Source organism: Roseovarius sp. (assembly GCF_027019125.1).
GTDB lineage: Bacteria > Pseudomonadota > Alphaproteobacteria > Rhodobacterales > Rhodobacteraceae > Roseovarius.
Genome location: NZ_JALUXE010000027.1, coordinates 112303 through 169973 on the forward strand (window position 1 = coordinate 112303; position 57671 = coordinate 169973).

At 64.6% G+C, this 57671-nt stretch carries 48 protein-coding genes (2 of these 48 only partly in view); 30 read left to right on the top strand and 18 right to left on the bottom strand.

Annotated elements, in window-relative coordinates; all coding sequences use genetic code 11:
- Together MVC20_RS18930 and uvrB are read right to left on the bottom strand one after the other, a co-directional pair.
- Window positions 1–197, bottom strand: the 5' portion of a protein-coding gene (locus MVC20_RS18930) for a hypothetical protein (protein ID WP_363320742.1). 25 nt of this gene lie to the left of the window's left edge; the window shows 197 of its 222 coding nt (coding positions 1–197); its start codon is at window positions 195–197; its stop codon lies off the left edge, out of view.
- Window positions 198–342: 145 nt separating this feature from the next.
- Window positions 343–2541, bottom strand: a complete 2199-nt coding sequence (gene uvrB, locus MVC20_RS08780) for an excinuclease ABC subunit UvrB (RefSeq protein ID WP_297541426.1) — start codon at window positions 2539–2541, stop codon at window positions 343–345.
- Between the two features lie 442 nt (window positions 2542–2983).
- Here uvrB and acs point away from each other — a divergent pair, with 442 nt between their 5' ends.
- The 10 genes from acs to MVC20_RS08830 all read left to right on the top strand — a co-directional run bounded on the left by acs (window position 2984) and on the right by MVC20_RS08830 (window position 13717).
- On the top strand, window positions 2984–4924 hold the full coding sequence (gene acs, locus MVC20_RS08785) for an acetate--CoA ligase (protein ID WP_297540445.1): 1941 nt from the start codon (window positions 2984–2986) through the stop codon (window positions 4922–4924).
- Between the two features lie 14 nt (window positions 4925–4938).
- Window positions 4939–5625, top strand: coding sequence for an adenylate kinase (locus MVC20_RS08790; protein ID WP_297540447.1), 687 nt, complete (start codon window positions 4939–4941; stop codon window positions 5623–5625).
- A 68-nt stretch (window positions 5626–5693) separates the two neighbouring features.
- Window positions 5694–5954 (top strand): DUF4212 domain-containing protein, encoded by a 261-nt coding sequence (locus MVC20_RS08795; protein WP_297540449.1) that lies wholly within the window; start codon window positions 5694–5696, stop codon window positions 5952–5954.
- Window positions 5955–5969: 15 nt separating this feature from the next.
- The gene (locus tag MVC20_RS08800; RefSeq protein WP_297540450.1) at window positions 5970–7733 is read left to right on the top strand and encodes a sodium:solute symporter family protein; all 1764 of its coding nucleotides are present in this window, start codon (window positions 5970–5972) and stop codon (window positions 7731–7733) included.
- 116 nt (window positions 7734–7849) lie between these two features.
- A complete protein-coding gene (locus tag MVC20_RS08805) occupies window positions 7850–9688 on the top strand; it encodes a DUF294 nucleotidyltransferase-like domain-containing protein (RefSeq protein WP_297540452.1) in 1839 nt (612 codons plus the stop codon).
- 3 nt (window positions 9689–9691) lie between these two features.
- A complete protein-coding gene (locus tag MVC20_RS08810; protein WP_297540454.1) occupies window positions 9692–10198 on the top strand; it encodes a hypothetical protein in 507 nt (168 codons plus the stop codon).
- A gap of 30 nt (window positions 10199–10228) precedes the next feature.
- Window positions 10229–10612, top strand: a complete 384-nt coding sequence (locus MVC20_RS08815) for a response regulator (RefSeq protein WP_297540455.1) — start codon at window positions 10229–10231, stop codon at window positions 10610–10612.
- Entirely contained in the window at window positions 10605–12671 is a 2067-nt protein-coding gene (locus MVC20_RS08820; protein WP_297540457.1) for an exonuclease domain-containing protein, read from the top strand. Before MVC20_RS08815 ends, MVC20_RS08820 begins: the two co-directional genes overlap by 8 nt.
- Before the next feature lie 72 nt (window positions 12672–12743).
- Entirely contained in the window at window positions 12744–13043 is a 300-nt protein-coding gene (locus MVC20_RS08825) for a hypothetical protein (RefSeq protein WP_297540459.1), read from the top strand.
- Between the two features lie 200 nt (window positions 13044–13243).
- Entirely contained in the window at window positions 13244–13717 is a 474-nt protein-coding gene (locus tag MVC20_RS08830) for a CoA-binding protein (RefSeq protein WP_297540461.1), read from the top strand.
- Between the two features lie 6 nt (window positions 13718–13723).
- Here MVC20_RS08830 and MVC20_RS08835 read toward each other — a convergent pair whose 3' ends face one another.
- The 7 genes from MVC20_RS08835 to MVC20_RS08865 form a co-directional block, all read right to left on the bottom strand.
- Window positions 13724–15022, bottom strand: coding sequence for a Wzz/FepE/Etk N-terminal domain-containing protein (locus MVC20_RS08835; protein WP_297540463.1), 1299 nt, complete (start codon window positions 15020–15022; stop codon window positions 13724–13726).
- Window positions 15023–15249: 227 nt separating this feature from the next.
- Complete coding sequence (locus MVC20_RS08840; protein ID WP_297540465.1) at window positions 15250–15909, bottom strand: 4'-phosphopantetheinyl transferase superfamily protein; 660 nt, start codon at window positions 15907–15909, stop codon at window positions 15250–15252.
- A complete protein-coding gene (locus MVC20_RS08845) occupies window positions 15906–20408 on the bottom strand; it encodes a MupA/Atu3671 family FMN-dependent luciferase-like monooxygenase (RefSeq protein WP_297540467.1) in 4503 nt (1500 codons plus the stop codon). Before MVC20_RS08845 ends, MVC20_RS08840 begins: the two co-directional genes overlap by 4 nt.
- Window positions 20405–21367 carry a glycosyltransferase family 2 protein gene (locus MVC20_RS08850; RefSeq protein ID WP_297540469.1) on the bottom strand — a complete coding sequence of 321 codons (963 nt, stop codon included), beginning with the start codon at window positions 21365–21367 and terminating at the stop codon, window positions 20405–20407. The genes MVC20_RS08845 and MVC20_RS08850 overlap by 4 nt, the downstream gene beginning before the upstream one ends.
- The gene (locus tag MVC20_RS08855; protein ID WP_297540471.1) at window positions 21364–27753 is read right to left on the bottom strand and encodes a type I polyketide synthase; all 6390 of its coding nucleotides are present in this window, start codon (window positions 27751–27753) and stop codon (window positions 21364–21366) included. The genes MVC20_RS08850 and MVC20_RS08855 overlap by 4 nt, the downstream gene beginning before the upstream one ends.
- A 105-nt stretch (window positions 27754–27858) precedes the next feature.
- A complete protein-coding gene (locus tag MVC20_RS08860) occupies window positions 27859–29226 on the bottom strand; it encodes an oligosaccharide flippase family protein (protein WP_297540473.1) in 1368 nt (455 codons plus the stop codon).
- A 78-nt stretch (window positions 29227–29304) separates the two neighbouring features.
- Window positions 29305–30147, bottom strand: a complete 843-nt coding sequence (locus MVC20_RS08865) for a glycosyltransferase family 2 protein (protein WP_297541428.1) — start codon at window positions 30145–30147, stop codon at window positions 29305–29307.
- Between the two features lie 92 nt (window positions 30148–30239).
- On the opposite strand from MVC20_RS08865, the gene epsE reads away from it, so the two are divergent.
- On the top strand, window positions 30240–31457 hold the full coding sequence (epsE, locus tag MVC20_RS08870; RefSeq protein ID WP_297540475.1) for an exopolysaccharide biosynthesis GT4 family glycosyltransferase EpsE: 1218 nt from the start codon (window positions 30240–30242) through the stop codon (window positions 31455–31457).
- Here epsE and MVC20_RS08875 read toward each other — a convergent pair.
- Entirely contained in the window at window positions 31442–31699 is a 258-nt protein-coding gene (locus MVC20_RS08875) for an accessory factor UbiK family protein (RefSeq protein ID WP_297540477.1), read from the bottom strand. The two genes, epsE and MVC20_RS08875, sit on opposite strands and share 16 nt — an antisense overlap.
- A gap of 95 nt (window positions 31700–31794) precedes the next feature.
- Between MVC20_RS08875 and lgt the strand changes: the two genes are divergently transcribed.
- The 4 genes from lgt (at window position 31795) to MVC20_RS08895 (ending at window position 34871) form a co-directional block, all read left to right on the top strand.
- On the top strand, window positions 31795–32685 hold the full coding sequence (lgt, locus tag MVC20_RS08880) for a prolipoprotein diacylglyceryl transferase (protein ID WP_297540479.1): 891 nt from the start codon (window positions 31795–31797) through the stop codon (window positions 32683–32685).
- A complete protein-coding gene (locus tag MVC20_RS08885; RefSeq protein ID WP_297540482.1) occupies window positions 32682–33743 on the top strand; it encodes an SAM-dependent methyltransferase in 1062 nt (353 codons plus the stop codon). The genes lgt and MVC20_RS08885 overlap by 4 nt, the downstream gene beginning before the upstream one ends.
- A complete protein-coding gene (gene pgeF, locus MVC20_RS08890; RefSeq protein ID WP_297540484.1) occupies window positions 33740–34495 on the top strand; it encodes a peptidoglycan editing factor PgeF in 756 nt (251 codons plus the stop codon). Before MVC20_RS08885 ends, pgeF begins: the two co-directional genes overlap by 4 nt.
- Before the next feature lie 244 nt (window positions 34496–34739).
- Window positions 34740–34871 (top strand): hypothetical protein, encoded by a 132-nt coding sequence (locus MVC20_RS08895; protein ID WP_296633452.1) that lies wholly within the window; start codon window positions 34740–34742, stop codon window positions 34869–34871.
- Between the two features lie 29 nt (window positions 34872–34900).
- Here MVC20_RS08895 and MVC20_RS08900 read toward each other — a convergent pair whose 3' ends face one another.
- Together MVC20_RS08900 and MVC20_RS08905 are read right to left on the bottom strand one after the other, a co-directional pair.
- Window positions 34901–35302, bottom strand: a complete 402-nt coding sequence (locus tag MVC20_RS08900; protein ID WP_297540486.1) for a VOC family protein — start codon at window positions 35300–35302, stop codon at window positions 34901–34903.
- Entirely contained in the window at window positions 35299–36327 is a 1029-nt protein-coding gene (locus MVC20_RS08905) for an FAD-dependent oxidoreductase (protein ID WP_297540488.1), read from the bottom strand. The genes MVC20_RS08900 and MVC20_RS08905 overlap by 4 nt, the downstream gene beginning before the upstream one ends.
- Window positions 36328–36390: 63 nt before the next feature.
- Here MVC20_RS08905 and mnmD point away from each other — a divergent pair, with 63 nt between their 5' ends.
- From mnmD to preA, 4 genes are all read left to right on the top strand, one after another.
- Complete coding sequence (gene mnmD, locus MVC20_RS08910) at window positions 36391–37068, top strand: tRNA (5-methylaminomethyl-2-thiouridine)(34)-methyltransferase MnmD (protein ID WP_297540490.1); 678 nt, start codon at window positions 36391–36393, stop codon at window positions 37066–37068.
- Between the two features lie 10 nt (window positions 37069–37078).
- The gene (locus MVC20_RS08915; RefSeq protein WP_297540492.1) at window positions 37079–37945 is read left to right on the top strand and encodes a DMT family transporter; all 867 of its coding nucleotides are present in this window, start codon (window positions 37079–37081) and stop codon (window positions 37943–37945) included.
- 150 nt (window positions 37946–38095) lie between these two features.
- A complete protein-coding gene (locus MVC20_RS08920) occupies window positions 38096–39424 on the top strand; it encodes an NAD(P)-dependent oxidoreductase (protein WP_297540494.1) in 1329 nt (442 codons plus the stop codon).
- A 3-nt stretch (window positions 39425–39427) separates the two neighbouring features.
- Window positions 39428–40732, top strand: a complete 1305-nt coding sequence (preA, locus tag MVC20_RS08925) for an NAD-dependent dihydropyrimidine dehydrogenase subunit PreA (protein WP_297540496.1) — start codon at window positions 39428–39430, stop codon at window positions 40730–40732.
- A gap of 9 nt (window positions 40733–40741) precedes the next feature.
- Here the strand turns inward: preA and MVC20_RS08930 are convergent, their stop codons facing one another.
- Together MVC20_RS08930 and MVC20_RS08935 are read right to left on the bottom strand one after the other, a co-directional pair.
- Entirely contained in the window at window positions 40742–41473 is a 732-nt protein-coding gene (locus tag MVC20_RS08930; RefSeq protein ID WP_297540498.1) for a glycosyltransferase family 25 protein, read from the bottom strand.
- 4 nt (window positions 41474–41477) lie between these two features.
- Window positions 41478–42920 carry an aldehyde dehydrogenase family protein gene (locus MVC20_RS08935; RefSeq protein WP_297540500.1) on the bottom strand — a complete coding sequence of 481 codons (1443 nt, stop codon included), beginning with the start codon at window positions 42918–42920 and terminating at the stop codon, window positions 41478–41480.
- A gap of 131 nt (window positions 42921–43051) precedes the next feature.
- On the opposite strand from MVC20_RS08935, the gene MVC20_RS08940 reads away from it, so the two are divergent.
- Window positions 43052–43705: a peroxiredoxin gene (locus tag MVC20_RS08940; protein ID WP_297540502.1), complete on the top strand. Its 654-nt coding sequence runs from the start codon at window positions 43052–43054 to the stop codon at window positions 43703–43705.
- A gap of 220 nt (window positions 43706–43925) precedes the next feature.
- Here MVC20_RS08940 and MVC20_RS08945 read toward each other — a convergent pair whose 3' ends face one another.
- Window positions 43926–44528, bottom strand: coding sequence for a methyltransferase domain-containing protein (locus MVC20_RS08945; RefSeq protein ID WP_297540504.1), 603 nt, complete (start codon window positions 44526–44528; stop codon window positions 43926–43928).
- Between the two features lie 143 nt (window positions 44529–44671).
- On the opposite strand from MVC20_RS08945, the gene MVC20_RS08950 reads away from it, so the two are divergent.
- A complete protein-coding gene (locus MVC20_RS08950; RefSeq protein WP_297540506.1) occupies window positions 44672–45706 on the top strand; it encodes a succinylglutamate desuccinylase/aspartoacylase family protein in 1035 nt (344 codons plus the stop codon).
- Window positions 45707–45784: 78 nt separating this feature from the next.
- On the opposite strand, the gene MVC20_RS08955 is transcribed toward MVC20_RS08950, so the two are convergent.
- A complete protein-coding gene (locus tag MVC20_RS08955) occupies window positions 45785–46600 on the bottom strand; it encodes a TIGR00730 family Rossman fold protein (RefSeq protein WP_297540508.1) in 816 nt (271 codons plus the stop codon).
- Between the two features lie 79 nt (window positions 46601–46679).
- Between MVC20_RS08955 and MVC20_RS08960 the strand changes: the two genes are divergently transcribed.
- Window positions 46680–47594, top strand: a complete 915-nt coding sequence (locus tag MVC20_RS08960; RefSeq protein WP_297540510.1) for a serine/threonine dehydratase — start codon at window positions 46680–46682, stop codon at window positions 47592–47594.
- A gap of 131 nt (window positions 47595–47725) precedes the next feature.
- On the opposite strand, the gene MVC20_RS08965 is transcribed toward MVC20_RS08960, so the two are convergent.
- Both MVC20_RS08965 and MVC20_RS08970 read right to left on the bottom strand, forming a co-directional pair.
- A complete protein-coding gene (locus tag MVC20_RS08965) occupies window positions 47726–48943 on the bottom strand; it encodes a M24 family metallopeptidase (RefSeq protein ID WP_297540512.1) in 1218 nt (405 codons plus the stop codon).
- A gap of 101 nt (window positions 48944–49044) precedes the next feature.
- Window positions 49045–49935, bottom strand: a complete 891-nt coding sequence (locus MVC20_RS08970; protein ID WP_297540514.1) for a LysR substrate-binding domain-containing protein — start codon at window positions 49933–49935, stop codon at window positions 49045–49047.
- A 94-nt stretch (window positions 49936–50029) separates the two neighbouring features.
- Here MVC20_RS08970 and MVC20_RS08975 point away from each other — a divergent pair, with 94 nt between their 5' ends.
- From MVC20_RS08975 to MVC20_RS09010, 8 genes are all read left to right on the top strand, one after another.
- Window positions 50030–50830: a creatininase gene (locus MVC20_RS08975; RefSeq protein ID WP_297540516.1), complete on the top strand. Its 801-nt coding sequence runs from the start codon at window positions 50030–50032 to the stop codon at window positions 50828–50830.
- Between the two features lie 46 nt (window positions 50831–50876).
- A complete protein-coding gene (locus MVC20_RS08980; RefSeq protein ID WP_297540518.1) occupies window positions 50877–51989 on the top strand; it encodes a spermidine/putrescine ABC transporter substrate-binding protein in 1113 nt (370 codons plus the stop codon).
- 72 nt (window positions 51990–52061) lie between these two features.
- Complete coding sequence (locus MVC20_RS08985; RefSeq protein ID WP_297540520.1) at window positions 52062–52904, top strand: ABC transporter permease; 843 nt, start codon at window positions 52062–52064, stop codon at window positions 52902–52904.
- Window positions 52901–53701 carry an ABC transporter permease gene (locus MVC20_RS08990; RefSeq protein WP_297540522.1) on the top strand — a complete coding sequence of 267 codons (801 nt, stop codon included), beginning with the start codon at window positions 52901–52903 and terminating at the stop codon, window positions 53699–53701. The genes MVC20_RS08985 and MVC20_RS08990 overlap by 4 nt, the downstream gene beginning before the upstream one ends.
- Complete coding sequence (locus tag MVC20_RS08995; protein ID WP_297540524.1) at window positions 53698–54804, top strand: ABC transporter ATP-binding protein; 1107 nt, start codon at window positions 53698–53700, stop codon at window positions 54802–54804. The genes MVC20_RS08990 and MVC20_RS08995 overlap by 4 nt, the downstream gene beginning before the upstream one ends.
- A gap of 7 nt (window positions 54805–54811) precedes the next feature.
- Complete coding sequence (locus MVC20_RS09000) at window positions 54812–55813, top strand: GlxA family transcriptional regulator (protein WP_297540526.1); 1002 nt, start codon at window positions 54812–54814, stop codon at window positions 55811–55813.
- A gap of 70 nt (window positions 55814–55883) precedes the next feature.
- Complete coding sequence (locus MVC20_RS09005) at window positions 55884–57119, top strand: acyl-CoA dehydrogenase family protein (protein ID WP_297540528.1); 1236 nt, start codon at window positions 55884–55886, stop codon at window positions 57117–57119.
- Between the two features lie 127 nt (window positions 57120–57246).
- Window positions 57247–57671, top strand: partial view of a carboxymuconolactone decarboxylase family protein gene (locus tag MVC20_RS09010; protein WP_297540530.1) — the 5' portion only. The gene runs 160 nt beyond the window's last position; 425 of the gene's 585 nt are visible here — the first part of the coding sequence; it begins with the start codon at window positions 57247–57249; its stop codon lies beyond the right edge, outside the window.

Genomic DNA, 57671 nt, shown 5'->3' on the forward strand with positions numbered 1-57671 from the left:
TCTTGAAAAGATTTCTGTCCGATTTCTTTTGAAGAAATCGGGTTTGAGGCGGTGAGCCAGCGGATCGGGGCGCGGTTGCAGAAAATCACGATCTGGCCGGAGTTCTCAACGGCCTGATAGCCCCGCCGGTCAATTTCACGCAGGAAATTCGCCATGCCCGCAAAACGTTCGATGTCGCGGGCCTTGCGCCGGATCACGGCCCCTTCCTGCACCGATTTCGACGCGAAGAGGTCATGTAGCCAGACCTCGGGCGAGAGGGGAGAGTTGCGGTTTTGCATGCTGTGATCATGCCGGACGAGGGGTTAAGGCGGCGTTAAGGCTGGTGCGCAATGACTGCGGACCCTACCGCCCCCGCCGCTTCACATTGCCGCCGCGCTGCCCCGGTCTGCCCGCGGTGGAGCGTCCCCGTCCTTTGACGGCCTCGGCGCTGGCGGCCTCGACGGCGGACTGGCGGGCGAGCGGGTCGTCTGAGATTGCGAGATCCACGGCCTCCAGCCGCTTGACCTCGTCGCGCAGGCGGGCGGCCTCTTCGAATTCGAGGTTCTCGGCGGCTTTACGCATGTCGGCGCGCAGCCCGTCGAGCACGGCGGCGAGATTGGAGCCCGCCAGCGGTTTGTCGACCGTCGCGGTCACGCGGGCCATATCGACATCGCCCTTGTAGAGCCCGGCCAGAATATCCTCGACATTCTTGCGCACCGTGGCGGGGGTGATGCCATGCGCCTCATTATAGGCGATCTGCTTGTCGCGGCGGCGGTTCGTCTCGGCCAGAGCGCGTTCCATCGAGCCGGTGATGCGGTCGGCATACATGATCACCCGGCCCTCGGCGTTGCGGGCGGCGCGGCCGATGGTCTGGATCAGGGATGTTTCCGAGCGCAGAAAGCCCTCCTTGTCGGCATCCAGAATGGCGACAAGCCCGCATTCGGGAATATCCAACCCCTCGCGCAGCAGGTTGATGCCGATGAGCACGTCAAAGGCCCCCAAGCGCAGGTCGCGCAGGATCTCGATCCGTTCGATCGTGTCGATGTCGGAGTGCATGTAGCGGACACGGATGCCCTGTTCGTGCATGTATTCGGTCAGATCCTCGGCCATGCGTTTCGTCAGCGTCGTGACAAGCACCCGGTAGCCATCGGCGGCCACGCGGCGCACCTCGTCCAGGAGGTCATCGACCTGGGTTTCCACGGGCCGGATTTCGACCTGAGGATCAAGAAGGCCGGTGGGGCGGATCACCTGTTCGGTAAAGACGCCGCCCGTTTGCTCCATCTCCCACGCCGCGGGGGTGGCGGAGACAAAGACAGATTGCGGGCGCATGGCGTCCCATTCCTCGAACTTGAGAGGGCGGTTGTCCATGCAGGAGGGCAGGCGAAAGCCGTGTTCGGCCAGCGTGAACTTGCGCCGGTAGTCGCCTTTGTACATGCCGCCGATCTGGGGCACCGAGACGTGGGATTCATCGGCAAAGACGATGGCATTGTCGGGGATGAATTCAAAGAGCGTGGGGGGCGGCTCGCCGGGGGCGCGGCCCGTGAGATAGCGGGAATAATTCTCGATCCCGTTGCAGACTCCGGTGGCTTCGAGCATTTCGAGATCAAAGTTCGTGCGCTGCTCAAGCCGCTGCGCCTCGAGCAGTTTGCCTTCGTTGACCAGCTGATCAAGGCGCGTGCGCAATTCGCGTTTGATGCCGATGATGGCCTGCTGCATCGTGGGTTTGGGTGTCACGTAATGCGAATTGGCGTAGACGCGGATTTTCTCGAACGTGTCGGTTTTCTCGCCGGTCAGCGGGTCGAATTCGGTGATCGCCTCAAGCTCTTCGCCAAAGAAGGACAGGCGCCACGCGCGGTCCTCCAAGTGGGCGGGGAAGATTTCCAGACTGTCGCCGCGCACGCGGAACGAGCCGCGCTGAAAGGCCTGATCGTTGCGCCGGTATTGTTGCGCCACGAGGTCGGCCATGATGGCGCGCTGGTCGTATTGCGCGCCGACGGTCAGGTCCTGGGTCATGGCCCCGTAGGTTTCGACCGAGCCGATACCGTAGATGCAGGACACAGAGGCCACGATGATCACGTCGTCGCGTTCCAGAAGCGCGCGGGTGGCGGAGTGGCGCATCCGGTCGATCTGTTCGTTGATCTGGGATTCCTTCTCGATATAGGTGTCCGAGCGCGGCACATAGGCTTCGGGTTGGTAGTAGTCGTAATAGCTGACGAAATACTCGACGGCGTTCTCGGGGAAAAATCCCTTGAATTCCCCGTAAAGCTGCGCGGCCAGCGTCTTGTTGGGAGCGAGGATGATGGCGGGGCGCTGTGTTTCCTCGATGATCTTGGCCATGGTGAAGGTCTTGCCGGTTCCGGTGGCGCCCAAGAGCACCTGATTGCGCTCTCCCTCGACAATGCCTTGGGACAGTTCGGCGATGGCGGTGGGCTGATCGCCCGCCGGTTCGAATTCCGAAGCCAGCACAAAGCGCTTGCCGCCCTCGAGCTTGGGGCGGGATTTCACATCCGGCGCGGGATGGCTGAGCACGGCCGGGGTCTTGTCGGAATGGGCGTAGGGCATGGGGCGCTCCGATGGATCAATGTCCACATTTGTTCTCTTTGGCGGCGGGTTCAAGCCCCAAAGCGGATGCCGCGCGCGGACCCGTCTGGGTAGAGCGGGTGCGGGGCGTGCGCGAATCGATTTTGCGATTCGTGACGCTGCGTCACGCGATTCGGGCGCGGGTCATAGTGCCGCACCCGTCGGGCGCATGGGGGTTTCGCGAAGGGGCATGTCGCAATTTTCAGCACATAGGTCGTTTCAGGAGGGGCTAAAGGCCAGAAAAACAGCGCGTGAAAATTTATTTACAAAGTTTCACCCTCTTCAATGCAAGAAATTCACTGATCTTATGGGCGTTTGTCAGGATTTTGTTAATTTCTGCGCATTTTCGGCTAGGGTATGCCAAGGAATGCGACAGTGCCTGTCACGAGGAGCAGGTGGTCGCTGGGATGGAGGATTTCAAGTCATGAGCGACGCAAACGCAACCGCAGGTGCAAAAAAGGCCGGTTTTCACATTGATGCGGCCAAGTATGAGCGGATGTATGCCGATTCGATCAGCAACCCCGAAGCCTTTTGGGGTGAGCATGGCAAGCGGCTGGACTGGATCAAGCCCTACACCAAGGTGAAGAACACCTCGTTTGAATATGACAATGTGTCGATCAAGTGGTTCGAGGATGGCACGCTGAACGTGTCCGCCAACTGCATCGACCGGCATCTGGCCAAGCGCGGCGATCAGACCGCGATCATCTGGGAAGCGGATGATCCCAATGATGAGCCGCAGCACATCACCTACAAGGAACTGCACGCGCAGACCTGCAAGATGGCCAATGTGCTCAAGTCCATGGGCGTGGCCAAGGGCGACCGTGTCGTGATCTATCTGCCGATGATCCCCGAGGCCGCCTATGCGATGCTGGCCTGCGCGCGGATCGGGGCCATTCATTCGATCGTTTTCGCCGGGTTCAGCCCGGATGCGCTGGGCGCGCGGATCAACGGGTGTGACGCCAAGGTGGTGATCACCGCCGACCACGCGCCGCGTGGGGGCCGCAAGACCAAGCTCAAGGACAATGTGAACCAGGCGCTGTTGCATGACACGTCGGATGTGAAATGCCTTGTGGTGCGGCGCACCGGCGATCAGGTGGCGTGGCGCCGTGATCTGGATTTCTGGTGGCATGAAGAGGCCGAGAAGGTCAGCGCCGATTGCGCGCCCGAGGAAATGAACGCGGAGGACCCGCTGTTCATTCTCTATACCTCGGGCTCGACCGGCATGCCCAAGGGCGTGGTTCACACCACCGGCGGCTATCTGACCTATGCGTCGATGACGCATGAGTACATCTTCGACTATCACGAGGGTGACATTTACTGGTGCACCGCCGATGTGGGCTGGGTCACGGGCCATAGCTATATCGTTTACGGACCGCTGGCCAATGGCGCGACCACGCTGATGTTTGAGGGCGTGCCGACCTATCCGGATGCCGGCCGGTTCTGGCAGGTGTGCGAGCGTCACAAGGTCACGCAGTTCTACACCGCCCCCACCGCCATTCGCGCGCTGATGGGCAAGGGCACCGGGCCGGTCGAGGGCAGCGACCTGAGCAGCCTGCGTATCCTGGGTTCGGTCGGCGAGCCGATCAACCCCGAGGCGTGGAACTGGTACAACGAGAATGTCGGCAAGGGCAAATGCCCGATCGTCGATACCTGGTGGCAGACCGAGACGGGCGGCGTATTGATCACGCCGCTGCCCGGTGTCGTCGAGACCCCCAAACCCGGTTCGGCCACCAAGCCGTTCTTTGGTGTGCAGCCCGTGGTGCTGGATGAAAAGGGCAACGAGCTGGAGGGGGCGACCGAGGGTGTTCTGGCGCTCAAGGACAGCTGGCCGGGGCAGATGCGCACCGTCTGGGGCGATCACAGCCGGTTTGTCTCGACCTATTTCGAGATGTTCAAAGGCTATTATTTCTCGGGTGACGGATGCCGCCGCGACGAGGATGGCGATTACTGGATCACGGGCCGCGTGGATGACGTGATCAACGTCTCGGGGCACCGGATGGGCACCGCCGAGGTGGAATCGGCGCTGGTCGCCCATGCCACCGTGAGCGAAGCCGCCGTCGTGGGCTATCCGCATGACATCAAGGGGCAGGGCATCTATTGCTATGTCACGCTGATGGACGGGGTGGAGCCGACCGAGGCGCTGCGCACGGAGCTGGGCAACTGGGTGCGTCAGGAAATCGGGCCGATTGCCAAGCCGGACGTGATCCAATGGGCGCCGGGCCTGCCGAAAACCCGCTCGGGCAAGATCATGCGCCGTATCCTGCGCAAGATCGCCGAGAATGACTTTGACAGCCTTGGTGATACCTCGACGCTGGCCGATCCGTCGGTGGTGGACGAGCTGATTGCCAACCGCGCCAAAGCCTGAGGGGGATGAGCGTGATGGACGGAAGCGACACGCCCCGCAACGCCGCAAATCTGGTCCTCCTGGGGCCGCCGGGTGCAGGCAAGGGCACACAGGCGCGCATGCTGGAGGAGCAATTCGGTCTGGTGCAACTCTCGACCGGGGACCTCTTGCGCGCCGCTGTGGCGGCGGGCACCGAGGCGGGTCGTGCGGCCAAGGCGGTTATGGAAGCGGGCGACCTGGTGTCCGACGAGATCGTCATCGCCATTCTGCGCGACCGACTGGCCGAGCCGGACTGTGCCAAGGGTGTGATACTGGACGGGTTCCCGCGCACCACGGTGCAGGCCGAGGCGCTCGACGGTCTCTTGGGCGAAATCGGGCAGGGTATCCGGGCGGCGATCAGCCTGGAGGTGGATGACGCCGCGATGGTGACGCGGATTTCGGGCCGCTACACCTGCGGCGGCTGCGGTGAAGGCTATCACGACAGCTTCAAGGTGCCCGCCGTTGAGGGCACCTGTGACAAATGCGGCGGCACCGAGATGAAGCGGCGCGCCGATGACAATGCGGAGACGGTGGAACAGCGGCTGCGCGCCTATCACGCGCAGACCGCGCCGCTGATTTCCTATTACGAATCGCGCGGCGTTCTGGCCCGCGTCGATGCGATGGCCGAGATCGAGGCCGTCGCAAGAGAGCTGAACGCCATCGTCGCCAAGGCGGTCGCGTAAAGGAGTGCCCGTGCCGGGATGGTCCCGGCGCGGTCTGGAGGACGTCGTTACAAAAGGGAGGGCACGCTTTGTCCGATAAAGAAAGAGCGAACGCTTATTGGAAGGCCAATCTGCGTCTCATCACATGGAGCCTGGTGATCTGGTTCTTCGCCTCGTTTGGCTTTGGCATTCTGCTGCGGCCGATGCTGTCGGGGATCGCCATTGGCGGCACCGACCTCGGGTTCTGGTTCGCGCAGCAAGGGTCGATCATCGTCTTTCTGATTTTGATCTTCTTCTACGCCTGGCGGATGAACAAGCTCGATGCCGAACATGGCGTCGGTGAAGAATAAGTAGGGGGAGGGACAATGGATCAAACAACACTCAATATCATCGTCGTGGGTCTCAGCTTTGCGCTCTATTTCGGGATCGCAATCTGGGCCAAGGCGGGATCGACGGCGGAATTCTACGCGGCTGGACGCGGCGTGAACCCGGTCGTCAACGGGATGGCCACGGCGGCGGACTGGATGTCGGCGGCTTCGTTCATCTCGATGGCAGGCCTTATCGCCTTTGTCGGCTACAACAACTCGACCTTCCTCATGGGCTGGACGGGCGGTTACGTGCTGATGGCCATGCTGCTTGCGCCCTATCTGCGCAAGTTCGGCAAGTTCACGGTGCCCGAGTTCGTGGGCGACCGTTTTTACAGCAACAAGGCCCGCGTCGTGGCTGTGATCGCGCTCATCACCATGTCGGTGACCTACGTGATCGGTCAGATGGCGGGTGCCGGTGTGGCCTTCTCGCGCTTCCTCGAAGTGGACAACACCACCGGCCTGCTGATCGCGTCTGGTGTGGTTTTCGTCTACGCCGTTCTGGGCGGGATGAAGGGCATCACCTATACGCAGGTGGCACAGTATTGCGTTCTGATCATCGCCTACACCATTCCGGCGATCTTCATCTCGCTGCAACTGACGGGCAAGGTTCTGCCGCAGTTGGGTCTGTTCGCCGAGCATACCGCGTCGGGCCAGTATCTGCTTGTTACCCTGGACGGTCTGCTGAACGATCTGGGCTTTAACCAGTACACCACCGGGTCGAGCCCGTGGCTGATGGCGCTGTTCACCCTGTCGCTGATGATCGGCACCGCCGGTCTGCCGCACGTGATCATCCGCTTCTTCACCGTTCCCAAAGTGTCTGACGCACGTTGGTCGGCAGGTTGGGCGCTGGTCTTTATTGCGCTGCTGTATCTCACCGCTCCGGCTGTGGGGGCAATGGCGCGCCTGAACATCATGACCACCATGTGGCCGAATGGCGTTCAGGGCGAAGCTGTGGCTGTGGACGATCTGCCGGACTGGTTCCGCACCTGGTCGACCACCGGTCTGCTGGCTGTGGAAGACAAGAACGGCGACGGCAAGATCCAGTACTACAACGACAAGTCCGAAGCGATGACCGCACTTGCGGCCGAGCGTGGCTGGCAGGGCAACGAGCTTGTGACGTTCAACCGTGACATCCTCGTGCTGGCCAACCCCGAAATCGCCGGTCTGCCGGGTTGGGTGATCGCGCTTATCGCCGCAGGTGGTATCGCGGCGGCCCTTTCGACGGCGGCTGGTCTGCTCCTGGCCATTTCCTCGGCCGTGAGCCACGACCTGATCAAATCGACGATCAATCCCAACATCTCGGAAAAAGGCGAGCTTCTGGCCGCCCGTATCTCGATGGCGGTGGCGATCGTGGTGGCGACCTATCTGGGCCTCAACCCTCCGGGCTTTGCGGCGCAGGTGGTGGCACTGGCCTTTGGTCTGGCGGCAGCCTCGCTCTTCCCGACGCTGATGATGGGCATCTTCTCGAAGCGCATCAACTCGGCAGGGGCAACCGCGGGCATGCTGGCCGGTCTGCTCTCGACCACGCTCTACCTGTTCCTCTACCTGGGCTGGTTCTTCATCCCGGAAACGAACATGCTGACCGCGGATCAGTACCTCTTCGGTATTCCGCCGACCCATTTCGGCCCGATTGGCGCAGTGCTGAACTTTGCTGTTGCCTATGTCGTGTCGAGCATGACGGCAGAACCGCCGCAGGAGATCCAGGACCTCGTCGAAAGCGTGCGTATTCCGCGCGGTGCCGGTGCGGCCACGGGTCACTGAGACCTCAAAGGACAGGGGCGGCGTGTGCCGCCCCTGTTTCCCTACCGCCCGCCGATATTCCGGTAACCGGGTGCTTTTAGGTGATTTTCCCCCAAGTCCCAGGAGAGCCGCGCCCGATGAGCGACGTCAAACCCGATCCCATTGACAGCCTGACCCGCCATGCGCCGTTTTCCGGTTTGCCGCATGCGTTGCGCAGTGCGCTGGCCCCCAAGCTGGCGCGGGTGAACTTGGCGCAGGGGGTGGTGCTGTTCGAGAAGGGCGCGCCGCTGGCCGGGCTTTACGTGGTCGAGACAGGCGGGCTCGATATCGAGACAGGTCATGCCGACCTGGTGTCGCACCGGGGGCCGGGCGACATCATGGGCGAGCGCGGTCTCTTGCGGGATGGTAACGCGCTCTTGACGGCGCGGGCGTCGGCGCCGTCCGAGTTGATCGTCGTGCCGCGCGAGGCGTTTCTCGACCTGATGGAGCAGTCGGACGAGATTGCGCGCTGGTTCGCGCGGGCGCGGCCGACGGCGCAGGGCGACGACGGCCCCTATGCCACGGGTCTGACCGCGCTTCAGGTGTCGGACCTCATGACCGCCACGCCGATCACCTGCGGGCCAGAGGCCACGGTCAAGGATGTGGCGCGGCTGATGCGGGATAACGTGATTTCCTCTGTCGTGGTGATGGAGGGCGCGCGCCTGGCGGGGATCATCACGGTGCGCGATCTGGCCAACAAGGTGTTGGCCGAAGGGCTGAGCGGGGATGTCAGCGTGGCGCAGGTGATGACGCCGGACCCGGTGACAATCGAGCCTGGGCGGCTGGGCCTTGATGCGCTGATGCTCTTGTCGGACCTCAAGGTCAATCACCTGCCGGTGGCGCAGGGGGGGCGGGTGCTGGGCATGATCGGCAAGACCGATCTCTTTCGCCAACAGGCCGCCACGGCGAGCCATATGGTGGCCGATATTGCCAGTGCCGAGGCGCCCGAGGACATGGCGCAGGTCATGGAGCGGGTGCCGATGCTGTTGGTGCAGCTGGTGCAGGCCGGGGTGCGGCCGCAGTCGATCACGCGGCGGATCACCGATATTACCGATGCGATCACCCGACGTCTGTTGCGGCTGGCGGAGGTCAAGCTTGGCCCCGCCCCGGTGCCCTATCTCTGGGCGGCCTGCGGCAGCCAGGGGCGGCGCGAGCAGACGGGGGTGAGCGATCAGGACAATTGCCTGATCCTCGACGACAGTTTCCAGCCCGAGCATGACGCCTATTTCGCGGCGCTGGCCAAGTTTGTCAGCGACGGGCTGAACACCTGCGGGTTCTTTTATTGCCCTGGCGACATGATGGCGACCAATCCGCGCTGGCGACAGCCGCGCCGGGTGTGGCGCAGCTATTTCGCGGGCTGGATCGCGCAGCCGGACACCGAGGCGCAGATGCTGGCGTCGGTCATGTTCGATCTGCGGGCGATTGCGGGGGAGACCGCGCTCTTTGACGATTTGCAGGCCGAGGTGCTGGCAAGCGCGCGCAAGAATTCGATCTTTGTCGCGCATATGGTGTCCAATTCTCTCAAGCATACGGTGCCTTTGGGGCTGTTGCGCGGTTTTGCCCTGATCCGGTCGGGCGAGCACAAGAACACGATTGACCTCAAGCATTCGGGCGTGGTGCCGGTGGTTGATCTGGGGCGGATCTATGCGCTCTTGGGATCGCTCGAGGTGGCGGGCACGCGCGAGCGGATCACGAGCGCGCGGGCGGGCGCCGTCATTTCCGAGACTGGCGCACGGGATTTGCTGGATGCCTATGACCTGATCGCGGAAACGCGCCTGCGGCATCAGGCGGCGCGTATCCGCGCCGGGCGCAGCCCGGACAATTTCATGGCCCCTGCCGATCTGTCGGACCTTGAGCGCAATCACCTGCGGGATGCGTTCATGGTGGTCAAGACCATGCAATCCGCCATCGGACAATCCAGAGGAGCACCGGGATAACTTATGTTTTTGGAATTGATCGCCACTTTCGCTGTTGGCATCGGCGCAGCCGGTATCGCCCTGGTCCTTGGGCATCTCAGCCGGGGCCGTTTGCCGCGCTACACCGCGCCCTTCGCGGCGGGGATCGCGATGCTGTGCTATGTGGTCTGGTCGGAATACACCTGGGCGGATCGCACGCTCGGCACCCTGCCCGACAGTGTTGAGGTGATCAGCGCGGTGGAAGAAAGCAAGCCGTGGAGGCCCTGGACCTATGTCGTGCCGCAGGTCACGCGGATGATGGTGCTGGACCGCGCCGGGGTGCAGACCAATCCGGCAGCCCCCGAGATCCTGTTGGCGGATATTTATCTCTTTGGGCGGTGGGCCGCGCCGATGATGCGCCCGCAACTGGTGGATTGCGCCAAGGCGGCGCGCGCCGATGTGAGCGAGGCGGCGCTGGCCGATCCGGCACAGGCCGAGTGGCTGGCCGTGGGGTTGGAGGACCCGGTGATCGCGGCGCTCTGCCAAAGCTAAGTCAGTGGTAACCGGGAGAGGAGGCCCGTCATGCCTGAAAAAACCGTTCTGCTGGTTGAAGACGAGGACAATATCGCGCTCGCGCTCGAACATCTGATCGGGCGCGCGGGATACCGGCTGCGCCGGGTGGCCACGGGCAATGCCGCGCTGGAGGCGATGGCCGAGGATCGGCCTGATCTGGTGGTGCTGGATGTGATGCTGCCCGAGCGGTCGGGCTATGAGATTTGCCAGATGATCCGCGCCGATGCCACCCTCAAGGGGACCAAGGTGCTGATGATGACCGCAGGGGGGGGCGAGGTCGAGCGCCGCAAGGGGCTGGCGGTGGGGGCGGATGCCTTTATGACCAAGCCTTTCGCCACCGCTGATCTGACCGCGCAGATCGGGGCGTTGCTGGCCGGGGCGGATCATGATTGAGCGCCTGACGGCGCGTTTGGGTCTACGGCTGCGATTTGCGCTCTTCTTTGCCGCGCTTGCGCTGGGGGGCGCCGTGGTTATCGCGGGCGCGCTGTGGTTTGGTTACACGCGGGCGGGCGGGCCGCTGGATGGGTATGTGATCGGTGGCATGGTTGCGGCGCTGGGCGTGATGGGCTTGGCCGCCTGGATCGGGCTGCTGTTCGATGAGAACGTGGCCAAGCCCATTCTGGCGCTGGCCTCGGACCTGACGACGCGGGCGCGGGCCGATGTGGACTTGCAGATCGACGAGGCGCAGGCCAAGCATCTGAGCACGCTGGCGCCCGCCGCCAATGCGATCAACGCGGCGCTGTCGGAGGCGCGGGCCGCACGGGCGCGGGCGGTCGAGCGGGAGACCGCACGGATTGCGCGCGAGAAGGCGCTCTTTGAGGCGCTCTTTCGCGATCTGGGCGAAGGGGCGGTGGTGGCCACGCCGGACAACCGCGTCATGCTCTATAATCGCATGGCGCAAGAGCTGTTGGGCGAGATTGGTCTTGATCGTCCGCTGTCGAATGTCCTGCGCCCCGAGCCGATCATGGACGCGCTGTCGCGGATGCAGGAGGCGCGGGTACGCGGCCATATCGGGGCCGAGACATTCCTTGCGGCCTCTGCGAATGGCAAGCGGTTCCTCTTGGGGCGCGTCAGCCCGATCCTGTCGGATGAGGAATTGTCGGGGCATGTGTTGATTTTCCGGGACGCGACCGAGGATCTGAGCGCGCATGCGCAGCAGGATCATCTGTTCAACACGCTCTTGGAGGGGGTGCGCCGACCGGCGGCCACCATTGGCGCGCTGCTGGATGTGTTGCAATCGGCGGATGATCTGCCGCCCGAGACCCGCGCAACGTTTCGCAAGGGGATCGAGGACGAGGTGGCGCGGCTCTTTGAGTGCCTGCGCGAGATGGGCGCGCAGCATGCCGGGGTCAAATCGCGGCGCTGGCCGATGTCGCCGGTTGCGGCGGCGCATGTGTTCGACGGGTTGAGCGTGCAGGCGCGGGTGCCGCTGAGCGTGGCGCGCAGCGAGGCGATGTTGAGTTGCGACGGTTTTGCCGTGACCACGCTCTTGGGCGGGTTGCTTGGGCATCTGGCCGAGGACGGCAGCCGCGACGGATTCAGCCTGAGCGCCGAGCAGGACGGGGCCGAAACGCGGCTGATCCTGAGTTGGCAGGGGGAGGCGGTGACGGATGGGCAATTGACCGGCTGGCTCAAGGCGCCGCTGTCCACCGCCTATGGGGACTATTCCGGGCGCGATGCGCTGAGCGCGCATCAGACGGATGTCTGGGCCGAGGCAAGGGCCGGGGGGCACCGGATCGTGCTGCCGCTTGCCACCGCAGCCCCACCGCTACAGCCCGGCGATGCGCGGCCCGAGTTCTATGATTTCAACCTGCCAGAGGTGGCGGGCGGAGATCTGGCCGAACGTCCCCTGTCGGACCTGAGTTTCGTGGTGTTCGACACCGAAACCACCGGCCTCTCGCCGCGGGGGGGCGACGAGATCGTGCAGATTGCCGGGTTGCGGATCGTCAACGGGCGCATTCTGCGCGGCGAGAGCTTTGACATGCTGGTCAATCCGGGCCGCCCGATTCCGCCTGCCTCGACGCGGGTGCATCATATCAGCGACGAGATGGTGCAGGGTGCTCCGGATATTGTCGAGGCTGGGCGGCGGTTTCACGATTTCTGTCAGGGCGCGGTGCTGGTGGCGCATAACGCGCCCTTCGATCTGGCGTTTTTGCGGCTCAAGGAAAAGGTCATCGGGCGGCGGTTCGACAATCCGGTGCTTTGCACCGTGTTGATGTCGGCGGGGCTCTTTGATCACAGCGGTCAGCATACGCTGGATGCGCTCTGCGAGCGGTTCGGGATCACCATCCCGCCCGAGGCGCGGCATACCGCGATGGGCGATACCGTGGCCACGGCCGAGGTATTCGTGCGGATGCTGGGCCTCTTGCAGGCCAAGGGTGTGACGACGCTCGGGGGGGCGATTGCCGAAGAGGGGCGCATGACCAAGATCCGCAAGGCGCAGAATTACTAAGAACCGCGTGGCGTTGGGGCATTTTGGCGCTGAGCCCTTGGCAATCTGTCGTCCCTGACCGATATGGGGCGCATGGGACACAAGATTGCGACCTGTTCATATTGCGGCACGCGGGCGGTTCTGGTGCTGGACCGGGCCCGGCATGAGCTGGCCTGTTCGCGCTGTGGCGCGCCGCTGCACGAAATGAAGGCGATGCCCGCGCGCGAACGGGGCGCCGCGCGGCCCAAGGCGCGGCCCATGACGCTGCCCCGGCAGGAGTATGGGCCCGAGCGGCAAGCCCCTGAGCGCGCGCGGAAATCCAAGCCGCGCAAAGGGTTTGGGCGGCGGATGCTGGAAGAGATCTGGGACGCGGTCGAGGACATTTTCGACTGAAGCCGCGGCGATGACGCGCGATCAAGGGCAGTCACAGGTATATTACAAACCCTTTATATCCTGAGATTCGGACCTACATCTGTCCCAGAGGCGTCGATACGGAACATTGATGCCTTTTATCACTGTCCCTCGTTCCGCGACTTGCGCCCAAGTTTGACTTGGGCGCTTTTTTCTGCGCGCTATCCGTGGTTCATAGGGGCATGAGCGAAGAGTATAGCGATTCCCATCTGCGCGAGATCCTGACCCGCACCCGGCGTGTGGCGGTGGTTGGCGTGTCGATGAACCCCGTGCGCCCGAGTTACTATGTGGCGCGTTACCTCAGTCTCAAGAGATACGAGGTGGTGCCGGTCAATCCGGGCCATGCCGGTGAGCGGCTCTTTGGTCAAACGGTGGTGGCGGGGCTGCGCGATATTGTGGGGCCGGTCGATATGATCGACATTTTCCGCAGGTCCGAGCATGTCGGCCCTATCGTGGAAGAGGCGCTGGAGGTGCTGCCGGGGCTGCGCACGGTCTGGATGCAGATCGGGGTTGAAAATGCGGAGGCTGCGGCACTGGCGCGGGCGCGGGGGGTCGATGTGGTGATGAACCGTTGCCCCAAGATCGAATATCAGCGCCTCTTTGGCGAGTTGCGCATGGGCGGGTTCAATACCGGCGTCATTTCATCCAAGCTGTGAGCGGGGTCAGTTGCCGCCCAAGAGGCGCAGCGGCATCAGCCGGTCCTGCACCAGGCGCAGCACGAGCGGCACGACCAGGAGGACCGCAAGCACCGTTCCGGCGATGCGCAGCGCGCGGTTGCGGCGTTCATGGCGGAGGTGCACCACGGGAATGGTTACGACCGGCGTGATCTCAAGCTCTTTTTCCAGTTGCGCGGCGCTGCGGATGGCCGGGTTGAGAAGCTCGAGCGTGATGACGAGGGCGAATCCCAGGACAAGACTGGCCAGTGCCCCGGCAAACGCCAGTTTCTTGCGGCTGATGGAGACCGGAAACTCGGGCGGAATGGCGGTTTCCAGAATCTCGAACCGTTCCTGTTGCTGGCGCGATTCAAGCACGCTGGCCATTTCCGCCTCGACCCGGTTGGTGGTGATGGTGCTGAGCTGGTCCTGCAACTGGGTCAGATCGCGGGTGAGGGCGCCCAATTCCCGCTCGACGCGGGGGGCTGCTGCCAAGGCAGCCTCATTCGCCGCGATGCGGGCCGAGACCAGCGCGCGCTGGTCGGTCAACTGGCCGATCTGGCGGGCGAACACCTCTTGGCGCTGGCGGGTCGATTCGGTTTCGAGCGTGATGATCTGCTGATCGAGAGCGAGCAGCGTTTCATTGAGGGTGCGCAATTCCTCGCGCACGGGCGTGATGCTGGAGGGCAGCGAGGCGCCGTTGGCGCGTTTGAAATCGGCGATCACGCCTTCGACTTCGGCAATCCGGGCGCTGACGCGCGCCTCTTCGGCGCTGTAGAAATCGAGGGATTCGCGCACAAGCTCCATGCGCCGCTCGCGGTTCTGGGTGATCACGGTTTCCACGAAATCATTGGCCACGTCGGCGGCCTTGACCGGGTCGTTGAGGTTTACGGTCACGCTGAGCCCGGAGGGGGTGGTTGCCGGGCCCATGCCGGGGACGCCGACGGTGATGGGGGTGATCCGGGCGGAAATCCGCAGTTGATGCACCTTTTCGGCCAGCGTCATCTTGGGGACATTGGCAAAGAGGCCGTGCCGCTCGATCACCTTGACCAGATTGTCGCGCGCCATCAGGCGCTGTTCGATCAGTTGCAGGCGGTGATTGGCGTCCGTGGCAATCGTCTGACCTGCCAGATCGCGGCCGACCTGCGGGCTTTCGATCTGGATGACGGCGGTGGCCTGAAACACCTTGGGCTGGTTGAGGGCGATGATGACCGAGAGGACCGAGCCAACAACGCCGACAAGCAGGATCAGCCACAGCTTGCGGTGCAGAAGCCGCATCAGATCGGGCATGGACTGGATCGCGCTCATGGCTTGCCTATCGGTGCTGTTTCAACGTGGTCAACGCGGGTGCCGAAAACAAAAAACCGCCTGGGATAGTTCCTGCTGACAGACGGACCCGCAAACGCGGGGTGCCATCTTGTCAGCCGAATGCCCCCAAACGGCCCTGACAGATTTAAGTCTCAACTTGGCCACAATTTAGCAATCCTGCCACAATTTCGCCACAGGTTATTTGTCGCGCTCTGGAAACAGAGTGTTCAGAGGCGGGGCAGCGTGACGAGCGCCGCGAGGATCGCGCCGGTGTGCAGGCTGTGACCGGCAAAGCGTGCGGCGGGGGCAAAGGGCGGGCAATCTGTCAGGAGTTGGGCGCAGAACCGGTCCGGGCCGTCGAAGGTGATTTCGAGGTCTTGGAAAGACAGCAACCTGCGGCTCTGGGCGTATTGCGCCTTGTAGGTGGCTTCCTTGGCGCAAAAGAGGCGGCGGGACAGGAGACCGCCGGGGTCTTGGGCAAGGGCGGCGTGTTCGGCGGGGGTGCAGATCGTGGTCAGGATGTCCCGGCGCAGAGGCAGGGCCGGTTCCAGATCGATGCCAAGCCCGGCCCAATCCTTGGAGTGTCCAAGAAGCGCCAGACAGGTCCCGGCACCGTGGCTGATCGTGCCGGTCACGCCCTCGGGCCAGCACGGCGCGCGGTCGGGGGTCATGGGGATAGGGGCCGGGGCGTGGCCAAGGACGCCCAGAGCGCTGCGCGCGGCGCGGCGGCCGGCGGCGAATTCGCGGCGGCGCTTGGGGACTGCGCGGGCCATGGCGGCAGCTTCCTCGGGCCAGAGGCCGGTGGCTTCGGCGCAAGGATCGCTTGCGGCGAGGGCCAGCCCCTCGGGCAGCAGGGCGCGCAGCGCCGCTATCAGCGCGGCGCTCACCCTTGGCGCGCCGCCCGCATGGCACGGCGCCGCGCCATGGCATCGGCGCGCGCATCGGCGCGACCGGGGGCCGGGGCCGGTGCCGGGGTGTTGGCAGCGGCGGGGGCGGCGGCGGGCACCGCGTCACCACGCAGTTCCGCCACGCGCGCCGCCAGCGTGGCGAGTTTCGGGCAGCGGAAGATGTCGGTGATGCTGAGCCGGTCCACCGCCAGCGTGCTGCGGATCTCGCGATGCGCCTGCACCGCCAGAAGGGAGTGACCGCCCAGATCGAAGAAGCTGTCCTGCGCGCCAATCTCGGCCACGCCGAGGATTCGCGCCCATATCGCGGCGATGTCGCGCTCGATCGTATTGGCGGGCGTGACCGGTTTGGGGGCGGCTGCGGGGCGCGGTGCCTTGATTTGGGTCTCTGGCGCGGGCAGCGCCTTGCGGTCCACCTTGCGGTTGGGGGTGAGGGGGAAGTGCTCCAGCACGACGACATGCGCTGGGATCATGTGGGCGGGCAGATGCGTGGCCAGATGGGCGCGCGCCGCCTCTGGTGTGGCCGTGCCGCGCAGATAGGCCACAAGGCGCATGTCGCCGGGGGTATCCTCGCGCGCCAGCACCACCGCTTGCGCAACGCCGGTGCAGCCCTCGAGCGCGGCCTCGATTTCGCCCAGTTCGATGCGGTAGCCGCGCAGTTTCACCTGCGCATCGGCGCGGCCGACGAAATCGAGCCGCCCATCGGCGCGCCAGCGCACCAGATCGCCGGTGCCATAGATGCGCCCGCCCGCACGGAACGGATCGGGGCGGAAGCGGTCGGCTGTCAGGTCGTCGCGCCCGAGATAGCCGGGCGTCACACCGTCGCCGCCAATCCAGAGTTCGCCCGCGATGCCCACCGGCACCGGCTGCATCTCGGGATCGAGGACATAGACCTGCGTATTGGCAATGGGTGTGCCGATGGGGCAGGGGCCGGGGGTTTCTTCGGCGGGGCCGGTGGTGGACCAGATCGTCGTTTCCGTGGGGCCATACATGTTCACGATGCGCGCGCGCGTGACTTGCCGCAACTCCTGCACCAGGGCGCCCGGTAGCGGTTCGCCGCCCAGCATCAGATGCCGCAGCCGCCCGAGAGCGTGGCGGGATTCGTCGTTCATGGCGATCATGCGCGCCATCGAGGGGGTGCATTGCAGATGGGTCACGCCGTGCCGCAGGATTTGCGCGGCGATGGAGAAATCATCCTCGGGGATGGCCCCCACCCGGTTCGAGCGGTCCAACACGCGCGCGAGCGGACGCAGACCGTCAAGCACCTGCCGGGCGGGAATGCCGTAGTCGATGAGGCAGGCCACCTCATCCACGCCGATGCGTTTGAGCCCCTCGACGCGGGCGACGCAATCCTCGACGGTGCCGAAGAGGCCCGAGTCCTCGAAATATCGCTCGAAGGCGAAATCGAGGATACCGTCGAGTTCCTCTGGGCTGAGCGATCCGAGGTCCAGCTCGAACGGGTTGCTGACACCCTGCGGGCGTTTGAAGGCCGGAAAGGCCCAGGCATATTGCTTGATGAGGCCAGCGGCGGAGCGCAGGTAATCCTTCATCGGTTCGCGGGCCACGCGCCGCGCCTCGTCGCGGGTTTCGGCCACATAGGTATGCAGCATGAGGGTGACGGTGAAGGCATCCGGATCATGCCCGGCCTCGCGCAGGGCATTGCGGTAGAGGGTGATCTTGCCTGCCACCTCGTCGATGGACTGGCCCAAGAGATGTGTCAGCACATTGGCGCCATGTGCGCCCGCCTCGCGCCATGTTTCGGGGTTGCCGGCGGTTGTGACCCAGACGGGCAGCACCTGCGACACCGGGCGCGGTTGCGTGACGACGCCATGCAGCGTGCCATCGGCGCGGGGAAATTCCACCGTCTCGCCGCGCCAGAGGCGGCGCAGATCGCGGATCGCCTCGAACATGGCGGGCTTGTTGCGGGGTGGCGTGTTCTCGGGGCGCAGAATGAAATCGTCGGGGTGCCAGCCGGAGGCAATGGCGAGCCCCGCGCGCCCGTTGGTGAGATTGTCGATGACCGCCCATTCCTCGGCAATGCGCGCGGGATGGTGGAGGGGGGCCACGCAGCTTCCGGCGCGCACGGCGATGTTTTGCGTGACCGCCGCGACGGCGGCCCCTGTCACCGAAGGGTTGGGATAGGGACCGCCAAAGGCGTGGAAATGCCGCTCGGGCGTCCAGACCGCGCAAAATCCGTGGGTGTCTGCGAATTGTGCGCCCTCGAGCAGGGATTTGTATTTGTCGCGCCCCGCGCCATCGTCATTGCCCCAATAGTAAAGGCTGAACTGCATGCCCCGGTCGGAGGTGGCCAGTTGCCCCGAGGAGACCAGCGCGCGGCTTTCGTCGCCGCTGAGGACGAGCGTGTAACCGCGCGCGAGCGTGTAGAAGAGTTCGAGCACGGAGATGTCGAAATTGAGGCTGGTCACGGCGAGCCAGACCGCCCCCGGTTCGGCCGGGATACGGTCATCCATCCCGGCAAAGAAATTGGCGACGTTGCGATGCGTGACCATCACGCCCTTGGGGCGGCCGGTCGAGCCGGAGGTATAGATCACATAGGCCAGATCATCGGGACCTGCGAAGCCGTCAACCTGTGCGTCGGGGGCATCGCCCATGCGCGGTTCGGTGTCGAGCATGAGGGTCTGCGCGGTCTGCGGCAGGGTATGGGCCACGTCAGAGCGGGTCACGACCACGCGCGCGGCGCTGTCGTCGAGATAGAGCGCTAGGCGTTCGGCGGGATAGGCCGGGTCCATCGGCACATAGGCCCCGCCTGCCTTCCATATGCCAAGGGCGGCGGCGATCATGTCGGCAGAGCGTGGCAGGCAGAGGCCCACCAGCACGCCGGGGCCAACCCCCATCTGCCGCAGCACATGGGCGATGCGGTTGGCGCGGGCGTCAAGGGCGGCATAGGTGAGGGTCTCGGCCTCGAACACCACGGCGCGGGCATGGGGAGTCTTGGCGGTCTGCGTGGCGATCAGGCGGTGCAGGGGGCGGGCGTCATAGGGGGCATCGGTGCGGTTCCATGCCTCGACGACCATGCGGCGCTCGGCCTCGGGCATGGGGGCGGTGTCGCCCTTTGCGAGGGCTTCGAGCCGCCGCGCGAGAAGGTCGGCCATGGCGGGCGAAAGGCGTGCGGCGTCATAGACGAGCGTGGGGGTGTCGGCGAGGTCGATGGTCAGCACTGTGCCGGGGACAAGGCCGCGCCCCGCGACACGCAGGCCGATATGCGGGGTCTGTGCGGCCTCAAGCGCCGGGTCACGGGTGAAGAGATCGAGGGCGAAGGCGCCGCGCGCCTCGGCCTCGGGCAGAGCCTGGGGCAGGTCCGCGACGGCAACCGGCACCCAGGGGCAGACATGGCCGGGGGCATGGGCCGCCTCGACCGCGGCCCCGGCATAGGCAAGATGCGTGCCCTCTTCGCCGCCCAGACGCGCGGCCCAGAGGCCGATCGCGCCGAGCGCGTCGTCGGGCAGGGCAAGCGGGCGGCGTTCCTCAACACCGGCGCTACCGCCCAGTGGCAGGGTGATGGGGTGCATGTCGCGCAGGCTGCGCCGCCAATAGCCGTCCTGCGGTGCGAGCCGTGTCAAAAGGTCTGTGACGGGCTGAGTGGACAGGACCGACCCGACGGCGATGCCTGCGAGGGGTGCCGCGCCGCCATCGGGCCCGGTCAGGGCGCTGAGCCGCAGCGCGCCCGCGCCCGTGGCCACGGTGAGGCGCGCGCCCTCGACCGAGAGCACCACGCCCGGCGCGCCGCTGCCCGGCACCACCTCGGCCCGGCCCACGAGCAGCACGCGGTCGCCCGCGATGATCCGTGCCCGGTTGAGCGGGTTGGCATAGCCGCCGTGATCGAGGGCGCGCACCAGTCGCGCCAGCGTCTCGGCGGCTTGGGTGAAATCGAGGCAGAGCCCCTCGGGGCGCTGGTCGCGGGCGAAATAGCTGCGTGCGCCAAGGTCCTGAATCCGGGCCGTCACGGCGCCCTGTTCAAGAGCGGTGATCACATCGGGAAAGCTGTCGAGCGCTGCGGCGTAGCATTTGGCGTTGAGGGTAAAGGCGGTTTCATCCTGCGAAATCTCTACCATGCGCTGCGTGATGATGCGCCCCTCGTCCACCCCGCCTTCGATCAGGTGCCAGGTGATGCCGTGCCGTTCCTCGCCGTTCAGAATGGCCCAGACCGGCGCATTGAGACCGGCGTAGCGGGGCAGCGGACCGTCGTGGAAATTGATTGCGCCGCGCGTGGCGCGCGCCAGCACGGATTGCGGCAAGAGATCGAGATTGGCGATGGAGAGAAGCCAATCGCTGCCGAGATCGCCCAAACGCTCGGCCAGACCCTGACCGGGGGGCACGACGCGCAGGCCCTTGGCCTCGGCCCAAGCGGCCACATCCGCGTGGCGGGTGATGACCGCCGTGATGCCGTGTCCGCGCGCGAGCCATGTCTCGCCACACTGAAGGGCGAGGGATTCGTTGCCGATCAAGAGGGCCTGCATCATGGCTTGATCCTTTTTTGCCGGTTCAGCGCTGCGCCAAGATCGCCCAGCACCAGATCGCGCAGGAAATAGGGGGGGCGGCTTGCGCCCTTGCGCCGCAGGAGCCGCCAGAGCGTGCCAAGCCCAGCCCCCAGCAGATGTGCCAGCGTGACAAGGGCGAGATAGGCCGCGCCGTGGTTCTTGGTGAAATAATAGCGGCGCGAGGCGAACCAATAGGCGGGCACGCGGCCCCAGCCCTTCATCCCGGTGCTGACCGATCCGATATGTTCGACCCGGCTGCCCATCACGAAATCGGTGCGCCAGCCCGCGCGCGCGGCGCGCAGGCAGAGATCGGTTTCCTCGAAATAAAGAAAGAACCGCTCGTCAAAGCCGCCGATTTCGTCAAGCACGTCCTGGCGGATCATCAGGCTGGCCCCGGCCACCCAATCGACGGTTTGCGTGGTCTGGGGCACGGGCAGCGGCACGGTATGGGCGTGCAGGAGGCGGCTGATGGGGCCGATCCGCGCGGCCCCTTCAAATTCGCCCAAGGCAGAGGGAAAGTGGAAGCAGGTGACATGGGCCGCGCCATCGGGGCCGTGGATATGGCTGCCTGCAAGGCCGGTTTTGGGATGCGTTTCGAGATGATCCACAAGTGCCGCAATCGCATCCGGGGCGGGAAAGGCATCGGAATTGAGGATATAGACGTAATCGGGGCGCGTGCCGTCGCTGAGACCGGCGCGCATGCCGGCGTTGTTGCCTGCGCCAAAGCCGCCGTTATGCCCCGCCTGCACCACGCGCACGCGGTCCCAATCGGCGGTGGCCTTTTGCATGGTCTCGAACGAGCCGTCGCCGGAGTCGTTGTCCACCAGCACGATCTCGCCCGCGACGCCCTGCATGGCGCGGTGGGCGGCGCGGGCGGCCTTGACGCTCATGTCCGGCGTGCGCCAGTTGAGGACGATGGTGAGGACGCGGGGAGCGGTCATTCCGCCGCCTCGCGGTGTTCCGGGGCCACTTGAATGGCCTCGGCCGTCTCGATCACCCGGCGCAGGCGCGCGGCCAGCACCCGCACATTGGGCTCAAGCACCATCGAGTCGTGTGTGCCGGGCACCTCTGTCACCTGCACCTGCGGGGCAAAGCCCGCCCAGTCATTGTCGGGCAGGACATAGGCACGCTCGCTGCTGACCCAACGCCCCTCGGACACCTGCCATTTGCCCACCAGTGGCGGGCGGAAGAGATGCAGCGCGCCCGCCCATGGGCGGACCTGATATTTGGCGATGGCGCGGTAAAAGGCGGCCTCGATGGCGCTGTCGTGGAAGTGATGCGTGTCGGTCTCTGCCTGCGCTTTGGGGCGGCGTTTGGTGATTTCCCATGCGATCCGCCGCGCCGCCCAGTGCAGGGGATAAAGCGGGCCGCCGGATTTGAGTTCCTGCCATTGGATCATCAGCCGGTCGCGGCGCGAGAGGGGGCGGCGCTGTGGCAGCGGCGTGTCGAGCATCACGATCAGCGCCACCTCTTCGCCCGCCGCGCGCAATTGCTGCGCCATTTCATAGGCGGTGATGCCGCCACCCGAAAACCCACCCAAGAGATAGGGGCCGTGCGGCTGCACCTGCCTGAGTTCGGCGATCATGTCGGTCGCGGCCTCTGTCAGATCGTCATGGGGCGCGGCCCCGCCATAGAGGCCACGCGCCTGAAGCCCGTAAAAGGGACGATCCTCGCCCAAGAGATGCGCCAGATGGCGCAGGTTGAGCACGTTGCCGAACATGCCTGCCACGAGGAAGAAGGGCGTCTTTGGCCCACCTTCGCCCCGGTGCATCGGCACGAGATGGGTAAAGCGGCGCTGTGGTTCCTGTGGTGTGGGCGCGTCCTGTCCCGTCTCTTGCGGGCCAATCTGGGCCTCGATCAGCGCGGCGCAGGCGCGGATGGTGGGGGCCTCGAAGAGGACGGAAATGGGCAGATCGACGCGATAGGCCTTGCGGATCATGCCAAAGAGGCGGACGGCGATCAGGGAGTGACCGCCAAGGTCGAAGAAGGAATCCTCGACCCCGACCTGCTCGAGCCCGAGAAGTTCGGACCAGAAGCCCGCGAGACGGGTCTCGATCTCGCCCTCGGGGGCGGTGAACGCGCTGTCGAGATCGGGGCGTTCAAAGCGGTGTCCGGTCGTGTCTGTGCCGTGCGCGCCCGCCTCTGCCTGTGCGATGAGCGCGGGCAGGTCGAGCGAGGAGACGAGGATCTGTGGGGCGGGCTGTGCCAGCGCGCGGCGAAAGGCCTCGGCCCCCTCGGCGGGGCGGATGCCTTCGCGCAGGGCGTGGCGCAGGCGCTCTTCGGCGGGGCTTGCCGGGGCGCTCGCGGTCTGGCCCTCAAAGCGGATTTCGCCGGCGCGCGGCGGGGTCAGGGTGAGGCCGCCCACCTGTTTGCGGATGGCGAAATCGGTGATCTCGATCAGCACCCGGCCTGTGGCATCGCAAAGTGTGATGTCAAAGCGCGCGGTTTCATCGCTGGCGCGGTTCTGGGCGGCGTTGCGGACATGAGACCAGACCTCTGCCCCCAGGGGCGCGTGGACGCGGAGCGACCCGTAGGACATGGGCACCCAGAGATCGGATGCGTCATAGCCCGCAATCAGCCCCATGGCCCAGCCGGTCGCGATATCCATTAACGCGGGGTGCAGGAGATAGCCCGCCGCCAGATCGGCTTGCGCGCTCTCTGGCAGGGCCAGATGCGCGAGACCCTCGCCGGTGCCCAGACCCATGGCGCGCAGCACGCGCCAGCGCGGGCCAAACGCAAGATGCGCCTCTTGCGGGGCGGCGAGGGCGGTGTCGCCCGCCTCTTGCCAGCTTTGGATACGGTTGCGTATGGAGGGCAGATCGAGCGGGACAGGCGCGGGAAGCGGCAGAAGGCTCAGCCTCGCCTCGGCCAGTGTGACCCAGCCTTGCCGTCCGGCCTGGGCATGATCACCCTCGATCCGGGCAGTATAGCCGGTGTCACTGCGCGTCAGGGTGAGGCGCATGTCGCGGCTGCCGCCCTCGGGCATGTCAAAGGCGCGCAGGAACCACAGATCGCGGATTTCAAACGGGCCATCCTCGCCCTGCTCGCGCAGGGCCTCGGCCAGAAGCTCCAGATAGCCGGTGCCGGGCAAGAGCGCCTGATCGGATTTGGTGCGGTGCTGATCGAAGACCCAGAGACCGGCGTCATAATGGGCGTGAAACACCCGGTTTCCCTGCGCATCATGGCTGGCCTCTTGCACCAGCGGTGCCGCGACCGGCAGGCGCGGGGCGGCCAGTGCGTCGCCGCGTTGCTGCGCCACAGCCTCGGCGGCCATGCCGACCTCGGACCAGATGCCCCAGTTGAGGGCAACCACGCGGGTCTTGTCGCCCATGCGGCTGCGCGCATAGGCGTTGAGATATTCATTGGCGGCGACGTAATCCACCTGTCCCGCCGGGGCGGTGGCGGTGGAGGAAGAGGAAAAGAGCACGAGCCAGTCGAGCGTGCCATCTGGAAACACCTCGTCCAGCACCTGCGTGCCGTGGATTTTCGGGGTGAATACATCCTCGATCGTGTCGGGGCCTTTGCCGAGGAGCGGCGCGTCCTTGATCACGCCTGCGGCATGGATGACACCGTGGAGCGCGCCAAAGCGGGCCTCGATTTCCGCGCGGGCGGATTGCATATCCTCGATGTTGCTGACATCGCCCGCCACGATCATCACCTGACCGCCCAGACCTTCGAGCCGTTCGACCGCCGCGATGCGGCGTGCCAGCGGATCGCCTGCGCCGCGTGTGGCCATGACGCGCGGCCAGTCGGCGCGGGGCGGCAGCGGGCGGCGTGCCATGAGGACGATCTTGGCGTTGGAGCGCGTGATCAGATCCTCGGCCAAGGTCAGGCCGATGCCGCCAAAGCCGCCGGTGATGAGCACGGTCTGGCCCTCTGCCAGCGGCGTGTCAGCGGGCAGGAGCGGGGCCGTGCGCCAGCCCGCCTCGTAGCGCCGCGCGCCGCGCAGCGCCGCGACATGGTTGCGCGGGGGCTGCATCAGATCCTCGAGCACCTGCGTCACAAGGGCGGCATCGGGGCCGCGCGCGGGCAGGATCAGATCAAGGCTGGCCGCCGTTACCCCCGGCAGTTCATGGGGGATCACCCTGAGCGGGCCCATGAGCGTGGCCTTGGAGGGGTCGCGCAGGCCCTCGTCGCGAAGCTGCGCCGCGCCATTTGTTAGGGCGGTGATGTGCAGCGGGGCGGAGAGCCCTTCATCCGCCATGGCCTGCGCCAGAAAGAGCAGGCTGTAAAAGCCCTGTTCCTGAACGCGGTGGAAGAAGCTCGATCCGGGGCGGTGGCGGGCGTCTTGTGTGACCAGCCAGAAATGCGCGATGCGACTGGGCAGACGGCCTTCGGCGCTGAGCGCGCGGATGAGGGCATCATAGCCTTCGCGCCCGCGTTCGGGCGACAGGGTATAGCGCCCCGGTGCGAGCTGGGCAAAGGCATCTCCTGCCGTTACATACGTCACCGTATGTTTTGCGGATTCCAGCCGCTTGCCCACGGCCGCCGCAAGCCCGGTGTCGTCTTCGAAGATCAGCCATGTCTGCGGCGCGAGGGCGGCCAGATCGGCCTCGGTCGTGATCTCGACCTCGGCCAGATGGGGCCGCCATTGGGGCAGGTAGCCCCAGTCGGTCAGATCGTCGCGGCGCGTGGGCCAGTCGTCGGAACCCGCATCGCGCGTTGTGCCGGGGGTGATGAAATAGGGTTTGTGCTGAAAGGCGTAAGAGGGCAGCGGCACGCGGGTGCGGCGCGCCTCGCCCCAGATCTGATCCCAGTCAATATCGACGCCCACCGCCCACATCCGCGCCAGCATCGCCATGAAATAGGCATCGTCGGCGATGCTATCCTCGGGGTGGCGCAGGGTGCTGATGACCTGATTGGCGCTGATGGCGCCATGCGCCTGCGCGAGGGAGGCCAGCGCCTTGCCCGGTCCCACCTCGAGAAACACCCGCTTGCCGCCCTCGGCGAGGCGGCCCAGCCCATCGGCGAAATGGACGGTGTTGCGCAGATGGCCGACCCAATAGGCGGGGTCGGTCGCCTCGGCCGCCGTGAGGTAATCGCCGGTGCGGTTGGACAGGATGGGGATGTGCGGGGCGTTGAGGGGAATGGAGCGCAGGTAATCGCCAAAGCGGGTCAGGATCGGCTCCAGCATGCGCGAATGGGCGGCGATGTCGATGGGAATGCGCGTGGTCTCGATCCCCGCCTCGGCCAGACGCGCCGCCAGATCATCGAGCGCGGCCTGCGGGCCAGAGGCCACGCTGAGCCCCGGCGCATTGACCGCCGCGATGTCGAGTGTGTCGCCCAGCCAGGGACGCAGCGCCTCGGCGGAGAGGGGCACGCTGAGCAGGCCGCCCTTGGGCACGCTGTCGAAGAGTTGCCCACGCAGATGCACAAGCCCGATGCAATCCTCGAAGCCCATCACGCCTGCGAGACAGGCGGCGGTATTCTCGCCCATGGAATGACCGATGAGGGCGGCGGGGGTCACACCCCAGCTCTGCCACAACTGCGCCAGCGCGTATTCGGTGATCATGATCAGCGGCAGTTGAACCGAGGGCTGTTTCAGCCGCTCGGCGGCGGTGGCCATATCGGCGGGGGCGGGCAGCCAGAGGGCGCGGATGTCGTAATCGAGTTTGGGTTGCAGCACCGCGAGGCCACGATCCATCCATTCGGCAAAGACCGGCTCTGTCTCGTAGAGATCGCGCGCCATGCCCGCATATTGCGCGCCGCCGCCGGGGAACATGAAGACGACCTCGGGGGCATTGAGCGCCTCGTGGGTGAAGACACGGCGCGGATCGCCCTTTTCCAGCAGTGTTGCCGCCTCTTCATGGCTGGCGGCCACCACGACGCGGCGGCGTTCGAAGGCGCGGCGACCTTGCTTGAGCGTCCAGGCCACATCGGCCAGGTTCTGTTCGGGGTGGGCGCGCAGATGGGCGGCAAGGCGGGCGGAATTTGCGTCCAGCGCCGCCTTGGAGCGGGCGGAGATCACGAGCGGCTGAAAGGGCCAATCGCTGGCCTCGGGCGCGGCGCGCGCGGGGGGTTCTTCGAGCACCACATGGGAGTTTGTGCCGCCCACGCCCAACGAGTTCACGCCTGCGCGGCGAGGGTGGTCGCGGCGTGGCCAGTCGCTGAGCCGGTCATTGACCGCAAAGGGGCTGCCGTCGAAGGCAATCGCCGGATTGGGCGCCTCATAGCCCAGCGAGGGCGGCATTTGCCCGTGATAGACCGCCAGTGTCGCCTTGATCAGGCTGGCCACGCCTGCCGCCGTGTCGAGATGGCCGATGTTGGTCTTGACGCTGCCGATGCGGCAGAAATCGACCGCTTGGGTGGTTTCGCGAAAGGCCTGGGTGAGGGCGGCCACCTCGATCGGATCACCAAGGTATGTGCCGGTGCCGTGACATTCGACGTAATCGACGGTCTCGGCAGAGATGCCCGCCACGGCCTGCGCCTCGGCCACCGCCGCCGCCTGACCATCCACGGAGGGCGCGAGATACCCCGCCTTGGCCGCGCCATCGTTGTTGACGGCAGAGCCTTTGATCACGCCCCAGATGTGATCGCCATCCGCGAGCGCGTCCGAGAGCCGGCGCAGCACCACGACCCCCGCGCCAGAGCCAAAGACCGTGCCTTGGGCGCGGTGGTCAAACGCGTGACATTCGCCATCGGGCGACAGGATCTCGCCCTCTTTGTAGAGATAGCCGCGCCCCTGTGGCAGCTCGATGGTGACACCGCCCGCAAGCGCCATGTCACATTCGCCGTTGAGCAGCGATTGCGCCGCCACATGCACCGCAACGAGCGAGGTGGAGCAGGCGGTTTGCAGGCCAAGGCTTGGCCCCTTGAGATCGAGGATATGGCTGAGCCGGGTGGTCAGGAAATCCTTGTCATTGCCGGTGTGGCGCAAGAGGAACATGCCCACATCGTCCACGAGGTCGCGGTTGGAGCAGAGGTTGAAGTAGAAATAGCTGCCCATGCCGCAACCGGCGAACACGCCGATGGAGCCGGGGAAATGTTCGGGCGGGTGGCCCGCATCCTCGAGCGCCTCCCACGCCACCTCCAGAAAGCGGCGGTGTTGCGGGTCGAGGATCGCGGCCTCTTTGGGGCCAAAGCCGAAGAACTCGGCATCGAACATCTCGAACCCTTCAAGGGGGGCGGCGAAGGGCACGTAATCGGGGCGGCGGATCATTTGCGCGCGTTCGCCCGCAGCCAGCAATTCGGCCTCGGACATGCGGCGGATGGCGCGGTGCCCGGCGCAGAGGTTTTGCCAATACTCCGACACGCTCCGCGCGCCCGGAAGGTGCGCGGCCATGCCGACAATGGCAATCTCGGTGCCGTCGGGTGACGGTTGGGTCATGTCATCCGCCATCAAATCCACTGCTCAAATCATATCGGGGTCGGTATCGTCGGACAATGCGACTGTTTTGCGGCAGGCCCTTGTCGATAATGGTGTTTTCGCCGCTCACCAGCCCGAGAGCCGCGCCAGATCGGTCAGCGCCCCGCCATTGAGCCAGAGCGCCAGCGCCGCCAGTCCAAGGGCCAGGGCGGCCATGCCCGTGTCATGCACCGGATCCCAGGCCCGCATGTGCCGCGCGAGCCAGACCACCACCGGATAGGCCAGAACCATCGCCACGCCATAGCCCAGAAGCGCCCCCAGAAGACCGCCCCATTCGAGACCGAGCAGGAGGGCCACGATCATCGCGGCCGCCTTGGCCAGCGTCAGGATGAAGAACCGCCGCGAATCCCCTGCCGCAAGCGAGGCCTGATCATAGGTCATCACGATGATCTGCGGCAGTTGCATCAGCGCCATCAACACCACCACGGCCCCTGCCATGGCATAGCGGTCGTCATACATGATCCCCACCAGCCAGACGCCAAGGAGGGCAAACCCCGCCGACAGGGCCATCAGCGCGCCCGTGACCGCAAAGCGCATGCGCCGCAATTTGGCGAAGTTGGCGGCGCTCTCCTGCGGGGGCAGTTCGCGGTAGATCGGGATGAGCAGGCGCCATGTCAGCATATGGCCCAGGAGCATGGGAAAGGAGGCAAGGAAGAAGCCGATGTTATAGACGCCGAAGACATCGAAGCTGAGGTATTTGCCCAAGATCAGCTTGTCCGCCTGATTGAAGAGAAAGCCGCAGATGGTGCTGAGGAAGATCCATTTCCCGAAATGGATGAGTTCCGAGGCGGCCAGCCGTTCCCAGCCCATCCGGTTCGACGCCCCCGGCAGGAAGAGCCAGAAGAGCACGAGCGCCACGCCCGCGCTGAGCACGCCCGACACGACCAGCGCCCAGACCGAATGCCACCACCATGCCAGCGCCACCGCCGCCACGATACCCGTGATCTGAACGGCGAATTCGATCGCCGTGACCCGCCCCCAGCGCAGATGGCGTTTGGCGGTATCGAGGGCCGTGGGGTTGAACCCGGTGATCAAGAGCGACAGCCCCGCCACCGGCAAAAGCTGCAACAGGAGCGGTTCGTCGTAGATCACCGCCACGGGCCATGCCAGCGCACAGGCCACGAGCCAGAGGCCCACGCCGCGCAGCGCCTGAATGGTCCAGGCGGTGTTGAGGAAGGCGGGATCATCGCCCCGTTTGCTCTGCATGATGGCGGGGCTGACGCCCACGTCGGAGAATTGCATGAGGCCCTGGATGATGACCGAGACAATCGCCATCAGGCCGAAGGCCTCGGGGAAGAGGAGGCGGGCAAGGATGAGGTTCGACGCGAGCCGCAGGACCTGCGCCCCGCCAAAGCCCGCGACAGTCAGCGCCGAGGAGCGCAGCGCCCGTGCCAATAGCCCGTCGCCCGTGAATATCGCCCTGACGCGTTGCATGTGAGCCTTTACTCCGTTGCCGTTACTTGCCCAAGATTTACGGCAATTTCACGACCGCTCCATTGAAATTTCAAGTAATTACCGGCCCCGCGTCCAGTCTGCGCCGCCACGTCGCGCGCGGACCATGAGTGCCACGATGACATAGGCGAGAAAGCCCAGAGGCGCGCGCAGGGCGGCGCGCAGCACCCAGCCCGGACCACGAGGCCGCGTGTCGTCATTGGCCAAGAGCGCCGGGTAGTGGCGCGCAATCTCGGCCACGCCTGCATCCTGCCTGCGCCGCACCCGGACAAGTGCGCCGACCCCTTCGACGATGGGCCACGCATAGCGCGCGGGCAGCGCATGGCGTTCGCGCGGGGCAAAGTGCAGCCGGGCAAAAGTATCGTCCGAGATGATCCCCGGCCAGTCGCCCCAGCGCGCGCGCCCGGCGCGGTTCATGGCGAAGAGGCCGCAACCGGGCACGCCATGGTGAAAGAAGGGCACCTGGCGGTAAAACCCCGCATAAAGGCGGCTGAAGGCACTGCGCGGCGTGGGAATCACGACCTGACCGCTGGCATAGCCCGGTTCCGGGCGATCAAGCGCCTCGGTGATCTGGCGCAGCAGCGGGGGCGAGACAAGGACATCGGCATCGAGATAGGCCAGCACCTTGCCGCGTGCTGCCGCCTCGCCTGCGCTCAAAGCGCCGGGTTTGCCGCCCTGCGGCAGGTCGAGCACGGTAAGCGTCCAGTCGCGCGCCGCTGCACGGCAGGCTGTGGCCTCGGCCACGGTCGCATCCTGACAGCCATTGGCCACGACGATCACCTCGGCGCCGCCTGCCACCGGGTCCGAGGCGAAGAGGGCGTGCAGGCAATCCCCGATCATCCCCGCCTCGTTATGGGCGGGAATGATGACGCTGAGCCGGGGCATGGTTTTGTCGGTCAACAGAGGGTTTCCAAATCGGTGGCCCGCCAGCCTGTCCTGAGCCTGCGCGGCATGCTAGACCTTATCCGACAATCTGGCGGCAAGCGGAACCGAAAATGCCTGATCCCCTCAACCTTGGCTATCTCGTGCCTCAGTTTCCGGGGCAGACGCATATTTTCTTTTGGCGCGAGATTGCGGATCTGGAGCGGTTGGGGGCTGTGCCGCATCTTTTCAGCACGCTGCCGCCGCCGCCCGGTCTGGTCTCGCATGACTGGTCCGAGGCGGCGATGGCGCGCACCACCTATCTGGGGCGGCCCACGCCCGGTCATGCGCTATCCGGCCTGCTGAACGCGCCGTGGTCCGCGATCCTGCGTGAGCGGCAGGGGGGTGAATTCCTGAGAGATGTGGTGATCTGTCTGCCGGCGGCGCGGGCGCTGATGGCGGCGTGCCGCACGCGGGGGATCGGCCATGTGCATGCCCATTCCTGCGGGCGGGCCGCTTTGATCTGTGCGCTGGCGCGGCTGATGGGCGGGCCGAGCTATAGCCTGACGCTGCATGGCGCGCTGTCGGATTATGGCCCCGGCCAGGGGTTCAAGTGGCGGCATGCCAGCTTTGCCACGATCATTACCCACAAGCTGATGGCTGAAATGCGCGAGGTCATCGGACGTGACCTGCCTGCGGATGTCATCGTGCAGCCCATGGGCGTGGACACCGAGGATTTCAAACGCGAGACACCCTATCAGCCGCCCATGCCCGGTGCGACCCTGCGGCTATTCTCCTGCGGGCGTCTGCACCGGGTCAAGGGACATCAGGATTTGCTGAGCGCCGTGCGGCTGCTCTTGGACCGCGGGATCGCGGTGGAGGTGGACATCGCGGGCGAGGATGACGCGGGCGGTGCGGGCTATCGTGCCGAGTTGCAGGCGCATCTGGAGGCGCTTGATCTGGGCGCGCATGCGCGGCTCTTGGGGGCCATAAGCGGATCGGAGGTGCGGCGGCACCTGCTGGCGGCGGATGTGTTCGTGCTGGCCAGTTGGCACGAGCCGCTGGGTGTGGCCTATATGGAGGCGATGGCCTGTGGTGTGCCGACGATTGGCACGGATGCAGGCGGGGTGCGGGAATTGATCGACCATGGCGAAAGCGGCATTCTGGTGCCGTCGAAATCGCCCGAGGTCCTGGCCGATGCGATTTCGGCGCTGGCCGCTGATCCGGATCTCTGCGCGCGCCTGTCAGAGGCCGGGCGCGCGCGGGTGGTGCGCGATTTCCGCTCGTCGCAGGGGGCGGAGACGCTGATCGCAGGCGCGCGCCGGGCCTTGGCGGATCAGCCCTTGTTGTGACCGCCGCGCAGGTCGAGCGCGTCGAGGCGCGCCTTGAGCGCTTCGTTTTCCTCGCGGGCCTTTTGCGCCATTGCGCGCACGGCGTCGAATTCTTCGCGGGTGACGAAATCGCGGTCCGCGAGCCAACGGTCGATCAGGGATTTCATCGCGGTCTCAGCCTCGGCCCGCGCGCCCTGGGCCACACCCATGGCATTGGTCATCAACTGGCTGAGATCGTCGAGCACTTTGTTACGGGTCTGCATCGGTTTCTCCGGCGTTACACTTGCTCTCTTATATGTGTCTGTGGGACCGGATCACAAGGTTGACTTGGCCGGGGCGCGCGGGCACAGAAGCGGCCATGCAGGCCATGATCCCCTTTCCCGATATTTCGCCCGAGATCTTTTCGATCTCTCTTTTCGGCATGGAGTTTGCGCTGCGCTGGTATGCGATGGCCTATATCGTTGGCATCGTGATCGGCTGGCGGCTGGTGGTGGCGAGCGTCAAGCGGCCGCATCTCTGGCCGGGTGGCGTGGCACCGATGCGACCCGAACAGGTCGAGGACCTGCTGACATGGGTGATTCTTGGGGTCATTCTGGGCGGGCGGCTGGGTTATGTGCTGTTTTACCAGCCGGGCTATTACCTTGCCAATCCGGGCGAGATTCTGGCGGTCTGGCAAGGCGGGATGGCCTTTCACGGCGGTCTCATGGGCGTGGTGCTGGCGGTGGTGCTGTTTTCGCGCAAGCAGGGCATCGCGTGGCTGTCGGTCGCGGATGCGCTCTGCATGGTGACGCCGGTGGGGCTGTTGCTGGGCCGGATCGCGAATTTCATCAATGGCGAGTTGTGGGGGCGGGCGACGGACCTGCCGTGGGGCGTGGTTTTTCCGGGGGCCGCGGCGCAGAATTGCGCGGGCGTCGTGGAGCTTTGCGCGCGGCATCCTTCTCAGCTCTATGAGGCGGCGCTGGAGGGCTTGATCCTTGGGGCGGTGCTCTTGTGGTTGGGCTGGCGGCGTGGGGCGCTGCGGCGGCCCGGCACGCTGACGGGGCTCTTTTTCGCAGGCTATGGCGTTGCGCGGTTCATGGTGGAATTCGTGCGCCAACCCGATGCGCAGTTCGTGACCGAGGGCAATCCGCTGGGCCTTGCGCTGCACCTGGGGGGATATGGCCTGACCATGGGGCAGCTTTTGTCCCTGCCGATGATTGCCTTCGGGATTGGCATGGTGCTCTGGGCGCGGCGCGCACGGGCGACATGAGCGGGCTGCGGGCGCATCTACTGGCGCGGATCGCCGAGGCGGGGCCGATGAGCGTGGCGGATTACATGGCGGCCTGTCTCATGCATCCCGAGTTTGGCTATTACGCGACGCGCGATCCGTTTGGCGCAGGGGGTGATTTCGTCACCGCGCCTGAGATCAGCCAGATGTTTGGCGAGGTGCTGGGGCTGTGCCTTGCGCAGGTCTGGCTGGATCAGGGGCGGCCTGCGCGGTTCGTGTTGGCGGAACTGGGGCCGGGGCGCGGGACGCTGATGGCGGATGTGCTGCGCGCAACGCGGGGCGTGCCGGGGTTTCGGGATGCCGCAGAGGTGCATCTGGTCGAGGGATCGCCCGTGTTGCGCGCGGCGCAGCGCCGCGCGATTGCGGGCGATGTCATCTGGCATGACCGGGTTGAGAGCCTGCCGGAGGGGCCGCTTTACCTGTTGGCGAACGAGTTTTTCGATGCGTTGCCGATCCGGCAGTTTCAGCGGTCCGGGGACGGCTGGCGCGAGCGGGTTGTCGGGCAAGGTGCCGGGCAATTGACGCTGGGCCTTGGTGGGCCGGTGGCCCCGCCCGCACTGGCGGCGCGGCTGGCGGACACGCGCGAGGGCGATATCGTCGAGACCTGCGGAGCGGGCGAAGCGGTGGCGGCAGAGATCGGCGCGCGGATAGCAGGGCAGGGGGGGGCCGCGCTGATCGTGGATTATGGCGATTGGCAGTCGCTGGGCGATACGTTTCAGGCGGTCAAGGGCCATACGCCGGTGGATCCGCTGGCCGAGCCGGGGGCGGCGGATTTGACCGCGCATGTCGATTTCGCGGCGCTGGCGCGTGCGGCCTCTCCTGCGCGGCATACGCGCCTGACACCGCAGGGGATATTTCTGGAGCGTTTGGGGATTGCCGCGCGGGCCGAGGCGCTGGCGCGCAATCTGAGCGGGCAGGCGTTGGAAAGCCATCTTGCCGCATATCAGCGCTTGACCGGGGCAGAGGAAATGGGGACGCTCTTCAAAGTGCTCGGTCTCTATCCCGATGGGGCCGCACCACCACCCGGACTGGAGCCATGACGCTAGAAATACTCACCTCCGACAGTCTGTCCCCGCTGCGCCACGGTTTCTTTACCCGGCGGGGTGGGGCCTCTTCGGGTGTGTTCTCGGGGCTCAATTGCGGCCCCGGTTCGTCGGATCAGTCCGAGATCGTGCAGATCAACCGGGCGCGGGTGGCCGAGGCGATGGGCGTGGAGCCGGATCACCTCATCACGGTGCATCAGGTGCATTCGGCGGATGTGGTCACGGTCACGGGGCCCATGGGCGAGCGGCCGCGCGCCGACGCGATGGTGACGACTGTGCCGGGGGTGGCGCTTGCGGTGCTGACGGCGGATTGTCAGCCGGTGCTCTTTGCCGATGTGGCCAACGGGGTGATCGGAGCGGCCCATGCCGGATGGCGCGGTGCGCTGGATGGTGTGCTGGAGGCCACGGTTGCGAGCATGGAGGGGCTTGGTGCGGATCGTTCCCGGATCAAGGCCGTGATCGGCCCGTCGATTTCGCAGGCGGCCTATGAGGTGGGACCGGAGTTTATCGAGGAATTCCTGGCGCAGGACCGTGATAACGCCCGGTTTTTCGCCAATGGTGTAGGCGGGCGGTATCAGTTCGACCTGCCCGGGTTTGGATTGCACCGGCTGCGGCAATGCGGGATCGGGCAGGCGGAATGGACGCGGCATTGCACCTATGGCGACCCCGAGCGATTCTATTCCTATCGTCGCACCACCCATGCCGGTGAGGCCGACTATGGCCGTCTGATTTCGACGATCCGCCTCTGATTGGGGCGGGATTTGGGCCGAAATTGTGGGGCTATTCGGGCGGCATGTGAGGCGCTGTTGAAGAGCTCCAAAAAATTTCATTTAAATTCAGCAGATTAAATTTTGACCGGGGCCGCGTGCATGCCCTGATCTTGTCTGAACTTTCACGATTTCCGTCAAATCTTGGCCCCAAACCGGCGGCATAGTTGCGGGTAACGAAACAATGAGTCCCGCGCATCGAGGCCAGAGGTAAGAGGTGAGAGCCATGAAAGCACGTTGGTTGAAATCGGTTGTGAAGCACAGCAAAGAGGCCGCCGTTGCGCTGCCCTATCAGCGTGGTCAGCGCAAGGTTGCGGTGCGGATCGTGGCTCTGCCCAAGGCGGTCAAGACGGCCTGAACCGAGCGGTTTGGCGGGTTTCACCCACCTTACGTTTTGTTCGAGACCTCGATCAGGTTGCCGTCGGGATCGCGCAGGTAAAGCGAGCGGATCGGGCCTGTGGCCCCGGAGCGGGGTAGCGGGCCAAGTTCGACGCGCACACCAAGCGCTGCAAAATGCTGCTGCCAGTCCTCGAGCGGTGTCTCGCTGAGGAAACAAAGATCGGCGCTGCCGGGTTGGACCTGTGCCGCCTTCGGTTCGAATTCCGCCCCGGATTGATGCAGGTTGATTTTCTGTGCGCCGAATTTCAGCGCCCAGCGGGTGCTGCCATCGGCGGGCTGAAACGCCTCGGGGGTCATGCCCAGAACATCACGGTAAAAGGCACAGGTGGCGGCGATGTCGGCCACGGTCAGCACGAGATGATCGAGTGCGGCGAGAGTCGGCTGGGTCATAGGCATGCCTCGGGTCTGAAATCCTCGGGTATCGTGTCGATGTCGTCGAGCATCAGGTCTGCCATGACAGCGCCCACCTTGGGGGCCATGCCAAAGCCGATCTTGAAGCCGCCATTGGCGACAAATTCGCCCGGGCGGAACGGGTGCGCGCCCAGCATCGGGGCGCGCGAGCGCGAGCGGGGGCGCACCCCGGCCCAACGCGCGATCACCTGGGCATGGGCAAGCGCGGGCACGGCCGCCACGGCGCGGGCGATCACATCGTCAAGTTGGGCATCGGTGCTGGTGGGGTCGTCAAATGCCCGCTCGGAGGTGGACCCTATGGCAGTGGTGCCATCCTCATGCGGCACGATATGCAACCCATCGACGAAAATCTGCGGCTGGTTGCGGGCGTCATAGGCCAGAAGCGCGCCTTGCCCCTTGACCCCGTTGCCCACGGTGCGGGTATGCGCGGCGCTCATCTCTTGCAGCCCGGCGGTGCCGGTGGCCCAGAGGATGCGGCCCGCGGGCGTGCCCTTGGTCACGACCTCGGCATTGCGCGCGCGCAGGGCGGCCACAAGGGCGGCGCAGGCCTGACGCGGGTGCAGGCGCGCGGTGAGCGTGTCGTGGATGATCTGGCCGGTGGCGCTGGGCGGGCACCATGGGCCGGACGCGGGAAGAACGCGCCATTCGGCCTGCCCCTGCCAGAGGGTTGCAGCGTTCTGGGTGCGCTCCTCGGCGAGTGCGAGAGCTGCGGCATCGGCGATGGGTTGCAGGCGGCCAAGGCGGGCATAGCCCGGGGCGCAGCCCGAGACCTCGGCCACCTCGGCCCAGAAGTCAGCCGCCATGAGCAGGCTTTCAAGCTGAAACGCCTTTTTGCTGTTCCAGGTTTCGGGCACATGCGGGGCGAGGGCACCGACAATCCCGCCCGAAGCGCCAGCACCGGGGCCGTTCGGATCTATGACGCGCACGCGCGCGCCGCGTCGCGCGCAGGACCACGCCACCGAGAGGCCGAATATGCCTGCGCCCATCACCGTGATATCGACCATTGCCAATCCTTTGTCGTCGCGCGATGGTCACGCGCGTTCGACCGTGCTTTAGAGGATCATGCCATGCAGGACCAGACCGCAGACCTGATTTGGCGCGCGGGCGAGGTGCCGGTGTCGGTGCGGTTCGATGACCCCTATTTCAGTCTCGACAATGGCTTGGCGGAAACGCGGCATGTGTTTCTGGGGGGCAATGACCTTCCGGCGCGGTTTCGGGACGGGTTTCACATTGCGGAACTGGGGTTTGGCACCGGGCTGAACCTTTTGACCACGCTTGCGGCGTGGCGGGCGGCGGGCGTTGTTGGGCGGCTTCACTTCACCAGTTTCGAGGCTTATCCCATGGCCCCCCAAGACATGCGTCGCGCGCAAGCCCGCTTTGCGGAACTGGAAGGGGTTGCGGCGGATCTCGCCCCGCACTGGCAGGGGGGCGCGGAGCGGATCAGCCTGCCGGATCTGGATTTCACCCTCATTGTGGGGGATGCGCGCGAGACGCTAAAGGCTTGGCCGGGCAGGGCGGATGCGTGGTTTCTGGACGGGTTTTCCCCGGCCAAGAACCCCGAGTTGTGGGAGCCAGCGTTGATGGCGGAGGTGGCCCGGCACACCGCGCCCGGAGGCACGGCGGCCAGTTACACGGCGGCGGGGTTCGTGCGCAGGGGGCTTGAGGCCGCCGGGTTTTGTGTTACGCGGGGGCAGGGATATGGCCGCAAGCGGCACATGACCATGGCCAGGAAAGACCGCCCGTGAGAGACCGCTCGTGACAGTTCAAAACACCCGTTTGGGCATCTGGCTGATGGTGCTGACCACGGTCATCTTTGCTGCGCAGGATGGCATATCGCGCCATCTGGCCGAGAATTACAACGTGCTGATGGTGGTGATGATCCGGTTCTGGTTCTTTGCCGCCTTCGTGATGGTGATTGCCGCGCGCAAGGCCGGGGGGCTGCGGGCAGCGGCCAGCACATCGCAACCCTTGATGCAGGGATTTCGCGCCGTGCTGCTGGTCGCGGAAATCTGCGTGATGATCTATGGCTTTACCCTTTTGGGCCTGATCGAGGTGCATGCGGTCTTTGCCTGCTACCCGCTGTTGATTGCCGCCCTTTCGGGGCCGGTTCTGGGCGAGCGTGTGGGCTGGCGTCGGTGGCTGGCGATTGCGGTCGGGTTCATCGGCGTGCTGATCATTCTGGAGCCGGGGGTGGGCGTGATCGACCCCAAGGCGATCGTGCCCTTTATCGCGGCGTTGATGTTTGCGCTCTACGGGCTCTTGACGCGCTATGTGGCGCGCAAGGATTCGGCGGCGACGAGTTTTTTCTGGACCGGAACGGTCGGGTCGATTGCCATGACCCTCGCCGGGATATGGTTCTGGGAGCCAATGACGCCGGATGCCTGGGCGTGGATGATCACGCTCTGCATCACCGGGGCGGCGGGGCATTACACGCTGATCAAATGCTATGAGGTCGCAGAGGCGAGCGCGGTGCAGCCCTTTGCCTATCTGCAACTCTTCTTTGTCACGGGCATCGGGATTTTCATCTTTGGCGAAAGGATCGAGATGAACGTGGCTCTGGGTGGCGCGCTGGTGGTGGGGGCTGGCCTCTTTACGCTGTGGCGTCAGCGCAAGGTGGGCTGAGGCGCGACCAAGCCCTGCCAAAATTTTCATCGGCTTTGCCCTCTGAGCTTCTCAGGGGGTTTCTTTTTCGCTCCTCGATAAATTTTACCAATTGATAAAATTTCGAATCGTGGAATACTGATCCTCAACCATCCTTGACCGGAGACAGCCATGAGAGATCGTCAACTCGCCCCCGGCATCGTCGCAGGCCGGCTTGATCCCGCCGCCTTGCAGAGCAATTTCACCGATTTGCATCCCCCGCTTGATGATCACGAGGCGCTGGTGGCAGCGGATCGCTGTTATTTCTGCCACGATGCGCCCTGCATCACCGCGTGCCCCACGTCGATCGACATCCCGCTCTTTATCCGGCAGATCGCCACCGGCACGCCCGAGGCGGCGGCCAAGACGATCCTGAGCCAGAATATCCTTGGCGGCATGTGCGCCCGCGTTTGCCCCACGGAAACGCTGTGTGAAGAGGCTTGTGTGCGCGAGGCGGCCGAGGGGCAGCCGGTGCTGATCGGGCGATTGCAGCGCTATGCGACGGATACCTTGATGGAACAAGGCGTGCATCCCTTCACCCGCGCGGCGCCCACGGGCCGGCGCGTGGCGGTGGTGGGTGCGGGGCCTGCAGGTCTGGCCTGCGCGCACAGGCTGGCGATGAAGGGGCATGACGTCACGCTCTACGATGGGCGGGCCAAGCCCGGCGGTCTCAATGAATTCGGCATTGCCGCCTACAAGAGCACCGACAGTTTCGCGGCGCGCGAAGTGGCTTGGTTGATGCAGATCGGCGGGATTACTCTGGAGACCGGCAAGCGTCTGGGGCGGGAAATCACGCTGACGGAATTGCAGGAAGATCACGATGCGGTGTTCCTTGGGATTGGTCTGGGCGGGGTCAACGCGCTGGGACTGAGCGGCGAGGACCGCGAAGGGATGCGCGATGCGGTGGATTTCATCGCGGACCTGCGGCAGGCAGACGATCTGGCAAGCCTGCCGGTGGGGCGCGATGTGGTGGTGATCGGGGGCGGCATGACCGCGGTCGATGCGGCCGTGCAAGCCAAGCTGCTGGGCGCGCTCAATGTCACGCTGGTCTATCGGCGCGGGCGCGAGCGGATGAATGCCAGCCGCTATGAACAGGATCTCGCGGCCTCCAAGGGGGTGCGGATCGTGACCAATGCCACGCCCATCGCGGTGCATGGCAATGGCGCGGTGCGTGAGGTCGAGTTCGAATATAGCGATGACGATCTGAAACCCACGGGCGAGCGGTTTCGCCTGCCCGCCGATCAGGTGTTCAAGGCGATTGGCCAGACGCTTGAGGGGGCCGATCTGCCGGCGCGTGATGGGCGCAAGATCGCCGTTACGGGCCCCGGCCGCACCTCCTTGCCCGGTGTCTGGGCCGGGGGCGATTGCGCGGCGGGGGGCGATGACCTGACTGTGACGGCGGTGGCAGAGGGGCGCGACGCGGCCGAAGACATCCACGCAACCCTGATGGCGGAGGGCTGAGCCATGGCGGATCTGACAACCAATTTCATCGGCATCACATCGCCCAACCCGTTCTGGCTGGCTTCGGCCCCGCCGACGGACAAGGAATACAACGTCCGCCGCGCGTTCGAGGCCGGTTGGGGCGGCGTGGTGTGGAAGACATTGGGCGAGGCGGGACCGCCGGTGGTCAATGTGAACGGGCCGCGTTATGGCGTGGTCTATGGTGCCGACCGGCGCGTTCTGGGCCTCAACAATATCGAGTTGATCACCGACCGCCCGCTGGAAGTGAACCTTGAGGAGATGCGCCGGGTCAAGCGTGACTGGCCCGACCGCGCGCTGATCGCAAGCCTGATGGTGCCGGTCAACGAGGACGCCTGGCGCGAGATATTGCACCGGGTCGAGGATACCGGCTGTGACGGGGTCGAGCTGAATTTCGGCTGCCCCCACGGGATGAGCGAACGCGGCATGGGCAGCGCGGTGGGGCAGGTGCCGGAATATGTGGGGCAGGTGGCCTATTGGTGCAAGAAGCATTCAAACCTGCCGGTGATCGTGAAGCTGACGCCCAATATCACCGATATCCGCAAGCCCGCTCAGGCCGCCAAGGAGGGCGGGGCGGATGCCGTGAGCCTGATCAACACGATCAATTCGATCACCTCCGTTGATCTCGATCTCTTTGCGCCGCAGCCCACGATTGACGGGCAGGGCGCGCATGGCGGCTATTGCGGGCCTGCGGTAAAGCCCATCGCGCTCAACATGGTGGCCGAGATTGCGCGCGATCCGGCGACGGCGGGGCTGCCGATCAGCGGCATCGGCGGTGTCACCACATGGCGCGACGCGGCGGAATTCCTCGCATTGGGCGCGGGCAATGTGCAGGTCTGCACGGCGGCGATGACCTATGGGTTCAAGATCGTGCAGGAAATGATCTCGGGCCTGTCGCAATACATGGATGACAAGGGGTTCACGTCGGTGGACCAACTGGTCGGGCGCGCGGTGCCCAATGTGGTCAATTGGAAGGACCTGAACCTAAATTACGTGACCAAGGCCAAGATCAACCAGGATGACTGTATCAAATGCGGGCGCTGCTATGCCGCCTGCGAGGATACCAGCCATCAGGCGATTGCGATGTCCGAGGACCGGGTGTTCACCGTCAAGGATGACGAGTGCGTGGCCTGCAACCTCTGCGTCAATGTCTGCCCGATCGAAGGCTGCATCACGATGGAGCGGATGGCGGCCGGCGCGGTCGATCCGCGCACCGGCGAGGTGGTGCGCGAAGAGTATGCCAATTGGACCACGCATCCCAATAATCCGGGGCGCTGTGCGGCGGAATAGGCGCTGGGATCAGATCAATCCGCCTGTCACCGGCGCGCGGCTATGGCGCGCAGCGCGGCGCAGGGCGCGGCGGTAGACATAATGCGCCCAAAGCTGCGTGAGGGGCGCGCGCTCTGAATCGGTAGCTGGTCGGCTGATACAGGACACGCCCGAGGGGTGGATCGCACCTGCCCGCAGGCCGGTGTGCCAATGGCTCTGGATCAGGCACTCGACCGGGCGGTCAAAGCTCTCGGTCAGGTTGAGGAGGTGGGCGGCCGTGTCACGCCCGATCATCTGCACCGGACCATGTGCCGTGCTGACCAAGGGCAGGCTGAGCACAGCGCCGCCGTTGGTGTCGATCAACCGGGCGGGACCACGGATCGCCTGAGTTTGAAACCGGATATAGCCCAGGTCGTCGATATGGTCGCGCGCGAGCATGAGGGCGTTTGCGAACGCCGCCGGATCGAGCTCCGTGTCCGGTTCGACGATCAGGCCGAAATCGAGGTCGCGGCGCAGTATCTCGGCCCAGATCTGGCGATGGCTGAGAAAGCGGGCAATCTCGGGCGTGGTGAGGGGGAAGGGGTAGGCGGGGGCGAAAAGCCCTGCGCCGACCGTGGCCGAGAGCGTGGCAGAGGAGAGGGCCGAGCCCTCGACCACGGGCCAGAGGTCGCCCTCCAGCCCGCAGGTGTCGAGACTATGGCGTGCCTGTTCGCGCTCGGTGGCGTCACGCGCGCCGTGCAGGGCAAAGGCGCGCCCGGTCACGCGCTCAGGCGCCTGGGGTCCAGCCCGAGACGGATTTGACCTCGAGGAAATCCTCGATGCCCCATTTGCCGCCTTCGCGCCCGTGGCCCGATTGTTTCATGCCCCCAAAGGGCGAGCCTGCGCCGCGCGATTGGCCGTTCATTTCCACCATGCCCGAGCGCAGGGCGCGCGCCAGACGGTTGGCCCGCGCCGGATCGCCGGTCTGGACATAGTTGGTCAGGCCATAGGGCGTGTCATTGGCGATGCGCAGGCCGTCCTCTTCGGTGTCGAAGGGAATGATCGACAGGACCGGGCCAAAGATTTCTTCGCGCGCGATGGTCATCTCGTTGGTGACATCGGCAAAGACCGTGGGTTTGACGTAAAAGCCCCGGTTGAGCCCGTCAGGCCGCCCCGTGCCGCCTGCGACAAGCCGCGCGCCTTCGTCGATGCCCTTCTGGATGAGGTCCTGAATCTTGTTGAACTGGACCTCGTTGACCACCGGGCCGATATGGCGACCGGCCTCGTTGGCGGGGCCGACAGGGATGGCATTTGCGGTTTCTGCGGCGATTTCAACGGCTTGATCGTAAATCTCGCGCTGCACCAGCATCCGGGTGGGCGCGTTGCAGGATTGACCGGTGTTGTTCATGCAGCGAATGACGCCGCGCTTGACCGCCTTGTCATCGGCATCGGCAAAGATCAGGTTCGCGCCTTTGCCGCCCAGTTCGAGGCTCACGCGCTTGAGCGTGTCGGCGGCGGATTTGGAGATGATGCGCCCGGCGCGCGACGAGCCGGTAAAGCTGATCATGTCCACATCGGGATGCGCGGTCAGTTGGCTGCCCACGCCGACACCATCGCCGTTGACGAGGTTGAACACGCCCTTGGGCAGGCCTGCGGCATCGACGATTTCGGCAAAGATAATGGCGTTGAGCGGCGATTCCTCGGAGGGTTTGAGGATCATGGTGCAGCCTGCGACAAGACCGGCAATCACCTTGAGCGTGACCTGGTTCATCGGCCAGTTCCACGGCGTGATCATGCCCACGACGCCCACCGCCTCGTGGATGATGCGGTCGTTCGGCGCGTGATCGCCCAAGGGCTCGTCAAAGGCGAAATCGCGCGCGGCCTTGATGAAATTAGCGATATGCCAGCTTCCGGCGCCCACTTGTTGTTCGCGGGCCATGTCGATGGGGGCGCCCATCTCGAGGCTGATGGCCTGCGCGAGATCCTCGGCGCGGGTCTTGTAAACCTCGAGGATCTTCTCGGCATAGGCGATGCGCTCGGCGGGGGGCGTGGCCATCCACGCGGGGAAGGCGGCCTTGGCGGCGGCAACGGCGGCATCGGTATCGGCCTGTCCGCCCAGAGAGATCACCGCGCAGGGCTCTTCGGTCGAGGGATTGATGACCTTGTGATCTTTTGCCGCGAGGGGGTTGACCCAAGCGCCATTGATGTAGAACTGACGTTTCTCGATCATGGTATTGACCTCCAGTGATTTGGCGGCACTCTGTCAGGGGTAATGCCGGGCTGCAAGGTTTGTAATAGGGCGTCTTGGGGGATTTGATCATATTTCTGAGCCCCCAGGCGGAAATCAGGAAAGGAGAGGCTATGGGCCTTCGAATCAATGATGTGATCCCCGATCTGACGGTGGAAACCGATCTGGGCACGTTTTCGCTGCATGAGTGGATCGGCGACAGTTGGGCTATTCTGTTTTCCCACCCCAAGGATTTCACCCCCGTTTGCACTACGGAATTCGGCGCCGTCGCACGGTTGGCCGAGGAATGGGAGAAACGCGGGTGCAAGGTGATCGGCGTCTCGGTCGACGGGGTCGAGGACCATCGCAAATGGAAGGGCGACATCGAGAAGGTGGGCGGCAGCGCCGCGCGGTTCCCGATCATTGCCGATGATGGGCTGGTTGTGTCCAAGGCGTTCGACATGCTGCCCGCCGAGGCCTATCTGCCCGACGGGCGCACGCCCAACCACAGCGCCACGGTGCGTTCGGTCTTTATCATCGGGCCGGACAAGCAGTTGAAGCTGAGCATGACCTATCCGATGACGGTGGGGCGCAATTTCGCGGAAGTCCTGCGCGCGCTCGATGCGCTCCAGACCACGTCGCGCAATGGCGTAGCGACACCGGCGGATTGGACCGTGGGGCAGGATGTGATCATCCCAGCCAGCCTGAGCGATGCCGAGGCCGAGGCCAAGTTCGGCAGTTTCGACAAGGTGTTGCCGTATCTGCGCAAGACCAGTCTGAAGGGGTAGGTTTGGTTTGAAGGAGGCTTAGCCCCAAGTCCCCCGCGCGGAACAAGGCGCAAAGCGCCGCCGCGCGGATCGCTGGGCCGTCCCGCGGACCAGCGATTTTGATAGCGAGCGCAATTCTGATGGGGCATACGGACTTGGCCGGCATAAAGTGGCAGCCCCCCCTTGCTTCGCTAGTCCCCGGCCCAGCGATCCGCGCGGCTCGTCACTTGGGGTGGAACTCTCACCCCAACCGGGCAAACACCGCCATCTGGCTCGCCCCGCCCAAGGCGGGGTGGGTTTCGCCGATGTCGTGGCGGGTGACGGTGTAGCCATGCCGCGCCGCCACGCCCTCGGCCCAGCCTGTGAAACGGGCGCGGTCCCATTCGAAATGATGCCCTGGATGGCGAAAGCGGTGGGAGGGCACGCCCAGCACCGGGTTGAACTCGGCGTTGGGGGTGGTCACGATCACATGGCCGGGGCGCATGTAGGCAAAGAGCGCGCGTTCCAGCCGGTTGAGATCGGCAAGGGGCAGATGTTCGATGGTCTCCACAAGGCAGGCGCAATCGTAGCCGCGCAGTTTGGCATGTGCGGCGGTCATGGACGCCTGCGCCAGCTGCACCTTGGCCCGCGCCTCGGCGGGCAGGTCCGCAAGCCGCGCCTGTGCCCGCCGCAACGAGGGCAGATCAATGTCGATCCCGGTCAGGCGGGTGAGGCCCGGCACGCGCGCCAGACGCAAGAGCAGATCGCCCGCGCCGCAGCCCAGATCGAGAAGGGTGCGCGCGCCCGTGTCGGTCACGGCGGCGCAGACCGCCCGAAGGCGCGCGTCATGCAGGGCGGTTGTCATGGTGCGGCCCCTCGGTTTGCGGCGTCGCAGAGCGATGTGCCATGCGCCACAGGCAAAGACCAGAGCCGCGTGGGCCTGCAAGCCCCATGGACAGTTCCGGTCAAATTGCCATAGCGTTCGGCAACGCAGAGAGCGAGGATGCCATGAGCCGGCGCAAACCCTTTGAGATTGGTGGCGTTTCTGTCGAGGCAGGCACGCGGGCGCGGGTGGATATTCCCGTCAGCACGCTGTCCAACCACACGCCGGTCAATCTGTCGGTGGAGGTGATCCATGGGCGGCGGGCGGGGCCGGTCCTGTTTGTCTCGGCGGCGATCCACGGCGATGAGGTGATCGGGGTCGAGATCATGCGCCGGTTGCTCAAGGCGGCGCCGCTGATGTCGATGGCGGGGACGCTGATGGCGGTGCCCATCGTCAACACCTTCGGGTTTCTCAATCACAAGCGCTATCTGCCGGACCGGCGCGATCTGAACCGGGTGTTTCCGGGGGTGAGCGAAGGGTCGATGGCGTCGCAGCTGGCGCATATCTTCATGGATCAGGTGGTGCGGCGGGCAGAGGTGGGCATCGACCTGCATTCGGCGGCCATCCACCGCACGAACCTGCCGCAGATCCGCCTGACGCCGGGCAATACCCGGCTGGAGGAGCTGGGCCGCGCCTTTGGCGCGCCGGTGATGATGGAGTCGAAGCTGCGCGAGGGGTCCTTGCGCATGGCGGCGGAACAGGCGGGCGTGGATGTGCTGCTCTACGAGGGGGGCGAGGGGCTCCGGTTTGACGAGTTCGCGGCGCGCGCAGGCGTCAGTGGTATCCTGCGGGTGATGCAGCATCTGGGCATGATCGGAGCCAAGGGCGTGCCGCGCGCGCGTGGTGTGCCGATCCGCGCCGCACGCTCGCGCTGGTATCGCGCGCCGCGCGGCGGGCTGTTTCGGGGGTATCTGTCGGTGGGCGCGGCGGTGCAGCCGGGCACGGTACTGGGGGCGGTGGCCAATGCCTTTGGCGATGTCGAGACCGAGGTGGTGGCCGATGTGACCGGGATCATCATCGGGCGCACCAACCTGCCGGTGGTCTATGAGGGCGATGCGCTCTGCCATGTGGCGGAGACACCGCGCGCCGAGGCGGCGGCAGAGGGCATCAGCGCCCATCTCGAGGCGGCGGCCCTCTTTGACGAGGACGAGATCATCTGAGCGGCACCGCCGCGTTGCGAGGCGGCGGCGGATTTGAGTATTTGCGCCAAGAAGAAGCGCAAGGGCGGATTGGCCCCTTTAGCCTTGGGGCCAGTCGTTGATGATCTGCATCGCCTCATCCGCGGTTTCGACGAATTGGAAGAGGTCGAGATCCTCGGCGCTGATCGTGCCGGCCTCGGAGAGGGCCTGCCAGTTGATGATACCCTGCCAGAAGGCGGCCCCGAAGAGCAGGAAGGGCACGCGCTTCATCCGGTCGGTCTGAATGAGGGTCAGCGCCTCGAACATCTCGTCGAGCGTGCCGAAGCCGCCGGGAAAGACGCAGATGGCGCGGGCGCGCATCAGGAAATGCATCTTGCGGATGGCGAAGTAGTGGAAGTTGAAGCACAGCCCCGGTGTGACGTATTCATTGGGTGCCTGTTCATGCGGCAACACGATGTTGAGGCCGATCGAGGCCCCGCCCGCGTCCGCAGCACCACGATTGCCCGCCTCCATCACCCCCGGACCGCCGCCGGTGGCGATGACATACTCGCGCCCGTCGCGGGTGAGGGATTTTTCGGTCATCAGCCGCGCGAATTTGCGGGCCTCGTCATAGTAGCGTGAGAGATCGGCAAGGGTTTTGGTGCGCGCCGTGTCCTTTTGCGAGGGTTCGGGAATGCGCGCGCCGCCAAAGAGGACGACCGTGCTCTGGATGCCGTGTTCGTTGAGGGCCATTTCAGGCTTGAGCAGTTCGAGTTGCAGGCGCACGGGGCGCAATTCGTCGCGGCACATGAAATCGGGATCGGCAAAGGCCAGACGATAGGCGGGGGCCCGCGTCTGGGGCGTGTCCGGCACCAGTTCGGCGGTAGAGCGGTCGGAGCCGGCGTCGCGGAACTGGCTGAGGCGGTCGTCTTTCATTGCGGCGATCCTTGCTTGGGTCTTTGAGAACAGGCGTATAGGGTTTGGCGCAGCAAGAAAAGGCAAAGAGGTGTGAGCGATGGCGTGGCAGGGGCGGATTTCCGAGGCGGGGGCGCGCATTGCCGCGCATGTGCGGCGCACGCCGGTGATGCAGGTCGAACTGGGGGGCGTGTCCATCGCGCTCAAGCTCGAGCAGATGCAGCACACCGGCAGTTTCAAGGCGCGCGGGGCGTTCAACACGCTCTTGCAGGCGGCCGTGCCAGAGGCGGGGATCGTCGCCGCCTCGGGCGGCAATCACGGCGCGGCGGTGGCCTATGCGGCGGCGAGATTGGGACATCGCGCGCGGATTTACGTGCCCGAGATTGCAGGCCCGTCCAAGATCGCGCTCATCCGTGCGCAGGGGGCCGATCTGCAGGTGGTGCCCGGGGCCTATGCCGAGGCAGCGGCGCGCGCCGCCGAATGGCGCGTGGCGACCGGGGCGATGGAGGTGCATCCCTATGACGCCGAGGCGACCGTGGCAGGGCAGGGCACGGTGATGGCGGAATGGGAGGATCAGGGGCTGGACGCGGACACGGTGCTGATTGCGGTGGGTGGTGGCGGGCTGATTGCCGGGGCCTTGGGCTGGCTTGGGGCGCGTCGCCGGGTGGTGGCGGTCGAGCCGGAAACCTCCTGCGCGCTTCATGCCGCGCTGGCGGCGGGCGCACCTGTGGATGTCGAGGTGTCGGGGGTGGCGGCCAATGCGCTGGGCGCCCGGCGGATCGGGGAGATCTGCCTAGGTCTCGCGCAGGCGCAGGGGGTGCAGAGCGTGCTGGTGCGGGATGCGGCCATTCTTGAGGCGCAGGCGATCTTGTGGCGGGAGGTGCGGCAGTTGGTGGAACCGGCGGGGGCCACGGCGCTGGCGGCGCTTTTGTCCGGGGCTTATCGGCCTGCGCCGGGCGAACGGGTGGCGGTTCTGATCTGCGGTGGCAATATCGCGCCTGACCCGCTGGCATAGGCGGGCACGCGGAGGAGGCGCGGCCCGACGAGGAGCGCCTTGGCGGGCCGGTCCGCAAGGGCCACGGCGGCCAGCGTCATCAGGACACTGGCCGCCGCAATCAGGATTTCAAGCGTGCCACGCAAGGGCGCTTAGCCTTTGCCGACGATGTTATGCTCGGGACCGAACGGGAAGCCGGTGATATTCTCGGCCCCATCCGCGCCGATGACAAGAATGTCATGCTCGCGGTAGCCGCCGGCGCCGGGCTGACCTTCGGGGATCATCACCATCGGCTCCATCGACACGACCATGCCGGGTTTCAGCACGGTGTCGATATCCTCGCGCAGTTCCACGCCCGCCTCGCGGCCATAATAGTGGCTGAGCACGCCGAAGCTGTGGCCATAGCCGAAGGAGCGGTATTTCAGCAGGTCCCACTCGCGATACATTTCGTTGAGTTCGATGGCGATATCCATACAGCGCGCGCCGGGCTTCATCAGTTCCAGCCCGCGACGGTGCACGGCCACGTTCTTTTCCCAGATGTCGAGGCTGGCATCGTCCACGTGATCGCAGAAAAGCGTGCGTTCCAGGGCGGTGTAATAGCCAAAGATCATCGGGAAGGTGTTGAGGCTGAGGATATCGCCGGATTGCACGACGCGGTTTGTCACGGGGTTATGCGCGCCGTCGGTGTTGATGCCCGACTGGAACCAGGTCCAGGTGTCCATGAGTTCGACGAAGGGGAAGGATTTGGCAATCTCGCGGATCATCGCATTGGTGCCCGCGATGGCCACCTCATGTTCGGGCACGCCCGCCTGAACCGCCCCGGCCACGGCATAGCCGCCGACGTCGCAAATGCGCGCGCCTTCCTTGATGAGCTTGATCTCTTCGGCGGATTTGATAGTGCGCATCCACATCGAGGGCTGGCTCACGTCCACCAGTTCGACGTCGGGCAAGGCATCCTGCAAAAGCTGGCGATAGTCGAGCGAGACATGGTCAAATTCGATGCCGATGCGGCGCGCGCCCTTGGTCAGTCCCTGCACCGCGCGATAGAAATTGTCGCGCCGCCAGTCGGTATAGGTGACATTGCTGCCGAAGGTCCGGCGCCAGGGCTGGCCACCGTCGATGCCTGCGGAAATGGTCGTCGCGTTCTTTTGGTCAATGACCATGCCGTATTTGCGACCGAAATAACAATAGAGCCAGCCTGAATAGTAATTGATGCAGTGGTAGGAGGTGAAGAGCGCCGCATCGACGTTGTTATCGGCCATCCAGCCGCGCAACTCGTTCTGGCGACGGGCCATTTCATTGTCGGAAAAAGGGGAAAAGTCCTTTTCTCCGTTGTGCCATTGGGTCACGTGCAGCATGTCGTCAAGCATTTGGGTCTCTCCTCACTGGCTTGGATTGCTATCCGCTACCAGCAAAGAGACGTCGAACAAAATTAATAGCTTTGATCTGAAAATAAGGGATGGAAATATGATCAGCTGCGCGCATGGGTCGGTTTGCGAAAGGCGCTGACGCCTTCCGTGATCTGCTCGATCAGTTTCAGCGCGGCGTCAGAGGCCTTGATATGTTTGTAGAAGAGGCCAACGTGCAGATTGGCGAGCGGCGGAAAGCCCTCTTTTGGCGAGAGGACGCGCATACCCGGCAGCAGCGTCTTTTTGGTGAGCGCGGTCACGCCCATCCCGTCGAGGACCGCGTTCTGCACCGCCGTGATGCCGGGACTCTCGAAGCAAATCCGCCACTCGCGCCCTTCGGTGTTGAGCGCGTCGATCATTCGCTTGCGGTAGAAACAGCCCTTGGGGTGGGCGATGATCTGGACCGGCTTGTCGAGCGAGAACTGATAGTCGCGCCCGCAGACCCAGAAGGGGCGTTCGGACCAGTAGAGCGAGACATAGGGCGCGGGCATCGTATCGGTGATGGCGATGGCAAGGTCCAACTCGTCCACATGCAGCTGACCCAGAATATTTCGGCTCCAATCGCAGCGAATGTCGAAGGTGACCTCGGGATTGGCGTGGGCGAAATCCGCGATGATGCGCTGGAAGTATCCAATCGCGTAATCCGTGGGCAAACCTACCCGCAGCGTGCCCATGAATTGGGCCTCGTGCAGGTTGGCGACGGCGCGATCATTCAGGCGCAGCATCTCGCGGGCATAGCCGATGAGGGCGTGACCCTGCGGTGTCAGTTCCAGGTTCTTGCCCTTGTGATACAAGAGCTTGGCCCCAACCAGATCCTCTAACCGTTTGATTTGCAATGAAATGGCGGGTTGGGTGCGGCCCAGAACCTGACCGGTTTCGGTATAGTTGCCAAGATCCACCACCGTGACAAAGGTGCGGATCAGGTCGGTTTGCAGGTTCACGAATTGGCGCATGATTAAGAATCCTTATTCAAGCATTGCTACTATGAATTATGCGCATGACGCAAGCTGTTCTAGGGTCTGTCAATCCGACAAGAAAGGCGATGACATGGCCCAAGATACCGTTTTTGCAGCAGAATTGCCCTGGCCCGAGTATCAGCGCCGGGTCGCGCGGGGGGCTGTTCCGATTCTCATCCCGCTGGGGTCGATGGAGCAGCATGGTCATCATATGCCGATGCATGTCGATGTGCTTTTGCCCACGGAATTCGCGCGGCGTGCGGCGGCGGAGGTGGGCGGGCTGGTGGCGCCGCCCTTTACCTATGGCTACAAGTCGCAGCAGAAGTCCGGCGGCGGTAATTTCTTTCCGGGCACGACCAGCCTTGATGGCGCAAGCCTTGTGAATGCGCTCAAGGATGTGATCCGCGAATTCGCGCGCCATGGCAATCGCCAGATCTGCATCGTGAATGGCCATTTCGAGAATTCCTGGTTCATCGCCGAGGGTATCGACCTTGCGCTGCGCGAACTGGGCTGGTCGGGCATCCATGACACCAAGGTCGTGGTGCTGTCCTATTGGGATTTCGTCGATCAGGCAGCGATTGCAAAGCTCTATCCCGAGGGGTTTCTGGGTTGGGATATCGAGCACGGCGGGGTGCTGGAAACCTCGCTGATGCTGCGGCTTTACCCGGACCTCGTCTCGCTGGAGCGGGCCGTGGATCACGCGCCTGCCAGCTTTCCGCCCTATGACGTCTACCCGCCGCATCCCGACTGGACACCGGCAAGCGGCACGCTGTCCTCGCCCAAGAATGCCACGGCGGAAAAGGGGGACATTCTGCTGGACGTCTGCACGCGCGGCATCGTCGCGGCGCTGCGCACCGAGTTCGCCACGCAGAACCGTGTGGCGGCGGAGTGATCTGATTGAAAACCAAGAACAAAGACCTGCCAACATGGAGACTCACATGACCCTGAAATCCCCCACCCGCCGACATCTCTTGAGAATGACCGCAGGGGCCGCGCTGGCCACGCCGTTCCTGTCCATCCGGGCCGCGGCGCAGACCGTCAACCTGTCGATGCTGGCCTGGTATGGCCATGCAGAGCCCGATATCGTGGGCGCCTTCGAGGAAGAGAACAACGTCAAGTTCACGCCGAAATACTACACCGGCGGCGACAATATGCTGGGTTTGATTGCGCAATCGCCCGCGGGCACCTATGATGTGATCCTGTCGGACGCCGAATATGTGCAGCAGCTCAATGCTGCGGGCTATATCGAGCCGCTGGATGCCGCCGACTATGCCTTTGACGATTTCTACCCCGAGTTCCAGAAATTTCCCGGCCATTGGCAGGGCGACACCCTCTATTCCGTGATCACGCGGTTCGGTTTTCTGGGGGTGGCGCATAACACCGATGTGCTGAGCGAAAAGGACGCGGCCAGCTATGCGGTGTTCTCGGATTCCCGCGTGACCGGCAAGCTGGGGCATTTCGACTGGCATTTGCCGAACCTCGGGCAAATGAGCCTCGCGGCGGGCAATGGGTCTGCCTACGACATTGACGAGGCGGGCTGGGACAAGGTGCAGGAGGCCACGATGGCGCTGCGCGGTCAGGTCGGCGGGTTCTTTGACTATGGCGGCACGTTCTCGTCGCTCAATGACGGGCAGATGCTGGCCTTTGCCGGGATCGGCGACTGGATCACCGGGGTCTTGGAAAAGAATGGCGCAAAGGTGCGCACCACGATCCCCGAAGAGGGTGGGTTGCAGTGGACAGAGTCCTTTTCGATCGGAAAGGGCACACAGAATTACGACATGGCGCGCAAGTGGATTCAATGGATCACCTCGGCCGAAGGACAGGCGAAATCGGCCGATATGGCGGCCTATCCGGCGCTGATCCCCAACAAGAAAGGTTGGGAGGTGCTGAACGCCACCAACCCCGCCGAGGCCAAGCGGCAGAACATGGTGCTGGGCCAGTATAACGCGATGGACATGATCCGCGAGGGTCGCATCCGGTATCGTCAGTTGCCCGTCCAGCAAAGCCTGGAGGACTGGAACGACTTCTGGTCCGACTACAAGGGCGCCTGACGCAAGGTCTGGCCGGGGTCTCTTTCTCCAGACCCCGGCATCGCCCTCTTGCCCCTGAGAAAGCCGTATTCCATGACCCGACCCAGCCTTTATTCGCTCACACTGGCGCTGCCGCTCTTGATCTGGCAGTTGGCCTTCTTTGCGGTGCCGCTGATCTTTCTGATCGCCATCAGTTTCTGGACCGTGCGCAATTTCCAGATGATGCCGGACCTGAATTTCGGCAATTGGGAACGCATCCTGACGCGGAGCGTGTTTTGGGACGCCTATCTGCGCACCGCCATTCTGGCCACGACAAGTGCGGTTCTGACCAGTTTCATCGCGTTTCCGGCGGCCTATGCGATTTCGTTCAAGCTGTCGGAGCGGGTCAAGCAATGGCTGATCTTCGTGCTGATCATCCCGTTCTTCACCAGCTACCTTGTGCGCATCTATGCGCTGCAAGTGTTCCTGTCGGATGAGGGCATCATCAATGCCGCGCTTGGGATGCTGGGCATCGGGCCGTTTGGCATGCTCAACACCACGTTCGGCACGCTGGTCGGGATGGTCACACTCTGCCTGCCGCTGGTGATCCTCTTGCAGGTGTTCAGCCTGAATTTCGTCAATCGCGATCTGGTCGAGGCGGCACATAACCTGCGCTGCGGGCGGTTGCGCACGGTTCTGGCGGTGATCGTGCCCTCGGCGCGGGTGGGGCTGGTGATTGCCGCGCTCTTTGCCTTTATCCTCTCGTTCGGCGATTTCGTGAGCCCGCTTTACCTTGGCGGGGGCAATCCACCGACGCTCTCGATCCTGATCACCGACATCACCAAATCCGGGCAGCAATGGCCGCGTGCCGCCGTGGTGGCATTGATGATGATCGGCACGCTGCTGAGCGTCGCCTTTGCGGCCATCACCTATGCCTACAAGGAGCGCGGCAAATGACCGGCAATGACAATCGTCTGATCAATGGCGCGCTGAAACTCCATATCGCGGCCTGCGTGCTCTTCATCTTTGCGCCGATCCTTGGGAGCTTCGTCTTTTCGCTGAATTCGGACCGGTTCCCGTCGCTGCCGCTGGGGCATTTCTCGACCGAGTGGTATCGGCTGATCTGGGAAGACCCGTTCGTCTGGGCCGGGTTTTTCAACACGGTGATCGTGGGGCTGATCGTGGCGGTGATTGCCACGCTCCTGGGATTTGGCGGGGCCTATACGGATTTTCGCTACAACTTTCTTGGCAAGAACGTGTATCTCGCATTGGCGCTGTTGCCCCCCACCATTCCGGTGGTGATCATGGGGCTTGCGATGCTGGCGTTCCTGTCGCGGGTGAACCTCTCGGGCAGTGCGATTTCGATCATCATCGCGCATGGGGTGATGTGCAGCCCCTTTGCCATGGCCATCATCCGGTTGCGCCTGTCACAGATGGACCCGGATCTCGAGGCGGCATCGTGGAACCTGGGCGGCAATGAATGGGCGACGCTGCGCCATGTCATCCTGCCCTTTACCAAGCCTGCGATCCTGGCCGCGCTTTTCATTACCATGGCGGTGTCATTCGACGAATTCGCGGTGGCGTGGTTCGTCTCGGGCCTCAATGAAACGCTGCCGGTCAAGATCCTCGGGTTTCTGCAGGGGCAGGTAAGCCCGCGGATCAATGCCATCGGTTCGCTCGCCTTTCTGAGTTCCATCACGCTGATCATTCTGGCGCAGATGCTGTTGCGCAATTCGACAAAGGACAGGTCATGAATATGCAAACCCAGGTAAAATCCGACGCCATCGTCCGGCTTGAGGGTGTGGTCAAGAAGTTTGGCGAGTTCACCGCCGTGGAACGCGCGGATTTCGAGATCGGGCGCGGCGAGTTTCTGGCGATCATGGGGTCGTCCGGCTGTGGCAAAACGACGACGCTGCGCATGTTGGCGGGGCTGGAAGACCCGAGCGAGGGTGACATCTATCTTGATGGCGAGCGGGTGAACGGCAAGGCGACCTGGGACCGCGATACGCCGATGGTCTGGCAGAGCCTTGCGCTTTTCCCGTTTCTCACCGTGCAGGAGAATGTCGAATTCAGCCTCAAGATGCGCGGCGTGGGCAAGGAGGAGCGCGCGCAGCGGGCGCGCATATGGCTGGAAAAAATGCAGATCCTCGAATTCGCGGATCGCAATATCTCGCAATTGTCGGGGGGACAGCGGCAGCGCGTGGCACTGGCCCGCGCGCTGGTGACAGAGCCGAAGATCCTGTTGCTGGACGAGCCGCTTTCGGCGCTCGATGCGCATCTCAAGGTGCGGATGCAGGCGGTCTTGTCCAACCTGCAAAAGGATCTGGGGATCACATTCGTCTATGTGACCCATTCGATGTCCGAGGCGTTTTCCATGGCCGACCGCGTGGTGATCATGAGCCGGGGCAAGATCGAACAGATCGGCACGCCGCAGGAAATCTATCATGCGCCGCGCAACCGGTTCGTGGCAGAATTCCTGGGCTCGGCCAATATATTCAACGGCAGGCTGGTGGAGAAGGCGGGGGATGTCTGGCAGGTCGAGACCGCGCATGGGCGATTTGCGGTCAAGGCCTCTCAAGCTGTTGCGAAATCCGTGGGCGATACGCTGTCCTTTGTCGTCAGCGCCGAAAAGATGCAGATCGGTGCCGTGGGCGCAGGCGTGGCCGGTATTCGGGCGCGGGTGGTCGGCGAGGAGTTTGTAGGTGCCTCTGCCATCCTATTTCTCGAGACAGAGTCAGGTGAAGAGTTGAAGGTGCAGAAAAGTCATGGTGAACTGGCCTCTATTGATCTGCATTCAGGAAGCACCCTGACCCTGCATTGGGAGCCCGAAGCCTGTCATGTCCTGCCCGGAGAATGACACTCTTGTGACGCGCAAGGCGATCGTGCCGCAAGGGGCGGCGTTCTTTGCGATCGAGACGACCAGACCCGCCCGGCATTTTGCCTTTCACCTGCTGCCCGATTTCACGCTGTTGGCGTTCAGCGCGGCGCTTGATCCGCTGCGCATCGCCAATCAACTGGCCCAGCGCCCGCTCTATCGCTGGACCGTCACCTCTCAGGATGGGGGGCCGGTGGTCAGCTCTTGTGCGATGTCGGTCAATGTCGATCAATCACTCGGGGGTTTCCCGCGCGAGACCGATCTGGTGGTCTGTGGCGGCACGGTGCGCACGGGCACGGGCAGCAAGGAGTTGCTGTCGCTCCTGCGCCAGCACGCGCGCTTTGGCGGGCGGGTGGGGGGCATCTGCACCGGGACGATTTCGCTGGCACAGGCGGGGCTGCTTGAGGGGCGGCGGGCGACGCTGCATTGGGAAAATCAGCCCGCCTTTCGCGAGAAATTCCCCGAGGTCGAGGTGACGGGCAACACGTTCGAGGTGGATGGCGGGATTTTCACCTGTGGTGGCGGGGTCGGGGCCACGGACATGATGCTGGAAATGATCGAGGCGGATTATGGCCGACCTTTTGCCGATGTGGTGGCCGATATGTGCCTCTATAGCCAGCGGCGCGCAGAACGCGGGCCGCAGCGCGCCTCGATCAGCAATGCGCTGGATAGCCGCAATCCGCTGTTGGTGCGGGCGATCAAGGTGATGCAGACCAATATCGAGACGCCGATCAGCATGGACGAGTTGGCCGAAGCCGCAGGCTGTTCACGCCGCCAGATGGAGCGGCTTTTTGTCAAATACCTGCGCAAGACGCCCTATCGCTTTTTCCGCGATCTGCGGCTGGATCATGGGCGCAGCCTCTTGCGCGAGACCGATCTGAGCGTGACCGAGATTGCCATGGCCTCTGGCTTTGCCTCGCCCATGGTGTTCATCAAGACATTCCGCAGCCGGTTTGGCCATTCGCCGGGGCAGTATCGGCGCGCGGGCTGAGTGCGACAGCGCTTGTGGCCGCGCGGGTGATGTTGTCAATTGAGGCAACTGACAACAGAGGGCCGGTGACATGGACATGAATTTGGGAATGCGCCCCGAGATGCGCGCGCTACTGGCGCGGGTGGCGGCGATGGTGCGGGACGAGATCATGCCGCTCGAGGTCGAGTATCACGCGGAAATCGGCAAGGGCGAGCGCTGGACCTATACCCCCCGGCAGGCCGAGATTCTGGAAGGGCTCAAGGCACGGGCCAAGGCCGAAGGCTTGTGGAATTTCTGGCTGACCGACAGCGCACGGGGCTTTGGCCTGTCGACGGTGGAATATGCCTATTTCGCCGAAGAGATGGGCAAGACCCCGATGGGGGCCGAGGTTTTCAACTGCAACGCGCCCGACACCGGCAATATGGAAGTGTTCGAGCGTTACGGCTCTGAGGCGATGAAGGCCAAATGGCTGGCACCGCTTCTGGAGGGAGAGATTCGCAGCGCCTATCTGATGACAGAGCCGGATGTTGCCAGTTCGGATGCCACAAACATCGCCATGTCCTGTGTGCGCGACGGCGAACACTATGTTCTGAATGGTCAGAAATGGTGGGCAACGGGGGCCGGTGATCCGCGCTGCAAGGTCTATATCGTGATGGTGCGCACCGGGGGCGATGAGATGCCCAAGCATCAGCGCCATTCGATGATCGTGGTGCCTGCCGATACGCCCGGTATCGAGAAACTGCGCCCGATGCAGGTTTATGGCCATGACGACGCACCGCATGGGCATATGCATTTCAAGTTCGAGAATGTCCGCGTGCCCGCCGAGAACCTGCTCTTGGGCGAAGGGCGCGGGTTCGAGATTGCGCAAGGCCGCCTTGGGCCGGGGCGTATCCATCATTGCATGCGCGCCATCGGTCAGGCCGAATCCGCGCTTGAGATGATGTGCAGGCGCAGCCTCGCACGAGAGGCGTTCGGCAAGCCCTTGGCGCAGCTCGGGGCGAATTACGACATCATCGCCGAGTGCCGGATGGAGATCGAACAGGCGCGTTTGCTCTGTCTCAAGGCGGCGTGGATGATGGATCAGGGCGATGCGCGTGCCGCTGCCCCCTGGATCAGCCAGATCAAGGTTGTGGCCCCGCGTGTCGCCCTCAAGGTGATCGACGAAGCGGTGCAGATGTTCGGGGCGCAGGGGATTTCGCAGGATGTGCCGCTGGCCGCCATGTGGACCCATGTGCGCACGCTGCGGCTGGCCGATGGCCCGGACGCGGTGCATCGCCGGCAGGTGGCGCGGGCAGAGTTGCGGAAATACACGCAAGACAGGGTCTGAGCGTTAGCGCACATTCGGTCTGCAGTTGAGAACCCAGTTCACGCCTTGGTGATCGGTCCGGTGGTTCCATCTCCGCCTCGCTCTGATTAGCTGCGTCTTGACCACATCACACGCAAAGGAGAGGTCCATGACTGCTGAATTTCGAGTGGAGACATCAGCTGTGAGTGACGATCAGGCCACTGGTAAGGCCAAGGAATTGCTGGAGGGGGCACGTGCCAAGCTGGGATTCGTGCCGAACATGTATCGTGGCATGGCGGTCAATCCCGGCCTCTTGTCCACCTATCTGCATGGTTACGCGCTCTTTCGGGAGTCGGGCAATTTCACCCCGCCCGAGCAAGAGGTGGTGTTTCTGACCGTCTCGTTGGCCAATGGCTGTGACTATTGCACCGCCGCGCATTCGATGCTGGCGATCAAGATGTCCAAGCTGGGCGAGGCGCATACGCAGGCGCTGCGCGATGGCAAGCCGCTGAGCGATGCCAAGCTGGAAGCGCTGCGCAAGTTCACCCATCACATGTGGGAGACACGCGGCCTGCCGACCAAGGCCGAAGCCGA

Bases quoted from the DNA above. Each gene is read 5' to 3' on its own strand.
- uvrB (WP_297541426.1), bottom strand. From the start codon at position 2,541: ATGCCCTACGCCCATTCCGACAAGACCCCGGCCGTGCTCAGCCATCCC.
- acs (WP_297540445.1), top strand. From the start codon at position 2,984: ATGAGCGACGCAAACGCAACCGCAGGTGCAAAAAAGGCCGGTTTTCAC.
- MVC20_RS08790 (WP_297540447.1), top strand. From the start codon at position 4,939: ATGGACGGAAGCGACACGCCCCGCAACGCCGCAAATCTGGTCCTCCTG.
- MVC20_RS08800 (WP_297540450.1), top strand. From the start codon at position 5,970: ATGGATCAAACAACACTCAATATCATCGTCGTGGGTCTCAGCTTTGCG.
- MVC20_RS08805 (WP_297540452.1), top strand. From the start codon at position 7,850: ATGAGCGACGTCAAACCCGATCCCATTGACAGCCTGACCCGCCATGCG.
- MVC20_RS08810 (WP_297540454.1), top strand. From the start codon at position 9,692: ATGTTTTTGGAATTGATCGCCACTTTCGCTGTTGGCATCGGCGCAGCC.
- MVC20_RS08815 (WP_297540455.1), top strand. From the start codon at position 10,229: ATGCCTGAAAAAACCGTTCTGCTGGTTGAAGACGAGGACAATATCGCG.
- MVC20_RS08820 (WP_297540457.1), top strand. From the start codon at position 10,605: ATGATTGAGCGCCTGACGGCGCGTTTGGGTCTACGGCTGCGATTTGCG.
- MVC20_RS08825 (WP_297540459.1), top strand. From the start codon at position 12,744: ATGGGACACAAGATTGCGACCTGTTCATATTGCGGCACGCGGGCGGTT.
- MVC20_RS08830 (WP_297540461.1), top strand. From the start codon at position 13,244: ATGAGCGAAGAGTATAGCGATTCCCATCTGCGCGAGATCCTGACCCGC.
- MVC20_RS08835 (WP_297540463.1), bottom strand. From the start codon at position 15,022: ATGAGCGCGATCCAGTCCATGCCCGATCTGATGCGGCTTCTGCACCGC.
- MVC20_RS08845 (WP_297540467.1), bottom strand. From the start codon at position 20,408: ATGATGCAGGCCCTCTTGATCGGCAACGAATCCCTCGCCCTTCAGTGT.
- MVC20_RS08850 (WP_297540469.1), bottom strand. From the start codon at position 21,367: ATGACCGCTCCCCGCGTCCTCACCATCGTCCTCAACTGGCGCACGCCG.
- MVC20_RS08855 (WP_297540471.1), bottom strand. From the start codon at position 27,753: ATGACCCAACCGTCACCCGACGGCACCGAGATTGCCATTGTCGGCATG.
- MVC20_RS08860 (WP_297540473.1), bottom strand. From the start codon at position 29,226: ATGCAACGCGTCAGGGCGATATTCACGGGCGACGGGCTATTGGCACGG.
- epsE (WP_297540475.1), top strand. From the start codon at position 30,240: ATGCCTGATCCCCTCAACCTTGGCTATCTCGTGCCTCAGTTTCCGGGG.
- MVC20_RS08875 (WP_297540477.1), bottom strand. From the start codon at position 31,699: ATGCAGACCCGTAACAAAGTGCTCGACGATCTCAGCCAGTTGATGACC.
- lgt (WP_297540479.1), top strand. From the start codon at position 31,795: ATGCAGGCCATGATCCCCTTTCCCGATATTTCGCCCGAGATCTTTTCG.
- MVC20_RS08885 (WP_297540482.1), top strand. From the start codon at position 32,682: ATGAGCGGGCTGCGGGCGCATCTACTGGCGCGGATCGCCGAGGCGGGG.
- pgeF (WP_297540484.1), top strand. From the start codon at position 33,740: ATGACGCTAGAAATACTCACCTCCGACAGTCTGTCCCCGCTGCGCCAC.
- MVC20_RS08895 (WP_296633452.1), top strand. From the start codon at position 34,740: ATGAAAGCACGTTGGTTGAAATCGGTTGTGAAGCACAGCAAAGAGGCC.
- MVC20_RS08900 (WP_297540486.1), bottom strand. From the start codon at position 35,302: ATGACCCAGCCGACTCTCGCCGCACTCGATCATCTCGTGCTGACCGTG.
- MVC20_RS08905 (WP_297540488.1), bottom strand. From the start codon at position 36,327: ATGGTCGATATCACGGTGATGGGCGCAGGCATATTCGGCCTCTCGGTG.
- mnmD (WP_297540490.1), top strand. From the start codon at position 36,391: ATGCAGGACCAGACCGCAGACCTGATTTGGCGCGCGGGCGAGGTGCCG.
- MVC20_RS08920 (WP_297540494.1), top strand. From the start codon at position 38,096: ATGAGAGATCGTCAACTCGCCCCCGGCATCGTCGCAGGCCGGCTTGAT.
- preA (WP_297540496.1), top strand. From the start codon at position 39,428: ATGGCGGATCTGACAACCAATTTCATCGGCATCACATCGCCCAACCCG.
- MVC20_RS08935 (WP_297540500.1), bottom strand. From the start codon at position 42,920: ATGATCGAGAAACGTCAGTTCTACATCAATGGCGCTTGGGTCAACCCC.
- MVC20_RS08940 (WP_297540502.1), top strand. From the start codon at position 43,052: ATGGGCCTTCGAATCAATGATGTGATCCCCGATCTGACGGTGGAAACC.
- MVC20_RS08945 (WP_297540504.1), bottom strand. From the start codon at position 44,528: ATGACAACCGCCCTGCATGACGCGCGCCTTCGGGCGGTCTGCGCCGCC.
- MVC20_RS08950 (WP_297540506.1), top strand. From the start codon at position 44,672: ATGAGCCGGCGCAAACCCTTTGAGATTGGTGGCGTTTCTGTCGAGGCA.
- MVC20_RS08955 (WP_297540508.1), bottom strand. From the start codon at position 46,600: ATGAAAGACGACCGCCTCAGCCAGTTCCGCGACGCCGGCTCCGACCGC.
- MVC20_RS08960 (WP_297540510.1), top strand. From the start codon at position 46,680: ATGGCGTGGCAGGGGCGGATTTCCGAGGCGGGGGCGCGCATTGCCGCG.
- MVC20_RS08965 (WP_297540512.1), bottom strand. From the start codon at position 48,943: ATGCTTGACGACATGCTGCACGTGACCCAATGGCACAACGGAGAAAAG.
- MVC20_RS08970 (WP_297540514.1), bottom strand. From the start codon at position 49,935: ATGCGCCAATTCGTGAACCTGCAAACCGACCTGATCCGCACCTTTGTC.
- MVC20_RS08975 (WP_297540516.1), top strand. From the start codon at position 50,030: ATGGCCCAAGATACCGTTTTTGCAGCAGAATTGCCCTGGCCCGAGTAT.
- MVC20_RS08980 (WP_297540518.1), top strand. From the start codon at position 50,877: ATGACCCTGAAATCCCCCACCCGCCGACATCTCTTGAGAATGACCGCA.
- MVC20_RS08985 (WP_297540520.1), top strand. From the start codon at position 52,062: ATGACCCGACCCAGCCTTTATTCGCTCACACTGGCGCTGCCGCTCTTG.
- MVC20_RS08990 (WP_297540522.1), top strand. From the start codon at position 52,901: ATGACCGGCAATGACAATCGTCTGATCAATGGCGCGCTGAAACTCCAT.
- MVC20_RS08995 (WP_297540524.1), top strand. From the start codon at position 53,698: ATGAATATGCAAACCCAGGTAAAATCCGACGCCATCGTCCGGCTTGAG.
- MVC20_RS09005 (WP_297540528.1), top strand. From the start codon at position 55,884: ATGGACATGAATTTGGGAATGCGCCCCGAGATGCGCGCGCTACTGGCG.